Here is a 57,671-nt window from a genome sequence, read left to right as displayed (position 1 = left end):
TCAGCACTTCGAGGACGCGACCCGACACGGGATCCTCCAGACGGGCGGACAGTTCGGGGGTGTTCGTCTGGCCCTTGTCCAGCGCGAAGTTGTGGTCGAAGCCGCGGCCGAAGACGATCTGCTGGTCCTTGCCGTCGCGCAGGCCGATGGACACGGCCTTGCCCTTGGTGAAGTCGAAAGGGCTGCCTGCGACGGCGCGGAGTTCGCCGGTCGGGATCAGCTTGTGGTCCACCGGGGTGTAGCGGCTTGCGGGGATGGTCAGGACGTTCGTCATCGCGTCGCGCTCTGACCCTTCGCCCGCCATGTTGAAAATGGCGTGGTTGGTCATGTTGAGCACGGTCGGCTTGTCGGTCGTGGCGTCGAAGACGATCTGCAGGTTGCCGCTTTCGTCGAGCGAATAGGTGACCTTGGTCTTGATCGTGCCGGGGTAGCCCGAGTCGCCGTCGGGGCTGACGAGTGAGAAGACTGCCGTGGCCACCTTGCCCGACTTGACCGACTCGACCTTCCAGTTCTGGACGTCGAAGCCCTTGCCGCCGCCGTGCAGCGACTGGCCGTGGTCGTTCTGCGGAAGCTGGTAGGTCTTGCCGTCCAGCGTGAACTTGCCGCCGGCGATGCGGTTGCCGTAGCGGCCGATGGTCGCGCCCCAGTAGTTGGGCTTCTTCTCGAAGCCGGCAACGTCACCGTAGGCGAGCAGGACGTCGGCGACCTTGCCGTCGCGGTCCGGGGCCATCAGCTTCCACAGCGTTGCGCCGTAGGTGAGGATCGTCGCCGAGACGCCGTTCGCGGCCGTCAGCGTCACCGCTCGCACGTCGGTGCCGTTGGAAAGCTTACCGGCGGAAGCCTGCGTGGCGTCAGCCGCCAGCGCCTGTCCGGCCGAGAGAGTGAAGGCGAGCGCGGATACCGCCGCTACAGTCCTGAAGCCTCTGCCCACGTTCCTCATTCCCTAGCTCCTACCTGTTGTCCAAGTATCGATTTCTGTTAGCACCGTGCCGTCGCGGACCATTGACGGCATCGTGTCGCGCATATAGTCCGACAAATAGAACGAGCGCAAGCCGGTTTGCCACAGGTCGACGGCTTTGAGTTTTTGAGAGGAATGTCATGCCCCCAGTGGTCTCGTCCGGAGACGCCCCCGTGGTCCACGCGCAGACGGCCGGCGTCCGCTACGGCCCTGCGCTCACGCTGCTCGCCAGCCTGTTCTTCATGTGGGGGTTCATAACCGTCATCAACAACACGCTGCTGCCGCATCTGCGCAGCGTGTTCGACCTTAGTTACACGCAGACGACACTGATCGAATCGGTGTGGTTCATCGCCTACTTCGTAGCCTCGATTCCCTCGGCCAAGCTGATCGAGCGGGTAGGTTATCAGAAGTCGCTCGTCATCGGCCTGCTCATCATGGCTGCCGGCGCACTTGGCATGATGCTAGCCGCCAGCATCCCGTCCTACGGCGTGACGCTGGTCATGCTGTTCGTCATCGCCAGCGGCATCACCCTGCTGCAGGTGGCCGCGAACCCGTATGTCGCCGTCGTGGGCAACCCCGAGACCGCATCCTCGCGCCTCAACCTGGTGCAGGCCCTGAATTCGGCGGGCACCATGCTTGCCCCGCTGTTCGGCGCCTACCTGATCCTCGGCCGTTCCAAGAGCGGCACTTCGGCCGTCGGCACGGTCCTCACCGACGCTGAACGCCTCGCCGACGCGCAGTCCGTGCTGCTGCCTTACGCGCTCGTTGCGGCGGTGCTGGTGATCCTCGCGGTCATCATCGCCAAGTTCCCGCTGCCTGCCATGGGCTCGGCCGGTTCGCGCGCCGCCAAGGAGGAGCGCAAGGGCCTGTCGCTCTGGAATCACCGCAACCTCGTGTTCGGTATCCCCGCGATCTTCATCTACCTGATCGCGGAAATCGGCGTCGCCAACCTCTTCGTCAACTTCGTCAGCCAGCCGCAGATCGCCAACCTCACCCACGAGCAGGCGGGCAAGTACCTGACCTTCCTGTGGGGCGGCATGATGCTGGGTCGCTTCGCCGGCTCCGCGATCATGCAGCGCTTCGATGCCGGCAAGGTACTGGCGGTGTTCTCGGTCGGCGCCTTCGTGGTGATGATGGTCACGGTGTTCACCACCGGCCCGGTCGCGATGTGGTCGCTGATCCTCGTCGGCCTGTTCCACTCGATCATGTTCCCGACCATCTTCACCCTCGGTATCAAGGGCCTCGGCCCGTTGACCGAGGAGGGCTCGGGCCTTCTGGTCATGGCCATCGCCGGCGGCTCGCTGGTGATCGTGCAGGGCTGGATCGCCGACAACTACGGCCTTCAGACCTCGTTCCTCCTGACCGCGGCATGCGAACTCTATGTGCTGTTCTATGCGCTGTGGGGGAGCAGGGTGACCAACGCGGTGCCGGACCCGGTGCCTGTCGCGGCCGAGTAGGGCCGAGATTGGACAAACGAAAAAAACCCGGCGAGAGATCGCCGGGTTTTTTTCGTTTCAGAGGTCAGGAAAGGGAAGGCCTGGCGCGATGGTCCAGGTCTTCCCCGTTACTTCTCTTCCATCGAGCTGCGGGTATCCTCGAGCGCCAGGTCCACCAGCACGTTCATCGCCTCGGCAGCGCCGGCCGCATCCCCGTTCGCGATAGCGTCATAGACCCGCACGTGGTCGGGGATAGGATTGCGCGGCAGGGCGCGGGCGCGCTGCTTGAACTGGGTAGTCCAGTTCACCGCCGCGCCGATGGAGGCGCTGAGAACGAGCAGGGCATCGTTGCGCGTCGCCTGCAGGATCGCCTTGTGGAAATCGCGGTCCGCCGCGCGCCCGGCCTCGGTGGTGAGGGTATGGCGGCGCATGGCGGTAAGCGCGTCCTTCATGGCCTTGAGGTCGACCTTGTCGCGACGTTGGGCGGCCAGGCGCGCGGCGGCCGGCTCGACGATGGCGCGCAGTTCGAAGAGGCTGCGCACGAATTCGATATCGGGCTCTCCGGTGAAGGCCCAACCGAGCACTTCAGGGTCGAGCAGGTTCCAGCGGTCGCGGGGCAGGACGCGGGTGCCGGCCTTGGGCCGGCTCGCGACGAGACCCTTGGCGGAAAGCACCTGGATCGCCTCGCGGTAGGCGCTGCGCGAGACCTGCAGTTCCTCGGCGAAGGCGACTTCGCCCGAAAGAATGTCTCCGGGGGCATATTTGCCCGACAAGATGGCCGTGCCCAGTTTATGCGCGATCGCACCGTGGAGCCTGCGTCCCGGTCCTCGCGATTCTTCGCCCTGCCTCGCGTTTGCGTCGGTATTCGTATAATCGGCTTCTGACACTGTCACGAGATCCTCCGATATCGAAACTAACAGTCCTTTCCACGAGAAGGAACGACAAACATTGCGTTTCCTGATCGGGCCGAATATGTCGGAGTAAATAGGGAGACCCCAGATGACCGAGTTCCGTTCCATCGTCGCTTCCACCGGCGAGCCGCATGGCGAGCCCCTTCCCGTGAGCACGGCCGCCGACGTCGAGGCGGCTTGCGCCGCCGCGGCTTCCGCGTTCGACACCTACCGCGCGACCAGCCGCGAGGAGCGCGCCGCGTTCCTCGAGCGAATCGCGGACGAGATCCTCGCCATCGGCGATTCGCTGCTCGACGCCTATACTGCCGAGAGCGGTCTGCCGCGTGCGCGCAGCGAAGGTGAGCGTGGCCGTACCATGGGCCAGCTGCGCATGTTCGCCGACTATGTCCGCAAGGGCCTGTGGCAGCAGCTGCGCATCGACCCGGCGCTGCCCGAGCGTGCGCTTCCCCGTCCGGACCTGCGCCTGCGCATGATCCCGGTCGGCCCGGTCGCCGTGTTCGGCGCTTCAAACTTCCCGCTCGCCTTCTCGACCGCCGGCGGTGACACTGCCTCGGCGCTCGCGGCCGGTTGCCCGGTCGTGGTCAAGGGTCACCCGGCGCACCCGATCACCGGCGGCCTCGTCGCAGCCGCGATCAGCAAGGCGGTCAAGGATTCGGGCCTGCCCGAAGGCGTGTTCCAGCACCTTGCCGGTCCGTCAAACGAGCTTGGCGCCGCGCTGGTGCAGAACCCGCACATCATGGCCGTCGGCTTCACCGGTTCGCGCGGCGGCGGTCTCGCCCTCGCCAAGCTGGCCCAGGCCCGCGAAGTGCCGATCCCGGTCTATGCCGAAATGTCGAGCATCAACCCCGTCCTGCTGCTCCCCGAGGCGCTGAAGGCGCGCGGCTCGGCGCTGGGCACCGCGTTCGTCGGCTCGCTCACCATGGGCGCCGGCCAGTTCTGCACCAACCCCGGCCTGATCCTCGCGATCGAGGGCGAGGGGCTTGACGCCTTCATCGCCGCTGCCTCGGGCGCGGTCACCGAAGCCAAGCCGCAGACCATGCTGACCGCCGGCATCGCTGCCGCCTACGCCAAGGGCGTCGAGACGCTCTCCGGCCTGCCGGGCGTCGAGACGGTCGCCAAGGGCGAGGAAGGCAGCCGCACCACCGGCGGCGCCGCGCTGTTCCAGACCACGGCGGCGCAGTTCCTGGCCGACAAGGAAGCCGGCAACGAAGTCTTCGGCGCGGCCTCGATCGTCGTGCGCGCCAAGGACGAAGCCGAGCTGCTGACCCTGCTCGAGGGCTTGGAAGGCCAGCTGACCGCCACTCTGCACATGGACGATGCGGACGAGGGCACTGCCTCGCGCCTGCTGCCCGTGCTGGAGCGCAAGGTCGGCCGCATCCTTGCCAACGGTTGGCCGACCGGCGTCGAAGTGTGCCACGCGATGGTCCACGGCGGCCCGTTCCCCTCGACCTCCGACCCGCGCACCACGTCGGTCGGCAGCATGGCGATCGACCGCTTCCTGCGTCCGGTCAGCTACCAGAACCTCGCGCAGGGCGTGCTTCCGCCCGAACTGCGCGACGATGCCTTCGGTGACGGCGCCCCGCGCCTGATCGACGGTACGCTTACCCTCAACTGATCCCAGCCAGTCCCCGCTGCGCTCCTCACAAGAAGGAGCGCAGCGGCAGGGCCAAGAATCCCCTCGGGAGAGACCCCATGACCTACCTTCGCCTGCTCCAGCATCGCAGCGCCGACGGCGCACGTTCCGTCATCCTTGCCGAGGGCGATGCAGCCCACATCCTTCCGGGCGTCACCTCGACCCGCGAACTCGCGCTGCGCGCCATCGCCGAAGGCGTGACGCTGACCGAAGCCGCGAAGGCATGCGGGCAGGGCGAAGCGATCGACATCGCCGCCGAATTCGCCGCCGGAAACCTCCTCGCCCCGATCGACCACGACGATTCGGCGCACCTGCTGATGACCGGCACGGGCCTCACGCACCTCGGTTCCGCCGAAGGCCGCGACAAGATGCACCAGGCGGCGTCCTCGGGCAGCAACCTGACCGATTCCATGCGCATGTTCCTCGAGGGCCTCGAGGGCGGCAAGCCCGCTGAGGGCACCGAGGGCCAGCAGCCCGAGTGGTTCTACAAGGGTGACGGCCAGCTGCTCGTCGGCCCCGGCGAAGCGCTCGTCATGCCCGCCTTCGCCAAGGATGGCGGCGAGGAGCCTGAGCTGGCCGGTATCTACCTGATCGGCGAGGACGGCACCGCGTACCGCCTCGGCCTCGCGCTCGCCAACGAGTTCTCGGACCACGTGACCGAGCGCCACAACTACCTCTGGCTCGCCCACTCGAAGCTGCGCCAGGCCGCGCTTGGCCCGGAACTGCTGCTCGGCACCCCGCCGCAGAAGATCGAGGGCACCAGCAAGGTCGTCCGCAATGGCGAGACGATCTGGGAAAAGCCCTTCCTCTCGGGCGAAGACAACATGTCGCACACGTTCGCCAACCTGGAGCATCACCACTTCAAGTACGACCTGTTCCGCCGCCCCGGCGACGTGCATGTCCACTTCTTCGGCACCGCGACGCTGTCGTTCGCTGATGGCGTGACCACCGAGGAAGGCGACGTCTTCGAAATCGCCGCTGCGCCCTTCACGCTGCCCGTGTCGAACCCGTTGGCCCGCGCCGCCGCTTCGGAAGAACCGACGACGACCGTGAAGTCGCTCTGAGCATGGATCCGATCCGCATCGCCATCGTCGGCGTCGGCAAGATCGCGCGCGACCAACACATCCCCGCGATCAACGGCAACGCGGCGTTCAGCCTCGCCGCGACGGTCAGCCCGCACCACAAGGGTCCGGAAGGCATTCCGCATTTCGACACCCTCGAGGAGCTGATCGAGAGTGGCCCGGCGGTCGACGCCGTGGCGCTCTGCACGCCGCCGCAGGTGCGCTACGATCTGGCCACGCTGGCGCTGGCTAAGGGCATGCACGTGTTCCTGGAAAAGCCGCCGGGCGCGACGCTGGCCGAAGTCGCCGCGCTCGAAAGCCGCGCCGACAAGGTGGGGGTGACACTGTTCGCCTCCTGGCACTCGCGCTTCGCCGCCGGTGTCGGCCCGGCCCGTGCGTGGCTGGCGGAACGCACGGTCAAGAGCGCGAAGATCATCTGGCGCGAGGACGTTCGCGTCTGGCATCCGGGCCAGGCGTGGATCTGGGAGCCGGGCGGCCTCGGCGTCTTCGATCCGGGCATCAACGCGCTCTCGATCGTGACGCACATCCTGCCGCGCCCGATCTTCCTCAAGGCCGCGACACTGGAGATCCCGGCCAACCGGGCCGCGCCGATTGCCGCCGACATCCAGTTCCGCGACACCGCCGGGGCCGAAATCCACATGGACCTCGATTGGCGCCAGACCGGCCCGCAGTCGTGGGACATCATTGTCGAGACCGACGCGGGCACGCTCAAGCTCTCGCATGGCGGCGCGGTGCTGACGCTGCCGAGCGGCACCGAGCACAACGAGGACCTTGAGTATCCGGGCCTCTACGCCCGTTTCGCGAACCTCATCCGGGGCGGCCGCAGTGATGCCGACATCGCGCCACTCCGTCTCGTCGCCGACGCATTCCTGCGCGGCAATCGCCAGACCGTCGAAGCATTCCACGACTGACAACCCCAGGGAGGGGACAGGACATGATGAAGACCATTCGTCGCACTACGCTGGCCATGCTGATGGCGGCCACCGCGCTGACCGGCACGGCACAGGCCGATACCGGCGGCCAGCCCACCACCGCCACGATCGAGGCCGACAAGCCCGGCCCGGTCTACCACAAGGAAGTCTTCACCCAGTTCGCCGAGCACCTCGGCACGGGCATCTACGGCGGCCTGTGGGTCGGCAAGAACAGCAAGATCCCGAACACTAACGGCTTCCGCAACGACGTCGTTCAGGCGCTGCGCGACCTGTCGGTGCCTGTGATCCGCTGGCCCGGCGGCTGCTTCGCCGACGAGTACAACTGGCGTGAAGGCATCGGCCCGCAGAACAAGCGCCCGGTCAAGATCAACACCCACTGGGGCGGCGTCACCGAGCCCAACACCGTCGGCACGCACGAGTTCTTCGAGCTGATCCGCCAGGTCGGCGCGGAAGCCTACATCGCCGGCAACGTCGGCAACGGCACCCCGCGCGAAATGGCCGAGTGGGTCGAATACATGACCTCGCCCGCCGGTTCTCTGGCCGACGAGCGCGCGAAGAACGGCCACAAGGAGCCCTGGAAGATCCAGTACTTCGGCGTCGGCAACGAGCTGTGGGGCTGCGGCGGCAACATGCGGCCCGAGTTCGCTGCCGACGAAACCCGCCGCTACGCCACCTTTATCAAGCCGCCGGCCGGCACCAAGATCCTGAAGGTCGCCGCCGGCGCCAACGTCGACGACTACAACTGGACCGAGACGATGATGCGCGTCGCGGCCCCGCAGCTCGACGGCGTTTCGCTGCACTACTATGTCCACCCCGCCGGTGGCTGGCCGCCGCGTGCGCCCGCCGTCGACTTTGACGAGCATGGCTGGGCCGATGCGCTGACCGGCGCGCGCCACATGGACGAGCTGATCACCAAGCACTCGGCGATCATGGACAAGTACGATCCCGAGAAGCGCGTCTTCCTCGCGGTCGACGAGTGGGGCTCCTGGTACGCACAGGACCCGGGCACGCACCCGGGCTTCCTGCGCCAGCAGAACACCCTGCGCGATGCGCTGATCGCGTCCGTCCACCTCGACATCTTCGCCAAGCACGCCGACCGCGTGCGCATGACCGCCATCGCGCAGATGGTGAACGTGCTCCAGGCGATGATCTTCGCGGACGGCAACAAGATGGTGCTGACGCCCACCTATCACGTCTTCGAGATGTACAAGCCGTGGCAGGATGCGACCGTGCTGCCGATCGAGATCAAGTCCCCCTGGTACGCCAAGGACGAGTTCACGATGCCGGCCGTGAGCGGCTCGGCGGTGAAGGGCAAGGACGGCAAGGTCCATGTCGGCCTGTCGAACCTCGATCCCAACCAGCCCAACACCGTGACCATCAAGCTGGGTGGCATTTCGCCTTCCGATGTGACGGGCAGGGTGCTGACGGCGTCGGCTATCAACTCGCACAACACCTTCGACGCGCCCGACGTGGTCAAGCCTGTCCCCTTCACCGGCGCGAGCGTGCAGGGCGGCAACCTCGTCGTCACGCTGCCGGCGAAGTCGGTCGTCGTGCTCGAACTGCAATGAAGAGCTGGCTCCTAACCCTTGCCGCGCTGGGATTTTCCAGCGCGGCACTTGCGCCGGCTTTGGCGCAGGACACCGCGCCCCTGCCGACGCTCAACTCGCAGCTGACCGGCGACCTCACCGTGCACGACCCGGTCATCATCCGCGAGGGTGACACTTATTACGTGCTCAGCACCGTGGGCAAATACATCGGGATCAGGACCTCCAAGGACCTGAAGACCTGGACCGACGGGGGTGCCGTCTTCGCCGAGATTCCCGCTTGGGCCAAGGAGGCCGTCCCCGGCACCGAAGGCATCTGGGCGCCTGACATCAGTTACGTGAATGGCGAGTACCGGCTCTACTACTCGGTCTCGACCTTCGGTTCGAACCGCTCCGCCATCGGCCTCGCCACCAGTCCCACGCTGGGCGCGAAGGCGAAGTGGAAGGACCAGGGCCTCGTCGTCATGTCCATGAAGGAGGACGATTTCAACGCGATCGACCCCAACTTCGTGGTCGACGCGCAGGGACGCCAATGGCTGTCGCTCGGCAGTTTCTGGAGCGGTATCAAGCTCTTCCCACTCGATCCGAAGACCGGCAAGCCCGCTCCCGGGACCGAGCCCTACTCGATCGCGCGCCGCCCCGCTCCGGCGGGAGGACCCGCGCCGATCGAGGCGCCGTTCATCATCCCGCACGGGGGCTGGTACTACCTCCTCGCGTCCTACGACTACTGCTGCAAGGGCGTGAACAGCACCTACTATACCGTGGTCGGCCGCTCGAAGAAGGTCACCGGACCCTACCTCGGCAAGGACGGCAGCGACATGATGCAGGGCGGCGGCAGCATCTTCCTGCGCGCCGACCTGCAGGAGCAGCAGCGCTTCCGCGGCCCCGGCCATGCCGGCGCCTTCACCGACAAGGACGGCACCACCTACGTCGTCTACCACGCCTACGACAAGCAGGACAAAGGCGCCCCGAAACTGCGCATTGCTCCGGTTCGCTGGGACGCGGACGGGTGGCCCACAGCCCAATACTGAGACCCACCTGACGGCGCCCCGGCCCTAGTGCCGGGGCGTCCTTTTTAGGTAAGCCCGAACGGCACCTAGACGACACCTAGACCGACATGAACACCGGAGAGGACGACATGACGATGCTTCTATCGCGCCGCACTTTCGCCGCCGCGGCCTCACTGCTGCCGCTCGCCTGCACGAACCCCGGCACCGCCGCTCTCGGCAGCTCGCCGGCGCCCACCCGTCCCAATCCTACCTGGCCGATCAACCCGCTCGTGCGCCAGCGCGCCGACACCCAGATATTCCGCCATGACGACGGCTTCTACTACATGATGGGCTCCGTGCCCGAGTACGACCGTCTCGCGCTGCGCCGTGCGAAGACCATCGCCGGGCTGGCCTCCGCCGGGGAGCGCGTGCTCTGGCGCCATGAGGCAAGCGGGCCGATGTCGGGCTTCCTGTGGGCGCCGGAACTGCACTTCATCGACGGGCGCTGGATCGTCTACTTCGCGGCCGGCCCGAGCGGCGGCGGCGAGGACGTGTTCCGCATCCGCACGTTCGCCGTGGTCTGTGACGGCCCTGATCCGATGACCGGCAACTGGTCGGTGCTCGGCCAGTTCAAGGCGCCCTGGGACAGCTTCAACCTGGATTCCACCGTCTTCACACACCGCGGCGTGCGCTACTTCTCGTGGGCGCAGCGCGAGCCGGGGATCGACACCAATTCCAACGTCTACATCGCCCCGATGAAGGACGCGCTGACCCTCGCCGCCGCGCCCGCGCGCCTGACGGTGCCGACGTTCGACTGGGAAGTGCGCGGCTACAAGGTCAACGAGGGTTCGGCGTTCATCGTCAAGAACGGGCGCCTGTTCATGACCTACTCCGCCAGCGCAACCGACGCGCGCTATTGCCTGGGCTTGCTGAGCGTGGACGAGACTGCCAACATCATGGACCCGCGCGCCTGGACCAAGTCGCAGGAGCCGGTCTTCGTCACCTGCCGCGAGACCTCGGTCTACGGGCCCGGCCACAACAGCTTCACCGTGGACGAGCAGGGTAATGATATCCTCGTCTACCACGGCCGCGACTACGAGGCGATCGAAGGCGACCCGCTCTACAACCCCGACCGCGACACCCGCGTGCAGCGCCTGTACTTCGGCGCGGACGGCAACCCCGACTTTGGCGTGCCGGTCGGCAACGGCCCGCTGCCCGAGCGCTTCGCTCCGGCGGTGAAGCGCGGCGCTAACCTCGTTCTGGAGGGCGATCGCCTCCGGGTCGGCACCGGTCCGATCGAGCAGACGCAGTTCCGCTCGTGGCCCGCGGACGACGGCACCGTCCAACTCGCGCCGATCATGAAGCCCGACCAGTGCCTGGTGGCCGCCGCCGACGGTTCGGTCAGCCTCGCGCCGCGCACCGCGACCGGCACCGCACCGGGCGCCGACCGCTTCCGCCGCGAAGCCGCGAAGGGCGGGGCTGTCCGCTTCGTCTCGCAGGCGTTCTCGGGCAAGGCGCTGGCCCATTCCTCCGACAACGTACGACTCGCAGCCGCTGCCGATCCGGCGAGCGCCTGGCTTCCCGGTTGATCCAGCCCATCAGCATTTCCCGTCAGAAATCTCCCGATTTCTGGCGGGGATGCGACCTATCAGCAACACTGCTGAAAGGTTTTTGACAGCTCTCGCGTTTTTCCTCTTGCCACGAATTAGTCGGACTAATAACTAGCCGGAGTAATTGGAGGGGCATGGTAGCGACCAGCCCCATTGGGAGGGTTGATACATGGCACTCAAGCCATTCGCATTCTGCACCGCATCCGTTCTCGCGCTCGTTCTGGGCTCGGGCGTAGCCCATGCACAGGACGCCGCGCCTCAGGCCGCGCCCGCGCAGGACGCCGTCGGCGACGGCGACGCGTCGGCGGAAGACATCATCGTGACGGGCGTGCGCGCCTCGATCGTCGGCGCGCTGAACGTCCGCAAGGAAAACATCCAGATCGTGGACTCGGTCGTGGCCGAGGACGTGGGCAAGCTGCCTGACAACAACGTCGTCGAGGCGCTCCAGCGCGTCACCGGCGTGCAGGTCACCGACCGCGCCGGCGGCGAAGCCGGCACCGTGACCATCCGCGGTCTTTCCGACCCGCTGACCACGCTCAACGGCCGCAACATCTTCACCTCGACCGGCCAGTCCTTCGCGCTGCAGGACATCTCGGCGAACCTCGTCAAGCAGGTCGACGTCTACAAGACCCGCTCGGCTGACCAGATCGAAACCGGTCTCGCCGGCCAGATCGACGTCAAGACCCGCCGTCCGTTCGACTTCGACGGTTTCGCGATCTCGGGCCTCGTGCGCGGCATCTACAACGAGCAGGCCGACACCTATAATCCGAACGCCGCGCTGCTGATCAGCGATCGTTGGGAAACCGGCGTGGGCGACATCGGCCTGCTGGTGAACGGTTCGTGGAGCCGCACCAAGTACCGTAACATGTCGACCACCGCGGGCGCCCTCGTGCCCTTCGCGACGGAGAATCCGCCGGCCGGTTCGGGCTTGGCCCCGCTTGAGCGCATCTTCCCGGGCGAAGGCAACGTGAACTGGACGCCCGGCCTCAACGCCGGCCTGCCGACCACGCCGGGCTCGACGATCTTCTCCAACGGCGTCGAGGTGCCGTACTACCTCTCGCGCGACGCGGTGTTCTCCTCGGACCTCTACGGCAAGCGTGAACGTCCCTCGGTCAACATCGCCCTGCAGTGGGCGCCGAACTCTAGCTCGGTCTACACCGCCGAAGTGTTCTACGCCGGCTTCCGCGGCGAGACCTTCAACTCGCTGCAGTTCAGCTTCGTGGACTTCTGGGCCGACCCGCAGTCGCCCACGCTTTACGACGGCACCAACATCGTCAAGTCGCGTACCGCGAACGACGTCTATGGCTTCAACAGCGGCGACTACACCAAGAACCGCACCGACAGCTACGTCTATGCCCTGAACGGGCAATGGGACCTGGGCGATCGCGGCAAGATCATCGGTGACGTCGCCTACCAGACCAGCGTCAACAAGTCCTCGTTCATCGCCATGCGCACCGACCGCGTGGCCGACCAGATCAACGTCGACTTCAACGCCGGCGGCGGCATCCCGTCGTACCACTTCAGCGACGACTCGCTCCTGACCGATCCCAGCGTCTGGAACGTCGCGCAGCTCTACGACAATGCCGACAAGAACGAGGGCGACGCCTTCACCGTCACGCTCGACGGCTACTACACCTGGGATGAGGGCTTCCTGCGCCGGATCAAGGGCGGCATGCGCTTCGATCGCCGCACGGCGACCAGCTACACCCGCACGCAGAGCGCCAACAACCTGGGCGTTCCGCTGTCCTCGCTCGGCGAAGACGCGCAGTTCACCAACTCGGACTTCATGGACGGCATCGCCGACGTGCCCCGCAGCTGGACGCTCGCGAACGGCTACTGGCTCCATGACAACGCCGACTACGTGCGCGGTCTCTACGGGCTGCCGACGTCGGACTCGCTGTCGCTCGCAAAGACCTTCGACATCGAGGAAAGCACGATGTCGGGCTACCTGCTGGCCGACGGACAGGTGACGATCTTCGGTCGTCCGCTCGACCTCGAAGGCGGCGTGCGCTATGTCTCGGTGGTCACCAACTCGAAGTTCTTCGACCGCTACAACAACAGCGCGCTGACCCGCGGCGGCAGCCAGTCCGAAAAGTTCCTGCCCAGCTTCACCGCTCGCTACGAAATCGAGCCGAACCTGCGCCTGCGCTTCAACTACGGTGAAACCCTGCGTCGTCCCAACTTCGGCGACATCAACCCGACCTACGCGCTGGTCGGCGATCTCACCAACCTGGGTTACGGCAGCGGCTCGGCCGGCACGGCGGATCTGAAGCCCACCCATTCGAAGAACTACGACGTTGCTCTGGAGTGGTACTTCGAGCGTAACAGCGCGATCACCGTCACCGCCTTCCGCCGCGAGATCAGCGGTTTGGTCGTGCCGCTGACGTCGATGGAGTACATCCCCAACAACGGAATCGTTGCCGGCGCCACGGACTACTTCTCGATCACGCGCCCGGTGAACGCTTCGGACGGTGTGCTCAAGGGCGTGGAAGTGGGCCTGACCTACTTCCCGAGCTACCTGCCGGGCCCGCTGAAGGGCCTGGGCTTCCAGGGAAGCCTGACGGTGCTGGACTCCAAGCAGAACATCCCCGAGCAGGATGAAGCTGGCAACATCACCCAGACGCAGTCGGCCTTCTTCAACGTCTCGAAGCTGTCGTACAACGCCACGCTCGCTTACGACAACGGCCCGGTCAGCGCTCGCCTGTCGTACATCTGGCGCAAGGGCTTCCTGCACAACAACGAGGCCCGTCTCTTCGCCAACCCGATCGGCGTCTGGTACAAGCCCGAGGACAGCCTGGACTTCCAGCTGACCCTCAACGTCCTGGACAACGTCGGCATCACCTTCGACGCGGTGAACCTCACCAAGTCGAAGCAGCAGAACTACTACAAGTACGGCGATGCGGGTAATTCGCAGCAGTTCAACCTCGGTACGCTGCAGCTGGCCCGCACCTTCGCGGTCGGCGCCCGCTTCACCTTCAAGTAAGCCTGTCCGGCTAGGCGGCCGGTCTCCCGGGGCTCCTTCCTCTCCCAACACCCGGGAGCCGGCCGCCTGAAGTGATTATCGTCGTCTCCGGCTCCGGCCGGGGGCGACGTATTGTTGAAGGGGTGACGATGCGTTTGAAGACCCGGATGATCCTCGCCGCCGCGGCGCTTCTCGCAACGGCTGCGGCTCCGCCGGCTCCCGCGCCATCGACGGCCGCCGCCACCCTCGACATCCCCGCCATCGCCAAGGCGCGCTTCGGCAACGATGCTCCCTGGTACGAGGGGCGCATTCCCTTCTTCGAATCCTCCGATCCCAAGATCGACGCGGTCTACTACTACCGCTGGGGCCTGTTCCGCGCGCACCAGCGCGATCTGGGCGCGCAGGGGTACATCACCACCGAGTTCGCCGACGACGTCGACTGGCAGCGCCATCCCTTCGCCAGCCTCAACGATGCGAGCGGCTTCCATATCGCCGAGGGACGCTGGCTGAACGACCGCCGATTCACCGACGACTACATCAATTTCATGTACGAGGGCGGCAACGACCGCCACTTCACCGATCACATGGCGGACTCGGTCTGGGGCCGCTACCTCGTCGACGGCGACCGCGACGCGGTGCTCGCGCATCTCAAGACGATGCGCCACGTTTACCGGCTCTGGGACGAGAAGTTCGACTTCGACAAGGGCCTCTACTTCGTCGAGCCGCTGCTGGACGCGACCGAGTACACCGTCTCCTCGATCGATGCATCGGGCGGCAAGGACGGCTTCCGGGGCGGCGACGCCTTCCGGCCCTCGGTCAACAGCTACATGTTCGCCAACGCCCGCGCGCTTTCGCGCATGGCGACGCTGGCGGGCGACACGGCGATGGCGAAGGAATACGCCGGCCGCGCCGAAGCGCTGCGCACGCGCGTGCTCGCGGACCTGTGGAATCCGAAGCTCGGCCACTTCACCGACCGGCACCAGCTGACCAACGAATACGTCAAGTACTGGGACCCGATCCGTAACCGCGAACTGGTCGGCTACCTGCCGTGGATGTTCGATCTCGTGCCCGACGAGGCGAAGTATTCACAGGCCTGGACGCACCTGCTCGCCCCGAATTCGCTGGCCGGCAAGGCCGGGATGCGCACGGTCGAGAAGAACTACGAATACTACATGCGCCAGTACCGCTACCTCGGCACCGCGCGCGAGTGCCAGTGGAACGGACCCGTGTGGCCCTACCAGACCACGCAGGTGCTGACCGGCATGGCCAACCTGCTCGATCACTACGACCAGCGCGGCCCTGTCACCCGCAGCGACTGGATGCGCGAGCTGCGGCTCTACACCCAGATGCATTTCCAGGGTGACAAGCTGGACCTCGAGGAAGACTACGACCCCGAGACCGGCAAACCGATCGTCGGGCTGGACCGCAGCCATCACTACTTCCACTCCGGCTACCTCGACCTGATCCTCAGCGGCCTCGTCGGCATCCGCCCGCGCGCGGACGACGTGCTGGAGGTCAATCCGCTGCTGCCGGCGGCGGGTGACCCGCAGGCGCTGGCGTGGTTCCGCGTCGAGCGAGTGCCTTACCACGGCCACGAAGTCTCTGTGACCTGGGACGCGGACGGCACGCACTACGGCCGGGGCAGGGGCCTCGCCATCGAGGTGGACGGCCGCGAAGTCGCCCGCAAGGGGCAGCTCGGCCGCATCGAGGTGCCGGTCATGCGCAAGGCCAATGCGCCGATCGAGCGCGAGGAGAACCTGGCGGTCCAGCTCGTGCGCGGCGCCTATCCGAAGCCTGACGCCTCCTCGGGCACCGACGCTGAAAAGCTGCACGACGGCATCGACGGCCGCGCGTGGTTCTACCCGGAATTGCCGAACGGTTGGGATTCCGAGGTTTCTACAAAACCGCAGTGGTACGCGGTAGACTTCGGCAAGACCGTCACGCTGGGCCGTACCGAACTCGCCTTCTTTGCCGACGACGGCAAGTATGCGGCGCCTCATACCGTCGTCGTGGAGGTGTTCCGTGATGGACGGTGGCGCAAGGTGGCGGTCGGAACGGCGCCACTCGCCAACGGGGTCACGCAAGTAGCCTGGTCCGCCGTCGAGGCGAGCCGCATCCGGGTGACCATGACCCCCACTGCAGGCCGCGCCATCCGCCTCGCCGAACTGAAAGCCTTTGCCCGCTGACGTTCGCCGGGGCTTGACCCTTACGGCAACGCCGGAACGATAACGACGCGCTGCCGCTCCTCTCTGGAGGTGCCCGCGTTGACAACTGTCTACTCAGGTGGAAGCCTTCGCCGCGACAGTCCAGCAAAGGGACGTCGTCGGAGGAGAGGACTATGAGGAACCCGCAAAGGCTTGCGGCCGGGACCGCGCTGGCCGCGTTCGGCACCCTTGCGGCGATGCCAGCGGCGCAGGCGCAGTCGGACGCCGCGCAGCAGGCCGCCCAGGATACGTCCGGCGACATCATCGTCACTGCCCGCAAGCGCAGCGAGCGCCTGCTCGACGTGCCGGTGGCGGTCTCCGCGCTCTCGAAGGAGCAGCTGGAGCGCTACGCCACGGTGACGCTGACCAATATCAGCCAGCAGGTGCCACAGCTGGTCATCGCGGAATCGCAGAATCAGGTCGGCGGCTCGATCAACCTGCGCGGCATCGGCTCGGGCATTTCCAATCCCTCGACCGAGACCGCCGTCACTCTCAACATAGACGGCGTGCCGATCAGCTACGGTAACGCGATCCGGCTTGGCCAGTACGACCTCGGCCAGGTCGAGGTGCTCAAGGGCCCGCAGGCGTTGTTCTATGGCAAGAACAGCCCCGGCGGCATCGTCTCGCTGACCTCGCAGGACCCGGGCAAGGTGTTCGAGGCCAAGCTGCGCACCGGCTATGAGTTCGCGGGCGACCAGCGCTACGTCGAAGGCACCGTGTCCTCGCCGCTGACTGACACCATCGGCGCGCGCGTGGTCGGCTACTATTCCAAGGAAGACGGCTGGTTCCAGAATGTCGCCGTGCCCATCGCCGGGGTGACACCCGGCCCGGCGGCGGACAGTTATAACGCCGAGGACGTCTTCGTGCGCGGCACCCTGACCTACGATTCCGCCGGCGGCGGGACGCGGGCCAAGGCCAAGATCGCCTATGGCAAGCGCACGCGCGACGGCGTCGGGCCGACCGGCGGCTCGCAGATCGTGTTCTGCCCCGGCGGCGTGAGCCGTCTTTCCGGCGCGATCGACTGCGAGTTGAACCGCAAGTTCTACAGCGTCATCCTGCCCGCGCGCATGACCGCGCTGGACCCGACGCTGCAGGACGGCGTGCCCTTCGCCAAGTCGAGCCAGTTCCTGACCTCGCTCTCGGTCGACCAGGACCTTGGCGAGGCGCTGACGCTGTCGTCGGTCACGGGCTATTACCAATTGCGCGAGAAGTCGGTCGATCCGTTCACCTTCTCCAACGCGACCTACTTCGGCGCCTCCAACGACATAGACGCCACCGGTTTCAGCCAGGAACTGCGCCTCGCGACCGACTTCGACGGGCCGCTGAACTTCCTCGTTGGCGGGTTCTACCAGGACGCGCACTTCAAGATCCGGCAGGCCTTCGCGGTGGACTTCGGCGGGGCGACGACGCCGTTCCTCGTCGGCTCCACCTACTACAACGTCCATACCGAAGCCTCGTCGCTGTTCGGGCAGGCGCGCTACAAGCTGGTTGAGGACCTCGAACTGGCGGCGGGCGGGCGCTATTCGTGGGAGACGAAGTCGCTTTACGGCACATCGTACGCCAGCCCGATCGACGTGCTGAACCCGAAGCGCAAATACACCGACTTCTCGCCTGAGGTCACGCTGACCTGGCGGCCGAGCACCAACCTGACGCTCTACGCCGCCTACCGCGAGGGATTCACTTCCGGCGGCTTCAACACGGTGCCCACGACCCTGCGCTCGCAGGCGAACCAGACCCCGCCGCGTGTGGACCTGTCCTACGGGCAGATGACCGCGAAGGGCGGGGAGGCGGGGATCAAGGGCTACCTCGCCGGGCGGCAGGTGATGTTCGACCTCGTGGGATACTACTACAAGTATTCCGGCCTGCAGCTGTCGCGCTACGACAATGCCTCGTTCACCCAGCTGACCCAGAACGCGGGCGGGGCGGAGATCGAGGGCGTGGAGGCCAGCGTGACTTATCGGCCCAGCGCCTTGCCGGGCCTATCCGTGAACGCGGCGGCGGCGTACAATCACTCGAAGTACACCGATTTCATCGGCGGGTGCTACGCGGGCCAGTCGGTAGCGGCGGGATGCAACCTCAATCCGCGCACGCCGAGCCTGCCGGCAGCGACTTACGGTACGGCGGCCAATCCCTATCAGGACCAGGACCAGACCGGCCAGCGCCTGTTCCGCGCGCCCGAATTCTCGCTGACGGCGGGCGTGGCCTACGACCACGAATTTTCGACCAGCCTTGGCGGGACGGTGGCGCTCGATACCGCCTACAGCAGCAGCTACACCACGCAAACCGAGGCCAATCCGCTTAACCACCAGTCGTCGTACTGGCAGCTCAACGGCGCGATCACGCTGAACGGCGGGGATAACAAGCCGTGGGAAGTGGCGCTGATCGGGCGCAACCTGACCAACAAGCTCTACGTCGTCGCGGGATCGGTGGTCGGCGCGACGGCGACGGGTACGGGCACGTCGGTCACCCGGCAGGGCGACGTGCTGGGAACCGCCAGCCCGCCGCGCAGCATCACGCTGCAGCTCACGCTCAAGGACAGCCTGCTGCGGGGCCGGTGAGGGGAAGGGCGCCGATCCTGCCAGACCGGCGCCCCTCGCTCCTGCCTTAGAACTTGCCCGAGATCGAGCCGCCGATGACGCGCGGTTCGTTGAACACCGCCGCCATGTAGTTCTCGATCACGCCCTTGAGGTTCTTCTCATTGGTGATGTTGCGCGCGAAGGCGGCGATCTCGTACTGGCCGCCGGCAGCAGTGTAGCCGATCTTCAGGCCGCCCTCGAAGTCATCCTTCGAATTGAACTCCGCCGTCTTGTAGAGGACGAAGTTGGTGTAGCCCTGCACCATCCAGTCGGTCGCCGCGAACAGCGAGTCGCCGTTGCCCAGCGGCACGTCGTAGCGCGCCGTGACGTTGGCGGTGTACTTCGGCGCGTTGGGCAGCGGGTTGCCGTCGATCTGCGCGAAGACGCCGCGGCCCGCCACGGTGATGGTCGGGTCCTGCACCGTGCAGACGACCACGCCGTTGAGGGCGCAGACCTGCGCGTAGACGTTCTTGTCCTTGATCTCCGTGTGCAGCAGGCTGACGCCCGCCGTCAGCGTGAGGTTGGGGATCGGGCGCGCTTCCAGCTCGGCTTCCATGCCGTAGGCCTTGGCCTTGTCGGCGTTGAACAGCACGCCGTTGCCATCGCTGTCGTTGCCGTTGAGCTGGATGTCCTTCACCCGGTAGGCGAAGCCCGACAGGTTGAAACGCACGCGGTTGTCGAACAGTTGGGTCTTGATGCCGGCCTCGCCCGAGAGAATCGTTTCGGAATCCGCCGTGGTGAAGTCCGAGTTGAACACCGCCGAACGGCCCTGGATGGTCGGGCCACGGAAGCCGGTGGCGACGCGGGCGTAGAGGCTGACCTCGGGGCTGGCTTCATAAAGGACGCTGACGTCCCAGCTCGGCTTCTCGTCCGAGAGGCGCACGTAGCGACGGCCGCGATAGGTCACCACGCCTGCGGCGGTGTCTGCGGTCTTGAGCAGGCGGGTCTTCTTGGTGTCGTTGGTGTAACGGCCACCGGCGGTCACCGTCAGGCCTGGCGCGAGTTCGTAGCTCGCCTGGCCGAAGAAGGCCCAGCTGGTGTTCTCGTTGCGCAGGCGCACCCAGTTGTTGGGGTTGTTGGCGGGCGGGTTGAGGAAGAACGCGCGCTGGTAGAAGTCGGTGATGTTGCGTTCCTCGAACCACATGGCGCCGACCTGCCACTTGAAGCGGGTGTCGCCGTTGCTCGACAGGCGCACCTCCTGCGTGATCTGGTCGAGATCGCGCACATTGCCCTGCGACTGGCCGAAGCCGTTGGCCACGCCGTTCACCGGATAGTCGGCGCCCGCGCCGCCGTCGGTGTCGCCGCGGCTGTAGCCCTTGGTCGTCTCCCACGCCGAGATCGAGGTCAGCGTGACCGGGCCGAAGTCGAGCGCGATGCGGTTCGATGCGCCGTAAGTGTCGTAGCCCTGCGGGTTGTCGTGCGCCTCGTCGAGGGCGATCTTGTCGCGCGGCTCGGCACTGACGTCGTTGGAGCCCTTGGTGAACGCGGCGCGGTGGAAGATCGTCGAGGTGCCGTCGTAGCTACGGGCATGGAAGCTGGTCAGCATCGAAAAGTTGCTGTCCACCGGAGCGAGCAGCAGCTGAACGCGGGCGTCACGCTCCTCGAAGCCGCCCATGGCGTTCTTCTTGGGCGAGACGGTGCCGTCGGCGCTGGGGCCGCTGTAGACGTTGTCCACCCAGTCGTCGCGGCGCTGGTAGAGGCCCGAGACGCGGATCGCCAGCTTGTCCTGGATGATCGGGCCGCCGATGCCGGCATCGACGTTCACCGAATTGTACTCGCCGTAGCTGGCATTGGCGCGGCCGGTCCAGCGGTCGACGGTCGGCTTGACGGTGTCGACCTTGATGATGCCCGCCGTGGTGTTGCGGCCGAACAGCGAGCCCTGCGGTCCGCGCAGCACTTCCACCTGGTCCATGTCGTAGACCGGGTTCGACTTCAGCACGACGTGCTCGAGCACGACGTCGTCCTGGATGATCGACACCGGCTGCGACGCGCCGAGGTAGAAGTCGATGTTGCCGAGGCCGCGGATGTAGAAGCGCGGGAAGATGCGGCCCGTGGTCGTCTCGGCATAGAGGCCCGGGACGCGGCCCGAGAGCGAGAGGATGTCGTCGCCGCTGGCCTGGAAATTGCGCAGCTGGTCACCGCTGACGACGCCGACGGAAACCGGAACCCGCTGGAGGTTCTCGGTGCGGCGTTCTGCGGTCACGACGATGTCGCCGAGGCCTTCGCTCGGTTCGTCCGCTGCCGTTGCGGCGGCGTCCTGCGCGAAGGCATGCGCCGGCAGCAGCAGCGCGCCAAGGCAGCACGTCAGGTTGAGAATGGTCTTGGCAGGAATGTTCATGGACATGTCGTATCCCCTCATGATCGACTATGGCCCCGGCGGTTAGGACCCGGCGATGACAGCGGTATGACTTAAATTTCGCTGGCCCGGCAGTTGGTCGCAAATGGCATCCACTGTTTGGGAAGGAGGGGTTTGGTTGATGAAGTACATGCGCGGCGCCACCTTCCTTGAAGGAAAGCACGGGCGCGGTCTCGACGATGGGAAAGAACCTGCGCGAACGTAGCAGGCGGCGGCGATGTAGGAAAACGATCGCCCGGCGGTTCTCCTCGCCCGCCATAGCCTGTAGCGAGGGGCAAAGGCAGGGAAGCGCGGGGGACGGCATGGACGTGAAGAAGGAGCCCAAGCGGCGCGATCCGGTCAAGACGCGGGCGCGGATACTTGCCGCCGCCTACGACAGGTTCGCCCGCCACGGCTTCGCCAACACCGGCATCCGCGACATTGCCAGGGAGGCGGACGTCGCCTCCTCGCTGATCCTGCGCTACTTCGACACCAAGGCGAACCTGTTCCACGACGCGCTGGTCTACGGCATCTTCAACGAGAGCCTGTTCACGCGCGAGAAGGCCCGTTTCGGCGAGCGCATGGCGAAGATGATCTGCGAGACCAGCGAGGCGCGGCTGACCTCGCTCATGGTCATGGCGCTGGCCGACCCTGAATCGCGCGAGGTGGCGAGCCGCGTGCTGTTGCGGCAGGTCATCGAGCCGCTTGCCGAATGGCTTGGTCCACCCAATGCCCAAGCGCGCGCGATGAACCTCTACGGGCTGATGAGCGGCTTCGTGATCCAGGTTCGCATGCTGGATGACCGTCACATCGCCCCCGCATCGGTGAAGTGGCTGGCGAAGGCGATGCAGGACATCGTCGACGAGGCCTGACCTCAAGCCCCTTGCCAGCGCGCTGCCCCTGTGTCCTAATAGAACGAACGATCACTTAGAGGATCGCGGACACAGGAGAGAGTCGTGGCCATCAAGCCCATCGCGTTCGACCCCGCGGAAGCGCAGCCGATCCCCATGCAAATGGAGGAAGGCGACGTCGTCGAACTGAAGCGGACGTACTGCAAGGTCTGCATGACCAACTGCGGCATCGTCGCCGAGGTGGCCAACGACTCCAAGATCCTCAAGGTCAAGGCCGACCGCGAGCACCCGATCACCAAGGGCTACAGCTGCCCCAAGGGCAGGGCGACCGGCCAGCTCCACCACCTCGACCGGCCGATCACGCGCCCGATGATGCGCAAGGGCGATGAACTCGTGGAGGTCAGCTGGGACGAGGCCCTAGACGATGTCGGCGCCCGGCTGCGCAAGGTCGTGGACGAGCACGGGCCGCACTCGGTGGGCATGTATTTCGGCAGCGGGCTGGGACTCGATTCCTCGGGCTACACGATGGAGGACGCGCTCTGGGCGGCGCTCGACCATGGGCCCAAGTTCACGCCGCTGACCAACGACGGCACCGCCAAGGTCATGATGTCAGGCGCGATGGGGCGCTTCTACGGGCTCAATCCCAAGACCGACTACGACGAGTGCCAGATGGTGATATACGTCGGCACCAACCCGATGGTCAGCCACGCCCACAACACCGGCATGTACCAGCCCGGCATGTGGCTCAAGACAATCAACAGGCGCGGCGGCGAGATCTGGGTGATCGACCCGGTCCGCACCGAGACCGCCGACTTCGCCAAGGGGCACATCGCGACCTATCCCGGCAAGGACTACGCCGCGCTCGCCTGGATCGTGCGCGAGATCATCGAGGGCGGGCCGCTCGACCCGAAGCAGCCGATCAACGACCTCGAGCCCTTGCGCGAACTGCTGAAGGACCACACCCGCGCCAAGGCCGCTGAGATCGCCGGCGTGCCCGAGCAGCAGCTGCAGGACCTGCTCGACGCGATCCGCCGCCGCAAGATCGTCGCGATCGAGACCGGCACCGGGGTGGGCATGTCGCCAGGGTGCAACCTGACGGTGTGGATGTGCTGGCTCATCATGATCCTGACCGGCTCGATGAACGCGAAGGGGGGGCTCTGGATGCACCCCGGCGTGCTGTTCCCGTTCGACAAGTTCGTCGACCACCTGCCGCTCCTCGACAGCGCCTTCACGCGCGGCTCGCACGTCCGCCCGGACGTGAAGGGCGTGCTGGGCGACTGGCCCTGCGCGGTGCTGCCGCAGGAGATCGAACAGGGCTACATGCACGCCTTCTTCAACTTCGGCGGCCACCTGCTGCGCTCGTTCCCGGACGCGAATGCCATCCGGGGGGCGCTGCCCAAGCTCGATCTGCACGTCAGCATGGAGATTACCCACAACGAGGTCAGCGGCTACTGCACCCACATCCTGCCGACGAAATCCACGGTCGAACGCAACGAGTTCACCCGCTGGGACACGCTGAACTGGAACGTCTCGCTGCAATATGCGCCGCGTCTGGTGAAACCCACGGGGGAGCGGCGCTCGGCCTGGTGGGTGATCGCCGAGATCATGCGCCGCGCCGGGCTCCCGGTCGCGGACCATGTGCCCGACATCGACAGCGACGAGAACGACGACTTCATGCAGGGCACCCACCTCGCGATGGCGCGCTGCACCTGGGACGAACTGAAGGAAAAGCGCGTCGTCGAATACCCGCGCGAACTGCCGGCGGCCTGGGTCGACCGCCACTTCGAGCGCGCGGGCGGATGGCAGCTCATGCCCGCTGAGATCGTCGCGCAGTGGAACCACTTCCTTGCGCAGGACGAGGCGAATGCGGGCAAGCCCAAGCCGCTGGTCTATTCCTCGCGCCGCCAGCGCCGCAAGTTCAACGCGCAGATGAGCTTCCTGGGCGAGATCGCCGACTGTCTCATCAACCCCGAAACGGCGGCGGAGCACGGCATCGAGGACGGGCAGAAGATGCGCGTCTCCAACAAGTCGGGCGAGATCGTGGTGACGGCCAAGCTCGACCCGACGATCCTGCGCGGCGTCTGCTCGATCCCGCACGGCCACCAGGACGCCAACATCAACAACCTGACCTGCACCGACGACATGGACTGGCTGGGCGGCATGGCCTACTTCAGCGGCGTGCCGATCGAGATCGAACCGGTGCTGCAGGATCAGGAGCAGGCGCTGGGCGTCGCGGCGGAGTAGCCTGCCTGCCGGATCGCCCCGCGCAGGCTCATGGAAAACCCTGATTGTCCCGGCTTTGCGGAAGGCCAATTCTCCGGCTCGACCGCCAGGGGCCGGCGCTGCGCCCGCCACCTCGTGAGGTTCGGCTGGGAGCACGGGCATGAGGCATTGGATCTTGCGGACCACGGCGGCGATCGCGGCGCTCTGCACTGCAACTCAGGTCTCGCCGGCCGCGAAGCCGGCGGCGTCAGCCACGCCGGCAGCAAAGTCCGCCATGCCCGTCGCGGCGGACCGCAAGGTCATCGACGCAAGGGCCTGGCCGAGGTCCTACAAGGTCGATGGCGTCGAATTCTCGCTCAACCGGCCGCAGCTCGATTCCTGGGAAGGCAACGTGCTCAAGGGGCGCACCGTCATGGCCGTGAAGACCGGCGAAACGAAGGGCGCGGACGGTAAGACGATACCCCAGCAGACTTACGGCGTACTGTGGATCAAGGCCCGCACCGAGACCGACAAGGACGCCCGCGAAGTCGTGCTTCAGGATATCGTGGTGGAGCGCTCCAGCTTCCCGACCGGGAAGGACAAGGAGGCGGCATGGACGGCGCTGGCCAGAAAGTCGCTGCCGACCACCGAACTGGTCGCCAGCCTCGACGCCGTCGAAGCCTCGCTCGCGATCACCGACGCCATGACGGAAACGCCGCAGGTGCCGGTGAACAACACCCCGCCCGAGATCATCGTGTCGCTGGAGCCCGCGGTTCTGGTGCCGATCGACGGCGACCCGGTCTGGCGGCCGAGCGGCGTGGCGGGGGTGGAGCATGTGCTCAACAGCCGCGCGCCGATCCTGCGCTACCAGAACAAGCTCTACGTCGGGCGCGCCGGGAAGTGGGCGACCTCGGCGAAGCTGGACAGCGGCTGGGTCCGCGCCGACGCCGTTCCCGGGCCGGTCTCGCAGGCGATGACGCAGCTCGTCGCCGAGCAGAAGCGTCCTCAGACCCAGGCCCAAGGCGGCGAGCCGGCGGCGACCAAGTTCCCGGTCATCTATGTCCGCACGAAGCCGGCCGAACTGATCGTGGTCGATGGCGACCCCAAGTTCGAGGATATCGACGGCACCCAGCTCAGCTACGTCATCAACACGCCCGCTGACCTGTTCCTCGACAGCGGCAACAACTGGTACGTGCTAGTCTCCGGGCGGTGGTTCACCGGCCCTTCCGCCAAGGGGCCCTGGACCTGGGTATCGCCGGACAAGCTGCCGGCCGATTTCAGCAAGATCCCCAGCGACGGCCCCAAGGGCGCGGTGCTCGCCTCGATCGCGGGGACGCCGGAAGCCAAGGAGTCCCTCGTCGCCAACTCGGTCCCGCAGACCGCGACCGTGAACCGCAAGTCGGCCAGCTTCACCGCGCTCTATGACGGCACGCCGCAGTTCGAGCCCATCTCCGGCACGACGCTGGCCTCCGCGAAGAATTCGCCGACGCCGATCTTCCGCATCAGCGCCGACAGCTACTTCGCGCTCGACAAGGGCGTGTGGTTCGCGTCGAACACGCCCACGGGTCCCTGGACCGTGGCGACGACGGTTCCGGCGGTGATCTATTCGATCCCGGCCTCCTCGCCGTTGCACTACGTCACTTACGTGCAGGTCTATGGATCGACGGCGGAGGAAGTCTACGTCGGCTATACGCCGGGTTACTACGGCACGGTCGCGAGCAACGGAGTGGTCGTCTACGGCACCGGCTATCCGTGCAACGCCTGGGTAGGCGAGGCCTATTACGGCTGCCCGACGACGTATGGCTACGGGGCCGCGTTCGGCTTCACCATGGCGCTCGGCTGGGGGCTGGCGTTCGGCTATGGCTGGTACGATCCGTGGTACTATCCCTACTGGGGGCCGTGGTATTATCCGGGCTACTATCCCGGTTACTGGGGCGGAGCGGGCTATGCCTACGGCAACGTCTATGGCCGCTGGGGATCGAGCGTGGTCGCCGGCACCGGCGCGGCCTGGGCCAATTCGTGGACCGGCAACTACGGCCGGGGCTTCCGCGGCGGCTACTACAACACCGCCACCGGAGGGCGCGGCTACGGCTATGCCGGGCGCAACACCAACATCTACACCGGCAACAGCGTCGCTGCCGCAGGGGGGATCCGCTACAATCCACAGACCGGTCGAGTCGTCGCCGGGCGCGGAGGAGCGGCAGGCAACATCTATACCGGCAACGGCATCGCGGGAGGGACCAGCACAGCGGTCAATGCCAACACCGGCCGCGTGACGCAGTCGGGCGGCGTGGCCACGCGCACCGGGCAGGGCGCGACGGCGGCCGGCGCCTTCAACAGCGCGGGACGCGGCGGCGATGCGCAGGGGGCGGGGTATATCCACTACGACCGCGATACCGGCGACATCTCCCACGGCGGCGCGGTGGATGTGAACGGCAACATCTACGCGGGCAAGGACGGCCACGTGTACAAGCACGACGACAGCGGGTGGCATTCCATGACAGGCCAGGACGGCGCGGGCGGCGGCCTCGTCGGACCGCGCGACAACGCCACCAAGCCGGCTCGCCCGGGCGCCGGCGGAGCGGGGACGGCCTCGACCAAGCCCATGCAGGGCCCCGGCCTCGGTGACGGACTGGGCTCCAACACCAGCGGCCTCGACCGTGACCGCGTGGCGCGGGACCGGGGCTTCGAGCGCGATTCAATGGGTGGGCGCGGCTTCGACCGGCCCGGCGCCTCGCGGCCCTCGTTCAATCGCGGCAACTACGGCGGCGGATTCTCCGGGCGCATGGGCGGCATGCGGGGAGGGTTCAGGCGCTAGGCTGCGATCGTCAAATGGATTGGCTTCTCGTCCCTTTCCTCTAGATTGGCTGGCGGTGGCTTCGATGGCCAACTCGCGATGACAAGAGGTTGAATCCATGATTGAAATGGTGATCGAGCAGCGCCGGCGCAGTCTTGGCGGAGGGCTCGACGTCGGGCGCGTCCTGCCGTTCGCCAAGCGCCGCATGGTCGGCCCGTTCGTATTCTTCGACCACATGGGCCCGCTCGACATGGCGGCGGGGGTGGACCGCAGCGTCGACGTGCGGCCGCACCCGCACATCGGCCTGTCGACCGTGACCTACCTGTTCTCGGGCGAGATCATGCACCGTGACAGCGTCGGCTCGCACCAGGCGATCCGGCCGCAGGAGGTCAACTGGATGACCGCCGGCAGCGGCATCACCCATAGCGAGCGCTTCGAAAAGGCCCGCGCGGAGGGCGACCACCTCCACGGCATCCAGGCCTGGGTCGCACTGCCCGACGGCGACGAGGAAACCGCGCCCTCGTTCTCCCACCACGCAGGCGCCGACCTGCCGCAGTGGAGCGAGAAGGGCCTCCACGGCCAGCTCATCGCCGGCAGCGCTTACGGCCTGACCGCCGGTGCGCGCACCCATTCGCCGCTGTTCTATGCGCATCTCGACCTCGACGCGGGTGCGCAGGCGGAAATCCCCGTCGGCCATGCCGAGCGCGCGGTCTACGTCGCCACCGGTGCGATAGAGATCGACGGACAGCGGCACGAGGCGGGGAACATGCTCGTGCTCGGCCCCGACGTGTCGCGCATGACGGCAGCCGAGCGCTCGACCGTGATGGTCTTGGGCGGCGAGCCGGTGGGCGAGCGGTTCCTCTACTGGAACTTCGTCTCGTCCTCGAAGGACCGCCTGCGCCAGGCCGCCGCCGACTGGCAGGCCGGGCGCATGAAGCTGCCCGACGCGGACGACCAGGAGTTCATCCCGCTGCCGGAGGACCCGTTCCTCAAGCCGCCGCCGGCGATGTCGTGATGCTCAGGGCAGAGCGGAAACCTCGCGGATCTCGCTTGCCACGACCTCGTTCGCGCCCCGGCCGATGGACCACAGGCGGCGCTTGACCTTGGGGTCCCAATCGATCGCCTGGCCCGGCGTGGCGAGGCCGATGGTGTCCACCAGTTCGAGCCGCGAGCCTGCCTCGGGCAACTTCATCGCATAGACCTCTGGGCGATCATGGCCGGTGGCGTAGATCAGCCCGTCGCCGCCCCAGCTGAGGCCCGAGCAGCTTTTGGGCGCCATGCGGGCCAGCACCGCTTCGGGGAAGGCCCAGCTGGCCTCGGCGCGGAACTGGTCGTCCATGCGGACCAGCACGGTATGGCGATAGTCACGGCCCGGCTCGCCGCCCTTGCCTTCGTAGTTGGCGAAGACCGCCCACCACTTGCCCTCATGGCGGTCCATCACCGTCAGCGAACCCGGTCCGAAGCCGAGGCTGGTGCTGCGGACATGCTTGAGCGTGCGGGTGTCGAATATCTCGACCGCGCTGGTCTGCGGCACCGCCGGGTAGTTGGAAGCGGCGCAGACCAGTTCGGTGCCGACCACGGTACAGCTGTTCATGTGGGGGTAGAGCCGGCGCTCGCCCTGCCACTGTGCGACCTTCTCGCCGGTGGCGATGCGGTATTTGCCGATGCGGTCGTTGTCGATCGCGTAGAGGTAAGTGCCGTCCGACGCCGCGCCCTGATGCGCTTCGGCGGCGTTCAGGCGCAGCGAAACCGGGGAGGGCGGCGGCGAGGGGGCGTCGCCAGCGACAGGCGCGGCCGCAAGCAGGAGCAGGGCGGCGACCATCACAGCTTCATCGACCCGCCGAGGTAGAACGTGCGGCCATAGCGCTCGTTCTGCGAGACCCAGTCGCGCACACCGCCCTGGTACTGGCGGGTGGGCTCGTCGGTCAGGTTCTGGGCTTCCACGAAGATGCGGAAGTTGTGCGTCAGGTCCACGCCGATCTTGGCGTCGAGGCGGCGCAGGTCGTCGTTGAAGTTGTCGGTCAGGCGCGTGTCACCCGCCGCGATCAGCGCGCGGCCGGTGTGGTGGTAGGCGACCGAGGCCTCGACCGGGCCCTTCTGGTAGAACAGCTGCGCGCCCCACAGCAGCTTCGACTGCTCGGGGAAGCCGATGCTGCCGCCGTCCGGCAGGCGCAGGCTGGCGTCGATCAGCGTCAGGTTGAGGTTGACGCCGAGGCCGGAGAGCAGGCCGGGCAGGAAGGTGAACTGCTGCTGGTAGCTCGCCTCGAGCCCGATGACGTCGCCCTTCTCGGCGTTCTGGGTTTGGCTGAAGTTGATGCGGTCGTAGTCCACCCCGCCGAAGCTGCCGCCATTGATGGTGTAGCTCTGCGTGAAGATCGGGTTGCGGATGAACTTGGCGAAGGCGCCCACGCTGAGAATGCCGCCGGGGGCGAAGTACCACTCCGCCGTCATGTCCAGCGCATCGGCGACGTAGGGCTTGAGCGCAGGGTTGCCGGTGCTGACGTTCAACTCACCGTCGCCCTCGGACGAAACCTCGCCGCCGGGCGAGAGGTCGGAATACTGCGGGCGTCCGACGCTGCGCGAATAGGCGACGCGGAACACGGTGTCGTCGCTCGGCGTCACGCGCACGATGAGGCTGGGGAGCCAGTCGGTGTAGTGGCGGTCGGCGCTGGCGGGGGTGACGGTGTCGCCTTCGAGCAGGTAGCCGGTGATGCCCAGTTCGGTGCGCTCGACGCGCAGGCCGCCGGTGACGGCGATGGAGCCGAAGTCGAGGTTGACCATACCGTAGCCGGCGAAGACGTTCTCATCGAGCGAGAAGTCTCCGAGGGTGTCGTTGGCCAGCGAGGTCGCGGTGTCGAGCACGAACTGCGGCCCGCCCAGCTTGCCTTGCGTGTAGGCGCGGATCAGGTCCTCGTCGATCGCCGGGCTCAGGAAGTATTCGTGGCCGCTCCCGAGATCGACGTTCACGTCGTCGCCCGCAAGGCCAGCGAGGGTGAAGCGGTTGGCGGCGGTGCCCCGGCCGTAGACCATGTTCGAGCTGTCGAAGCGCTTGTCCGTCCATCGCGCGTTGGCGCCCAGCTTCAAGAAGCTGTTCTCGCCGATCGAAGGCAGCTTGCCGGTGAGGTCGGCGCGGGCCTGCCATGTCTTCTCGAGGCCGTATTCGTCCTGCGCGCTGTACTGACGGAAACCCATGCCGGACGGTGCGAGGTAGCCGCCTGTCGGCACCGCGCTGAACAGCTTGTCGGTGAAGTCGACCGCCACCGGGCCGGGGTTGCCGCGGAACTGCCACAGCTCGTTCGGCTCGATCACCTCGTTGCGCGTATGGGCGGCGCCGAAGTCGAGTTTCCAGGTGTCGGCGAACTCGGTGCTGCCGCCCGCCATGAACGAGAGGACCGATTTTTCCTTGTACTCGGTGCGCAGGTCCGAACGCTGCTCGCTGGTGGATGCAAGGCCGGTCTCGCCGTTCGCGTCCCAGGCGATGTTCGAGAAGTCGAGCCGCAGGCGCTGGCGGTATTCGTCCTCGGTGAACTTCGAATAGACGCCGCGCACGTAAAGCTCGGTGCCGCCGCTGCGCCAGTCGAGCGAGCCGGCGGCGCCGATACGCTCGCGCTTCAGGCGGTAGTCGGTGTACTTGAGGTTGATCGGCACGGCCCCGCGCGCGGCGTTCTCATCCGGCGCCCAGTCGTCGGGGTAGATGCCGTAGCTGGTGTAGGTGCGGTCGGAATAGCTCGCACCCAGGAGGATGCCGAACTGCTCGTCCGCGCCGAAGCGGCCGCCCACCGTGATGTCGCCCTTGACGGGCTGGCTGCCCTTGCGCAGCTCCTGATAGCCCACCTGGGCATTGGCCTGGACCACGAAGGGCCGGTCGAAGTCGAATGCGGTCTGGGTGACGAGGTTGACGGTGGCGCCGATGCCCTGTCCGGTGAGGTCGGCGGTCTTGACCTTGGCGACCTCGACCCGGTTGAGCAGCTGGCCCGAGAGGATGTCGAGCGGGAGGGCGCGGGTGTTGCCGTCAGGGTTGCCGATCTCGAAGCCGTTGAGCGTGTAGCCGTTGAGCGAGGAGGGCACGCCGCGCACCGCCACGTAGCGGCCTTCGCCCTGATCGTACTGGACGCCGACGCCGGGCAGGCGCTCGACCGCCTCGGCCACGTTCTTGTCGGGCAGCTGGCCGATGTCGTCCGATGCCGTCACATCGACGAGGCCGAGCGAAGCGCGCTTCGCCTCGATCGAGCGCTGCTGCTGCGCGCGCTGCCCGGAAACGACGATCTCGCCGCCTTCCTCGTCCTGAGTATCGGTGACGGACTGGGCCTGCGCGGAAGCGGCAGCGGCCAGCGCGACCAGGCTGATGGAGCAGTAAAACAAACGGTTCATGGTGTGCGCCCTCATTGGTTGGAGGGGCGATTAGGTCGGCTGTGCTACGTTAATGTGTCACTCCGCCGGGGTCGTCGCAGCGGCCCGGGAGCCTCGCCAGGCGAGAAAACAGGCCAAAAGAACGGTTTCATTGCAGCCGCCCATGCCTATATGCATTCCATCGGCGCCAGCGAAGACGGGCGCCCGGTTTGGGAGAGGCCTTGTCGAGACCTCGAACCGGAAAACAGACCATGTACTTCCCAGCCCTTACCGGCGAGCCTCCATGCTGAGGCCACGGCGGCGCGGCATCGCCTCGGTCAATGCCGAAGTGCGCGACGGTATCGTCCCCGCCGGCGGATCGCTGGCGAAGACACAGGACGTGGGGCCGCCGGAATCGAGCGCCAACTACCGCCTCGTCGCGCTGATCATTGCCTCCGCGCTGTTCATGGAATTCGTCGACGCCACCGTGCTGGCGACCGCGCTGCCCACGATGGCGCGCGACTTCGGTGTCCGCCCGCAGGAAATGAGCGTCGCGCTGACGTCGTACCTGCTGGCACTGGCGATCTTCATCCCCGCCTCGGGCGTTCTGGCCGACCGCTTCGGATCGCGCACCGTGTTCCGCACCGCGATCGCGCTGTTCGTGGCGGGGAGCCTCGCCTGCGGACAGTCGCCGACGCTGGAGCTGATCGTCGTCTCGCGCTTCGTGCAGGGTATCGGCGGCGCCATGATGATCCCGGTCGGGCGCCTCGTGCTGCTGCGCTCGGTCGCCAAGCGCGACATGGTCAATGCGATGTCGTGGCTGCTGGTGCCGGCGCTGATCGGGCCGATCCTCGGGCCGCCGCTCGGCGGGTTCATCGTGACCTACCTGGACTGGCGCTGGATCTTCTACATCAACCTGCCGATGGGCGCGCTGGGCTTCTGGCTGGTCGGCCGCTACATCGCCAACATCCGCGAGGACGAGCCTGCGCGGTTCGACACGCTGGGCTTCATCCTCAGCGGCCTGTCGCTCGGCTGCCTGCTGTTCGGTTTCGAAATGGTGAGCCGGCCCGGCGAAGGCGCGTTGGCCGCCGTGCTGGTGGCGATCGGCGTGGTGGCCGGGGTGTTCTACATCCGCCACGCGCGCGGCCGTTCGGGCGCGATTCTCGACCTCGCGCTACTCAAGGACGAGACGTTCCGCCTGGCCGTGATCGCCGGTTCGATCACCCGCATCACTCAAGGCGCGCAGCCGTTCCTGTTGCCGCTGATGATGCAGGTGGGCCTCGGCTTCTCGGCGGCGCGCAGCGGCACGATCACCGTGGCGACCGCAATTGGCTCGCTGGCCATGAAGGGGCTCGCCCAGCGCGTCCTGCGCCGCTTCGGCTTCCGCCGGGCACTCATCTGCAACGGCGTGATCGCGACGGCGGGCTATGCCATCTGCGGTTTCTTCGGCCCGAGCTGGCCGGTGTGGGCGATGTTTGGCGTGCTCACCGTATCGGGTTTCTTCATGTCGTTCCAGTTCACCGCCTACAACACGATCGCCTATGCCGGCGTGGACAAGAAGCACATGAGCAGCGCCACCGCGTTCTACTCGACGTTCCAGCAACTGATGCTCTCGCTCGGCATCTGCGTGGCGGCCATGGCGCTCCATCTGGCGATGTTGGCGAAGGGTCATTCGACGCCGGCACTGGGCGATTTCTCCGCCGCGTTCTGGGTGGTCACGGCGGTGTCCCTCACGGCGACATGGTGGAACCTGCGCTTCGCTCCCGACGCCGGGGCCGAGATCAGCGGCCACGCGGAGGATGAAGCGGACGGGCCCGAAGAGAAGCGCTCGGCCGCCTGACCACCCTCAATTCAACCGAGCCTTCATGATCGGGCGCAGCAGGTAGTTCAGCACGCTGCGCTTGTCGTTGAGGATGTCCACTTCCGCCACCATGCCGGGGATGATCGGCAGCGGCTTCCCCTCACGCATGAGGTGGGCGCCGTCGGTGCGGATGAGGACCTGATAGTACGATTCCTTGCCGTGCACCGTCTCCTCCTCCACGGTGTCTGCTCCGATGCGCTCGACCTTGCCGTTAAGGTCGCCGTAGATCGTGTAGTCGTAGGCGGTGATCTTCACCTTGGCGGGCATGCCGGGCACGATGAACGCGACGTCGCGCGGGCGGATGCGGGCTTCGATCAGCAGGCGGTCCTCCATCGGCGTGACCTCCATGATCGGCTCGCCCGGCTGCACCACGCCGCCGCGCGTGTTGATGAGCACCGTGTTCACCCGCCCGCGCACCGGCGAGCGGATTTCGGTGCGGCGCAGCTGGTCCCGCGCTGCTGGACGATCGGATCGAGCGCGCTCAGTTCCGCCTGCTTGTTCGCCAGCTCGGTATAGGCTTCCTGCGCGTAAGTGTTCTCAAGCTCGACCAGCTTGCCGTTCTAGGCGGCGATGTCCTGCCGCAGCTTGAGCGCTTCCATCTCGCTCACCAACTTGCGCGCCGCGAGGGGCTGGACGATGGCGAGCTGCCCCTGTGCGATCTGCATCTGCTGGTGCAGCGTGCGGCGCCCTTCCTCCCGCTTGCTGCGCCGCGAGACGAACAGTTCGCGCTCGGACCGGGCGACCGAACTGCCGGGCGGCACCTCGGGCGGGAAGGCGATCGCGCCCTTGCCCAGCACTTCGGCCTGAAGCCGCGCGATCGCGGCGGCCAGCACGATCGCCTGGTTCGCGGATTCGTCGTAGGAAGTCTGGAAATGCGTGCGGTCGAGCCGCACCAACGGCTGCCCTCGTCGCACCATGTCACCCTCCCGCACGAGCAGATCGCCAAGGATGCCGCCCTCCAGGCTCTGGATCTTCTGCATCCGACTGACCGGGACCACGCGCCCTTCGCCGCGCGTCACCTCGTCGATCCGCGCCAGCGCCGCCCAGGTCACGGCGACCACGATGCAGGCCAGCACCGCCCAGAGCAGGGGCCGGTAGAGCGGATGCGCGCTGGTCCGCAACGGATCGTCGAGTTCGCGGCGCAGCCCCTGTGCGGAAATGCCTTCAACCCCCATGCGCCGCTCCGGTTTCGTTGGCCGGCGCTCTGGGAGGCGCCTTCACCTGGTTGCCCGAGACCACGCCGTCTACCGGCCCGTCCATCACCACCGCCCCGTCGCGCATCACGACGATGCGCTGGACGAGGCTGAGCATGGTCCGCTTGTGGGTCGTGACCACCAGGGTCCGCTCGCCCAGTCATGCCTGGAGGCGGCCGACGACGTGCTCCTCGTTGGCCTGATCGAAGGAAGCGGTGGGCTCGTCGAGCAGGACGATCGGCGGGTCCTGCAGAATCACGCGGGCCAGCCCCACCGCCTGCCGCTGCCCGCCCGAAAGGCTGCGGCTGCCCAGCAGCGGCATGTCGAGCCCGAGCAGATTGGCCCGCACGAAACGGCCGAGCCCCACGTCATCGAGGGCGGCGGACATGTCTGCATCGTCGATCGCGCGCCCTTCGAGGTTCAGGTTCTCGCGCAAGGTGCCGTGCATCAAGGCGACGTCCTGCGGCAGGAAGCCGATCGCGGCGCGGCGGTCGGACGGATCGATTTGGGCGAGGTTCATGCCGTCCAGCACGATGCTCCCCAATGTCGCGTCGCCTAACCCCGACAATAGCCGCAGCATCGTGGACTTGCCCGCCCCGTTGCCGCCAAGGATCGCGACCTTCTCGCCCGCCCGGATGCTCAGCGCGGCGACGTTGACCACAGGCGGCCCGTCATCGCCGTAGCGCATGACGAGATCCTGCACCTCGAACCGGCCGCGCAGCCTTTCGGCGCGCACGAAGACCCGGTTTTCCGGCCGCTCGACCGGCGCGACCATGAGCTGGTCGAGTCCCTCCAGCGCGACGCGGGTGTGTTGCCAGCGCCGAGGATACCGGCGGCCTGGGTCATCGGCGCGATTGCGCGCGCGACCAGCAGCGAGCAGGCGACGAGCGCGCCGACCGTCATCGCGCCCTCGCTGATGCGGTAGACTCCGAAGGCGACGACGCCGACATAGCACAGCTGCTGCATCATCGCCGCGCCGTAGCTCAGCGCGCTTCCGAGCGAATGGGTGCGCTTGGCGGTCTCGGCGAGCTGTGCGGTCAGCGCTTCCCACAGCATCATCGCGCGCCCTTCGCCGCGCCCGGCCTTGATCGCCTCGAGGTTCTCGACCGCCTCGATCAGGATGCTGTTCTTGATCGCGCCTTCACGCAGGTTGCTTCGGGACAGTTCGGCCAGTCGGCGCTGCATGACGAGGCTGGGCAGGACCATCAGCAGAATTCCGGCGACGGGCACGACGACGATCCACCCGCCGATCAGCGCGATCACGGAGAGGAAGATCAGCGTGAACGGGAGGTCGCTGGCGATTGCCGCGCTGGACGAGGTGAAGAACTCGCACACGCCCTCGAACTCGCGGATCTGGCTGGTGAAAGCGCCGAGCGAGGCGGGGCGCGCCGATAGCCGCGTCTGCAGTACCCGCGCGAAAAGCTGGGTGGAAAGCGTGAGGTCCAGGCTCTTGCCCATCGTATCGAGCAGGTGCCCGCGCATGTGGCGCAGCAGCGCCTCGAACACGATGGCGAGCCCGCTCGCCAGCAGCCACAGCGTGTCGAATGCCGCGTTGGGCACCACGCGGTCATACACCTGCATCGCGAACAGGGCCGAGGCGATGGTGAGCAGGTTCGCCATCATCGCACCGAGCGCGACCTCGAAATAGGCGTTGCGATAGCGGCGTAGCGCCCCGAAGAACCAGTGCTGGCCGGTCGTCGCGGCCAGCGTGCCCCCGCGTTCTTCGGATTTGAAGCGGGTCTTGGCGAAGACCGTCATGCCGGAATGAAGAGCGGCGAGTTCGGCCAGCTGCATCTTCTGCACGCCGCCGTCGGCGCGGGGCAGGCGCAGCGTGGCGGTGTCGCCGTCGATCGCGGAGAGAACCACGCAGTCGCCGTCGTTCAGAACCAGCATCGCAGGCAGGAGATAGGCGGGGGTGGCAAGATCCGAGCGGCGGACCTGTGCCGCGATTTCCAGCCGCCGCATGGCGCGGGGCACAATCTCGGCCGGCAGCCGCCCTTCGACCAGCGGCAATCCGTCGCCCAGTTCGCTGGCGCTGGTGTGGCGCCCGAGCATGCAGGCGAGCAGGACGAGACCCTCGCGCAGAGGGTCCCGGTCCCGCACGGAGATGGGCCGCGAGGCATCAATGGTCGTGTTCAAGGCTGGTGTCCCCCAGTTCGATGAGGTCGGTCAGCTGGCCCAGCTGTGCCGCAATCTGGTACTGGATGCGGATGAGCAGGAGGTGCACCTCGTTGAGAGCGCCGCGCGTCGTAGTGTTCGCGCTGGATGGTGATGAGGTCGATGATGTCGCGCTTCCCGGCTTCGAACTGTTCGCGGTACAGGCCGCCCAGTTCACCCGCGCTCGAGACTTGCCGTTCCAGCGCCGCTTCCTGGTCGGCCAGTGCGGCTCCGTTGGTTGCCAGGTTGCGCAGACGGCGCTCGATATTGCGCCGGGCCGCGCCTTCCTTCCACTGCGCCGCGTCGACTCTCTGGCGGGCACCCTCCACCCGGTCGAAGCTGGAGAGGCCCTGCATCGGATTCATCCGCAGGCGAATGGCGAGGATCGCGTCGCTTTGCATCCGCCCCCCGATCTCGCGGCTGAGCGCGGTCGCCTCGAGATTGACGCGGGGCAGGATCGACGGGCGCGTCTCGCTATACTCCGCGCGCGCATGCTCGTCTTCCACCGCTTTGAGGTAAAGCGGCGCGGCATCGATCAGCGCATCGGTGTTTCCGCTGGCAAGGGCCATCATCGATCGAGGCGAGGGTTCGGCAAGGTCGCCCGGGGGAGTGCCCACCAGCGTCTCGAACTGGCTGGCCGCATCGGCGATAAGACCTTCGTCGCTTGCGAGGCGTTGCCGGGCACGCGCCAGCTCGAGCTGCGAGCGGTCGGGCTCGCTGCGATCCGCGTAGCCGCTCGTCGCGCGCAGCCCGGTCATCTGCGCGAAGTCTTCAAGCGTGGCAATCTGAGCGCGGTCGATTTCACGGTGCCGGCGCGCGAGGAGCAGGTCCAGGTAGGTTTCGATTATGTCCAGCGCCGCCTCGTCACGGGCCACCAGCCATTCGTCCTGCCGCTGCCTTTGTGTCGCGCGGGCGCCGCGCACCTGACTTCTGACCTGCCCCCAGTCGTGGACCATCTGCGCCGCCGTCACTTCATAAGCCCATTCGTCGGGCGAAATGTCCTGCGGGCCGCCCGACACGGAAACCGACGGCAGGTATCCTGCCTTGGCGACATCGACGTCCGTCCGGGCGGCCCTGACCTCGGAAGCGGCCGCCGCGATTTCGGGATGGCGCCCGATCCCCGTGGCGACGGCTTCCTCGATAGTCATTGCTGTCAGGTGGACTGGCCACGCGGCCAGCACCAAAACCGCCATCAGCTTCCACGCCCCTCGCGCTGCGGTCACACGACGACCTGGACGGCATTGTCCTCGACCAGCAGCGTATTGACGCCGAACGTGTAGACATCGAAAACGATTCCGTTGTGCAGCTGGGTCGTGCCGGTATCCACTGCGCCAGTCACGTTGAGCACGTCGTTGGTCTCACCCGTGATCTGGAGCACGTTGCCGACATCGGTGATGGCATCGACTTCCGGGGCGGTGAGCGTAAGGACGCTGCCGCCATCGCCCGTGCCCAGGTCGACCCTCTCGATGTTGGTCAGCGTGCCGACGCCGACTGCATTGTAGTCGAGGTCTATGCCGTTCGAGAGCAGCAGCGTATCGAAGCCGGCTCCCCCGTCTATCGTGGCGAAGTTGGGAGCGTTGATCTCGATCGTATCGTCGGCGTTGCTGGCCGACACATGGTCCCCGGCTCCGACATTGAGAATAAGATCGTTGCCGCTGCCACTGTTGATGTGTTCCACGCTACCATTCGCGCCGGACATCACATCGTCGCCGGTAGTGCCGTTCACTGCGACCTGACCAATGTTGAGCCATAGGCTGCCCGGCACGAGGTCGACCCCGTAGGACGCGCTTTCATGCCCGTGGCTGTTCGTCGCGACCAGGTTCAGCGACGTTTCCTCGCCGAAGTTGAGAAGATCGGCGACGTCAAGGCCGAGCTGGGACAGGATCGTGGGACTGAGCAGGTTCAGCGAGAAGTGGCCGGAGCTGTCGGCCGCGATCGGCAGCAGTTCGACATTGACCAGCGGCGTGATGACGCGGATCGCCAACGATGAATTGGGATCGGTCGTGCCGCTGATTCCAAGTCGCAGGTCCAGCAGATTGAGGCTTGCGTCGACGGCTAGATTGCCGATCGGCAGAGGCTGTTCGATGCCCGAGAGGATCGGCAAGGTCGCGACGTTGGTAGGGTTGCCCGCGGGATCCTCGCCCGTCACGGAAACCTGTGCCGCCAGCAATTGATCCCATGTCAGCCCGACGTCGAGACCAGCGAGCAGGTTCAGCGACGCGAGCCCGTTGTCGTCGGCGGTCAGCACCGCGTTCGCATTGGCCGCGCCGAGATCGATGTCGACATTCAGTTCCGATCCCGGCTCGGCGGAAATCGTAAGCACACTGTTTGTAAGCGACAGCTGCGGCGTTGCAGGCGGGGTGGTGTCGATGGTGAAGGCCACTGGGGCGGAAAGCGCGCCTGCCCCCACGCTGGCGGTGATGGCCGATGCGCCTTCGGGCAGCGGGCCTTGGCCGCCCGGTGGTTGGATGCTGAGGACCACGACGCCGAGGGCAATGTCGCCCGCGCTTAGAATGTGAATGGCTTCCGCCTCGTAGCCGTTCTGCCCGTCGAACTGGGCGGTGATCACTTGGCCGGCCTGCATCGTCGGTCGCAGGGATACTTCGACCTGAATGCCGTCGGCCGCCTCTGCGGCGTTGATCCAGCCTTCCAGGGCTTCGGGCAGGGCGATGGTCGGCGGCCCGATGTCCGGCGCGAGGATCGCCGCCGGTGTGCTCTGGTTTCCGGCGGCGTCGATCGCGACCGCGCTGATGGTCTCGCCGGCAACGAGCGGAGGGACTAACGGCAGCGCGAAAGCGCCGACCATGTTGACGTTCACGGTGATCGGATTGGCGGTGTCGTTGTCGATCACGATCGACAACTGGCTGTTGGGCTCAGCGAAACCGGTGAGCAGCGATCCGTCGGACGAAAGGGTCAGGAACGGACTGTTCGGCACGATCGTATCGATGGACGTGAACGCAGGAAGGCTCACATTGCCCACCGCGTCCTGCGCGACTGCGACCACGACCGTGGCATTGAGCAGAGGCTCCAGCGGCGTGAAGCTCCAGTTGCCGTTGGAATCCGCGGCCACCTCGGCGATCGTGCCGCCCAGGGCGTTGGTCAGGATGACCGTGGAGTCGGGTTCCGCCGTCCCTGTCAGCGTCGTGCCGTTGCTCGCAATGATGATCGGCGAGAGCGGGATGACCGAATCGACCACGGTGCTGACGGACAGGCTGTCGTTGCCCGCCGCGTCCACCGCGACCGCGTTGACGAGGAGACCGTTGGGCAATGGCACCGGCGGGGTGAAGCTCCAGTTGCCGTCATTATCGGTAGTCGTTTCGCCGATGCGATTACCCAGAATGTTGGTGAGCAGGATCGTGGCTCCTGCCTCCGCAGTGCCTGCCAGCGCAAGGCCGGTGGTCGGGTCGATGGTCGGTGTAAGGGGCGCGACGCCGTCGACGACGGTGTCCACCGGGCTGCTGACATTGCCGGCGGCGTCGACCGAGATCGCTCCCGCAGCCGGGGCGGAGAAGCCGGCGGTCGCGTCGATCGGCACATATGTGGCGGAAGACATCGCGCCGGAGCTGACCTCGCCAACCTCGGCGGTCACCAGTCCGTTTTCGTCCACCAGCAGCAGGTGCGATAGCTTGGACGGATCGACATAGAAGTTGGCGATGCGCACCATTTCGCCGGACTTGAGGTGAACCAGAAGGTCCGCCCCCTCGCGGCCGTAGCCTGCAACAGCGTCAGGCCCGACGTTGAGCGCAACATTGGTGCCGCGGGGACACTGACCGAACCCTCGACCGCCTGGATGGGAGCGGAGTTGATTCCGGCGGTATTCGGTGAAACCTTGGCTTCGACGGGCATTCTTGACCTCCCACGAATAGCGAACGCAATGCCTCCCGCGTGACCGGAGACGAGCGCGCTTCATCGTCCGGCTGCGGTGCCGGACGTCGCGATCATTGAAATCCCGCCTGCGGGAGGCCTGCGGGCGGGGAGGAGCCTGTATGTCCTCGTGCGCCCCTCAGGCTCGGCCGCTGCCGGGACCCTGGAGCAGTTGGATTAAGCGCATGGAGGGAATAGCCAATTCCGACTTCATCCGAATCCGATTGGATTGAGCGGGAACCAATTTCGCCCTCCGCTTAAGGGAAATCCCCCGTGCCAGCGGCACTCGATAACGGATGAAATTGATGCCTCGTCGGATTGCGGGGTGCGATTTCGCAATCGTTTGGCCTGAGCCAGATAGTCGCGGTCGCGCATGCCGCGACTCACCGCGTTGACTGATCGAATGTCGCTGCGATGCCTGAGACGCACCGGCGCGCATGGCCGGACGCGCCTCGCGGTGGGGAAAGGGCGGTGGCGCCGCCTTTACTGCTCGGTCGGAGTTCCGTCCTCTAGTCCGCCGCCCAGCGAGCGATAGAGCTCGACCAGGTTGCCCGCCTGCGTCAGGCGCGTGGACACGAGTTGTTGCTCGGCCGCGTAAGCGGTCCGCTGCGCATCAAGCGTGGTGAGGAACGAATCCACGCCTGCCCGGAATCGCGCGTCGGAAAGTTTTGCAGCAACCTGCGCCGATTCCGCGCGCCTGCCCTGCGCGCGGATCTGGTCGCCGATCTTTCCGCGTTGGGCGAGGGCGTCCGACACTTCGCGGAATGCGGTCTGGATCGCCTTCTCGTACGTCGCGACCGCCACTTTCTGCGATGCCTTGGCGTAGTCGAGGTCGCCGGTGCGACGACCGAAATCGAACAGTGGCAGCGAGATACCGGGGACTGCGGTATAGTTGTAGCTACCGTCCTTGAAGAGGCCGGACAGGCCGGTGCTCAGCGTGCCGAGCGTGCCGGTCAGCGAAATCGTCGGGAAGAACGCAGCGCGCGCGGCGCCGATGTTGGCGTTTTCGGCGATGAGCTGGTGTTCGGCCTGCAGCACGTCTGGACGGCGGAGAAGTACGTCGGACGACACGTCGGACGGCAGCGCATCACGCGTTGCGGGTGTGTCCGGCAGGCCGGCCGGGAGCTGGTCCTGCGGCACGGTGGTGCCGACCAACAGGTTGAGTGCGTTCTGATCCTGCGCCACCGTCGTTTCCAGCGTCGCGATGTCGTTCACCGCGCCCTGGTAGTTGGTGTCGGCCTGGCGGACTTCCAGCTCGGAGCCGATGCCGACGCGGAACTGCTCCCGCGTGAGGCGCAGGGTTTCCGCGAAAGTCCCCAGGGTCTCGCGCGAGAGGCGAAGCTGTTCCTGATCGGCCGCCATGGTCACCCAGGCGGTGGCGATCTCGGCGATCAGGCTGATCCGGGCGGAGCGCTGGGCTTCTTCGGTGGCGAAGAACTGCTCCTGCGCGGCGCGCGACAGGTTGCGGATGCGGCCGAACAGGTCGAGTTCGAAGGCCGACACGCCGACCGTCGCCTGGTAGATCTCGATGTCTTGCGAAGTGCTGGCGCCCGCTCCCACACCGCCGCCCGTGCCGGTGCCCGCGCCCTGCACCGCGCTTGCCGCATTGTTGGTGTAGGTCGCGGTGCCCCCGGCGTTGATCGTCGGCAGCAGGTCGGAGCGCTGGACGCGGTACTGCGCGCGCGCCTGGAGCACGTTGCCCGCCGCAATCCTGAGGTCGCGGTTGTTGGCAAGGCCCGTCTCGATCACCTGCCGCAGCCGGGGATCGAGGAAGAAGTCGCGCCAGCCGATGCGCGAGACATCGACCGCGTCGGTCGGCGCGGGCGGGTAGACGCCGCCCTGCGGCAGCGCCACCGGGATGGCGCCGCCGGGGCGTTCGTACTTGGGCCCCAAGTTGCAACCGGCGAGCATTACGGTGCCGGCAAGCAGGGTGATGAGCGGCTTGGTCATGTTCAAAGTCCCTGCGGCGCTGCGCCGTCGTCGGAATGGCGGCCCATTTCATCGCGGTCGTCACGGCGGCGTTCAGGTTCGTCGGAACCCTCGGCACTGTCGTTCTGCCCGTGCTTGAACAGGCGGCAGATGACGACGAAGAACATCGGCACGAAGAAGATCGCGAAGATGGTTGCAGAGAGCATGCCGCCGACCACCGCGCGGCCGATGGCGTTCTGGCCGCCTGCGCCCGCGCCCGACGAGACCGCCAGTGGCAGCACGCCGAACACGAAGGCCAGGCTGGTCATGAGGATCGGACGAAGACGCAGCTTCGCGGCTTCGATCGCCGCGTCGAAGGCGTTCATACCCGCCTGCACGCGCTCCTCGGCGAACTCCACGATCAGGATCGCGTTCTTGGCGGACACGCCGATCGTCGTGATCAGGCCGACCTGTAGGTAGATGTCGTTGTTGAGCCCGGTGAGCCACGCCGCGAAGACCGCGCCGATCACGCCCAGCGGCACCACCAGCAGCACCGAGACCGGTACCGACCAGCTTTCGTACAGCGCGGCAAGGCACAGGAAGACGATGAAGAGTGACAGGGCGTAAAGCGCAGGTGCCTGGCCGCCACTGAGGCGTTCTTCGTAGGACAGGCCGGTCCACTCGAGCCCGATGCCGGGCGGCAGCTTTTCATGCATCTCGGTGACTGCCTCCATAGCGCCGCCGGTGCTCAGGCCCTGGCCGGGTGCACCCTGAAGCTGCACGGCGGGACGGCCATTATAGCGCGTCAGGATGACCGGCGCCTGCTTCCACGAGAGGGTGGAGAAGGCTCCGAAGGGCGCCATCTCGCCGCTGGAACTGCGAACGTAGAAGTTCTCGATGTCCTCGGGCACCTGGCGATAGGGCTCGTCGGCCTGGAGATAGACGCGCTTGGTGCGGCCGCGGTCGAGGAAGTCGTTGACGTAGGCACCGCCCCAGGCCGCCGAAATCTCGGTGTTGATGGCGCCGAGGTCGAGGCCGAGCGCGCTCGCCTTGTCCTGGTCGATCTTGATGTCGAGCTGCGGCGCGTCCTCGAGGCTGACCGGGCGGACCTGCGCCACGCGCTTGTCGCCGCCGGCCATGCCGAGCAACTGGTTGCGCGCGGCGAGCAGCTTCTCGTGGCCCATGTTGGTCTCGTCGACCAGCCACAGGTCGAAGCCGGTCGCGTTGCCGAGTTCCTGTACGGCGGGCGGGACGAGCGCGAAGATCATGGCGTCGCGGTACTTCGAGAACACACCCATCGAGCGGCCCACGATCGCGTCGGCGCGGTTCTCCGCCCCGCTGCGATCTGCCCAGTCCCTGAGCTTGATGAAAGCCATGCCCGCGCTCTGGCCCTGGCCGTTGAACGAGAAGCCGTTGATGGTGAAGACCGATTCGACGTTAGCCTTCTCGGTTTTGAGGAAGTGGTCGCGGACCACGTCCAACCCCTTCTGGGTCCGGGGCAGGGTGCTGCCGGAGGGACCCTGGACGATGGCGAACATCGTGCCCTGGTCTTCCTCGGGCAGGAAGCCGCCGGGCAGGCGCACGAACAGGATACCCATGATCGCGACGATCAGGAGGTAGACGAGGCCCGAACGCTTCCAGCTGCGTGCGGTACGGCGCACGCCCTTTTCGTACTTCTGCGTGCCCTTGTCGAACTTGTCGTTGAACCAGCGGAAGAAGCGCGCGAACAGGCCGTTGCCCTCCTTCTCCTCCTCCTTGTGGGGCTTCAGGATCGTGGCGCAGAGCGCCGGCGTCAGGATCAGCGCAACCATCACCGATAGCGCCATGGAGGACACGATGGTGATCGAGAACTGGCGATAGATCACGCCCGTCGAGCCGCCGAAGAAGGCCATCGGCAGGAACACCGCGGACAGCACCATGCCGATGCCGATCAGCGCGCCGCTGATCTCGTCCATCGATTTTCGCGCCGCTTCCTTTGGCGACAGGTGCTCCGTCTGGATCAATCGCTCGACGTTCTCGACAACCACGATCGCGTCATCGACCAGTAGGCCAATGGCCAGGACCATGCCGAACAAGGTCAGCGTGTTGATCGAGTACCCCAGCATCGACATCACGCCGAAGGTGCCCAGCAACACGACCGGGACCGCGATGGTCGGGATGATCGTCGCCCGCCAGTTCTGCAAGAACAGGAACATGACGAGGAACACGAGCACCACTGCCTCGACCAGCGTGTGGATCACCTGCTCGACCGAGAGACGGACGAACGGCGTGGAGTCGTAGGGGAAGGCGACCTTGACGTCCGACGGGAAGTTCTTGGCGATCTGCTGGACCTCGGCCTTCACCGCATCGACCGTGTCGAGCGCATTGGCGCCGGACGCCAGCCTCACGCCGAAGCCAGACGCGGGCTTGCCGTTGTACTGCGTCTCGAAGCCGTAGATTTCGGCGCCAAGTTCCACCCGCGCCACGTCGCGCAGGCGCACGACCGCGCCGCCCTGGCCGGTGCGCAGGCGGATGTTGCCGAATTCCTCGGGCGTCTGCAGGCGCGACTGGACAGAGACGGTGACGTTGAGCTGCTGCTCCTTCGATGCCGGCAGCTGACCGAGCTGGCCGGCGGAAACCTGCGCGTTCTGCGCGGAGACGGCGGTGCTGATGTCGGCGATCGTCAGGTTGTAGCTGCGCAGCTTGAGCGGATCGACCCAGATGCGCATCGCGTACTGCGTGCCGAAAATCTGGAGTTCGCCGACGCCGTTGATGCGGCTTACCGGGTCCTGGACCTGGCTGACGATGTAGTCGGAAAGGTCGGTGGCGGTGTGGCTGCCGTCCTCGGAATAGATCGCGGTGACCAGCAGGAAGCTTGCCGCCGACTTCTGGACCTGCACGCCCTGGCGCTGCACGTCCTGGGGAAGCAGCGAGGTCGCCGCCTGCAGCTTGTTCTGGACCTGGACCTGCGCGATGTCGGGATCGGTGCCCTGCTCGAAAGTCAGGGTGATGGTGACGTTACCGGCCGACGAGGACGACGACGAGAAGTAGCGCAGGTTGTCGATGCCCTTGAGCTGCTGCTCGATGATCTGCGTCGTCGTGCGCTCCAGCGTCTCGGCATCGGCGCCCGGATAGGTCGCGCTGATGGTGACCGTGGGCGGCGCGATTTCCGGGAACTGCGAGATCGGCAGGCTGCGGATGGCCAGCGCGCCGAACATCATAAGGACGATGGCGATGACCCATGCGAAGATGGGCCGATCGATGAAATAACGTGCCATGTGCGGTTACTGTCCCTGGCCCTGGCCCTGCTGCTGGGCGGGCGCCCCGCCGGCAGGAGGGGCGCCCGGGGCGGCCTTCGCCCCCATCGGAACCGGCTTGACCGTCGCGCCGGGCCGCAGGTTCTGCGCGCCCTCGACGATGACCTTGTCGCCCGGCTTCAGCCCGGCGGTGACCAGCCAGTTGGTGCCGACGGTGCGCGGCGCGGTCAACTTGCGCATCTCCACCTTGCCCTGGGCACCGGCGACCATGACGGTGGGGCTGCCCTTCTCGTCACGCGACACAGCGGACTGCGGCACGAGGATGCCGTTGCTCCGCGTGCCCTCGACCAGTTCGGCGCGCACGTACATGCCCGGAAGCAGCAGGCCGCGCGTGTTCGGGAACTGCGCCCGCACGACCTGGCTGCCGGTGGCAGGATCGACGGTGACGTCGGTGAATTTGAGCGCGCCTTCCTCGGGGTAGGTGCTGCCATCCTCCAGTTTCAGCCGGACCCGCGCCGCGCCGCCGCCGCGCGAAAGTTCGCCCGAGAGCATCTGCTGGCGAAGGCGAAGCACGTCCGCGCTGGACTGCTGGATGTCGACGAAGATCGGGTCGAGGCGCTGGATGGTGGTGAGCGGATCGGCCTGCGAGGCCGAAACGAGCGCGCCGGTGGTATAAGTCGAGCGCCCGATCCGGCCCGAGATCGGTGCGCGGATCGTGGTGCGCGCCAGGTCGATCTGCGCGGAACGCAGCGCCGCTTGCTGGGCTGCGACGTCGGCCTGCGCCTGCTGGGCGCTGACGACGGCGTTCTCGGCATCCTGGCGTGAGATCGCGTTGATCTTCACCAGTTCGGAATAACGGCGGGCCAGCGCGGAGGTGGAGGCGATCGCCGAACGCGCGCGGCCCAGGGCAGCACGGGCGCTGGCGACCTGTGCCTCGTAAGGCGCGGGATCGATGCGGTAAAGCGGCTGGCCGGCCCGCACCTGGTCGCCCTCGGTGAACAGCCGCTCGAGGATCAGGCCGTTGACCTGCGGGCGCACTTCCGAGGATTCGTAGGCGCTGGTGCGGCCCGGAAGCTCGCTGCTCAGCACCACTGATTCCGTGCGGATGGTCACGACCCCTACTTCCGGCGGGCCGGCCGGTACAGGCTGCTCGCCTCCGCCACCGCAAGCGGACAAAAGCAGCACCAGGGCCGGGGTGATCTTTTTCATGGAGTATGTCCGCCGAAAGAGTTAAAACGTGAGTGAGTGTTCACTCATGATTCGAGCGCTCTTTATTGCGTTGCAGCATCGAACGCAAGCCGGGAGGGAGCCGGGAGGGCAATGACCATCGAAGGAAACACCATCGAAGGCACAATGGAGCGGCGACGTGCGGTCAGATCGGCAGCGCGGCGAAGACACCTCCTCGAGACAGCACGAACGCTTTTCGTCGAAAAAGGTTTCCACCAGACCGGAATGGCGCAGATCGCCAATGCATCCGGCATCGCCGTTGGACAGATCTACCGCGATTTCGCCAACAAGGAGGCGATCATCGCGGCCATCTGCGAGGCCGATCTCGCCGGCTGGCTCGAGGAGGACAAGCTGGAGGCAGCAGTCGCCGCGGGAGACAGCCAGGCGATTCGCGACTGGATCGAGAAGATCGCCACCGAAGAACCCACGGCGGAAGACCGCCGCATGATGTGCGACCTGCTGGCGGAAGTCGGCCGCAATCCCATCATTGCGGAGATAAACCGCAAGGTCGACGTGCGCTTGCGCACCAGCCTTGAGGCCGCACTCGTGTCGCTGGCGCCGGGGGCTTCGGCCGAGAGGCGCTCGACCATGATGGACTTCATCATCTCGATTTCCTGGGGAATGGTGGCCCGGATGGAGCTGTTTCCCTATCGTGAGCACGAAACCTTGCGGGAATATGTCGCCGCGCTTCTCGGCAGGGAGGTTGCCGCGCTGGGGACCTAGCCCGCCGCCGCCGATCCTCTTTCGGACACCCTATCGTCGAACCGGCCTGCAGCGGCGTCGCAGGCCGGTTTCCAGTGCTGGACATTGCCCCGGTGTTGTATCATCCTCTCAAAAGCATAGACCGAGGATACGGTCATTACAGAGGATGGTAAGATGATCGAGAACAGCGATGTTGATCCGGGCGACAAGGCGATGATCCTGCTGCAGAGCCTCATCTGCTATATGCGGGAAAAGAATCTCCTGTCCCGCGCCGACATCGAAGAACTGCGTGACCGCGTGGAAGCCCGCATGGCCGCGACCGAACCCAACCTGCCCTGCGCATCGGCGTTGGCTGCGGCGGCCGCGAGCGAGATGCGCGAACTCGACGACTTCTGCGGCAAGAAGTACGGCGGCAAGCACCGTCGCCGTGTGAACTGACGCTCCGCCCTAGCGGGGATGTCGCGCGGCAAGCGCGATGCCGGCCAGGTTCTGCTCACGTTTGATCCAGCGCACCCGCGCCGGCCTGTCCTTGGCTGCCAGCGCCAGAAATCGCGCCGCATGACCTTTGTTGGCTTCGCCCGTTCGCAAGGCGCGGTCAGCATGGCCGATCACTTCGATGGCGTCACCGATCAGTTCGACCTCGCTGAGACCTTGCGCCTGCGCGATCTCCAGGGCGCGAATCAGCGCGAGCCACTCGGCGTCGCTGTTCGATCCATCGCCGAGATCCTCGAACACATGCACGGTGCCGCGTACCACCACGGCCACCTCGATCGGGCCCGGGTTGGGGCGGCAGCCGCCATCGAAGAACACTTTCACTCTACGCCGCATCAGGACCGCCTCCGTCTGATATCCCGGCTGAACGCGGGCGCGCCGCGCGTCAATAGTCCCCGGGAACCGCCGCTTCGAGACAGCGGACCTGCATTTGAGGCGGCAAGTCGCAGCATGTAATACAGTAGGTTGACGCGTGGCGGGCCCTTGGCGCAAGAGATGGCGTCCGTAGGCCATCGCTACGGCGCGGTCTTCAAATGTCGTTGAGGCCGTGACGTGGGCATAAGATGTGGCTAGGACCGGTTCCCCATAACTTCAATTCGACAGGAAGAATGATCATGAACAACAGCGATCTCGCCGATGCTGTCGCCGCAAGCAGCGGCATTGCCAAGACCGACGCGCGCAAGCTCGTCGACGCGGTCTTCGACGCAATCGGCAACGCGGCGGCCAAGGGCGAAGAGGTTTCGCTCAACGGTTTCGGAAAGTTCAAGGTCAAGGACAGCCCGGAGCGTGAAGGCCGCAATCCCGCGACCGGCGAGGCGATGACCATCAAGGCTTCGAAGAAGCTGGCCTTCGCGCCGGCCAAGGCGATCAAGGACAAGCTGAACGGCTGACCTGCCCGCTGGGGATGGCGCTCCGTTTTGCGGGGCGCCAATTCCTTCTGCGACGGCGGGAGCCGATGGGCCGCTTCACCCGTTTGCACCGCGCGCGGTGCGACAGGGAATTGAAACCGGCCGGTGAGACGATTCAAGATTATCTTCCAGTGGCTGCTACGTAACGCAGTACTGTACCTGGCGCTCGTGCTGGCCTTCGCCGCCGCGCCCTTCATCGCCCAGGCCTGGCAGCAGGCGAGCGAGCATGAAACCACATTCCGCGGTCTGGCCGACGCCGAAACGCAATTGCGAGGCGGATATGGCGCCCTGATCCGCGAGTTCGAGGCCGCGACGGCCGGGCTCGAAAACCGGGGTACAGCCGACCTCGACCGGCGCATTCTCGAAACCCGCAAGGCGCTCGATGCCGACAAGGCGGAACTCGACCAAGGCTCGGGCGTGCTGGCACTCTACCGCGAAGGGCCGCAGGTTCTTCTGGCAAACCAGCAACGCAAGCTCCGGATCGCTTTTCTCGAACGACAGCTGCGCAGCCTTGAGGCGGCCCGCTACCTGGTCGACCGCCGCTCCGCGCGGGACAAGCAGCAACAGGCGCGGACCACGCTCCTGCGGGCACAGGGCCTTTGCGATGACGCCACGAGCCGGCAGCGCAACCTTGAAGCAGTGTGGTCGTACCGGCTGCGCAGTTGGCTCGAAAGTCCCGAGCACAAGGCGATCTCGGCCACGCGGGAACGCCGATGCAGCGAGCGCGACAACGCTCGGAAGGCCCTGGCGGACATCGCCTACGTCGAGGGCAGCGTCCAGCAGGCGCAGGCCGCATTCGAGGCCTCGCGTCACGGCCTCACGCAGACGTTCGACGTTGCGCTGACAGAACTCTCGCGTGCAAGGGACGAGGCGGAAACCCGCTGGAACGGCACTTACGCGCAGAAGCTGCAACTCTGGGCCGAGAAGTGGCATGTGAACAGCCTTCTGCTGAAGGCTTTCTGGGCGCTCGTGCTCATTCTTGCGGCGCCATTCCTCATCCGCATCCTGTTCTGGACCGGGCTCGCGCCTCTTGCGGAGCGGCGCCCTGCCATCCGGCTCGCGGTGCCGGGCGGCCGTGGGTCGACAATCCCGCCCGCCGAGCGCAGCGCAACCTCGGTTCCGATCAGGCTCGAGGTCGGCGAGGAACTGCTGGTCCGCCAATCGTATCTCCAGACGACCTCGCAGGTCGGCGCCAAGGCGACGCAGTGGCTGCTCGACTGGCGCCATCCGCTGGCCAGCTGGGTGAGCGGGTTGACCTTTCTTACCCGCATCCGCGGGGAGGGCGAGGTGACTACCGTCTCAGCGATCCGCGATCCGTTCGCCGAAGTAACGACGATAACACTGCCCGCTGACAGTTCTTGCGTGCTGCAACCCCGCGCCTTGGCCGCCGTCGCGCAACCGGTCGAGAAGCCGCTGCGGATCACCTCGCACTGGCGGCTCGGCTCGCTCAACGCCTGGTTGACGCTGCAGCTTCGCTATCTGGTTTTCCACGGCCCGTGCCGCCTCGTGGTAAAGGGCGGCCGCGGTGTCCGGGTGGAGCGCGCCGAGCGCGGGCGCGTCTTCGGGCGGGCGCAACTGGTCGGGTTCTCCGCCGACCTTGCCTACTCCGTCAGCCGGACAGAGACGTTCTGGCCCTACTTCTTCGGCTACGAACAACTGTTCAAGGACAAGGTAGAGGCGGGAGAGGGCGTACTGGTCATCGAAGAAGCGCCGATGGCCGCTCGCCGCGCAGGCCAGGGTGGCCATGGCCTCGAAAGCGCATTCGACGTGATGACGAAAGCCCTCGGGATCTAAGCAGCTATATGAGCGTTCACTTGTGCGCGCCGGCATAGAAGCGGGTGGGCCGATTGGGCATGGCCGGGCAAATCCTTAACACTTACATGTCAGAAAAATGCGACCGCTGGTCATTACAACAAGGCGCCGATGATCGAGCTGCAGAACACGATCCTAGAGATGATCGCGAAGGGCGATCCGCTGGTCGATACGGCAGTGAAGCTGTGCATCGAAGTCGAGCGCATATTCCCGGACGTCATCTGTTCGATTTTGACCATCGATCCGATCGGGCGCATCCGTTCGCTCGCCGCGCCCAGCATGCCCGCATCCTACAGTGCCGAGATCGACGGCGTGCCGGCCGGTCCTCATGCGGGGACCTGCGGCACGGCCGCCTACCTCGGCGAGGACGTGACGACGAAGGACATCGCCACGGATCCGCGCTGGGACGCATACCGGCACCTCGTGCTCCCGCTTGGCATCAGGGCCTGCTGGTCACGGCCGATCTTCGGCTCCCAGCGCACTCCGATCGCCACCTGCGCGCTCTATTTCAGGGAGAGCAGGGGACCGTCCCCACATGAGCGCGAAATCGTGGATCGCTGTGTCCATCTCTGCGCCATCGCGCTCGACCGACACCGCAGGGTGATGGAGTACGAACGCCGCGCCAATACGGACGCGCTGACCGGTCTCGCCAATCGCGCCGCGTTCAATGCGGCGCTTTCGGACCTCGATTGCAGCCAGCCTGGTGCCTGGGCGCTGTGCCTGCTCGATCTCGACAACCTGAAGGTCGTGAACGACACGTTCGGGCACCATGCGGGCGACATGCTACTCAAGCAGGTCGCGGACCGCCTGACCATTGCGGCCTTCCCGGAGAGGGCCTTCCGCATAGGGGGCGACGAATTCGCCATCATTGTGCGGACAGAGCCTGCCCTGTACGATCTGGGAACAACTGCCTCCGCCTACTTGCGTGAACTGGGATTGCCGGCCGATTGCGGCGGCAACGTCATCGTTCCGCGCGGCACGATGGGCGTCGCGATGCTAGCGCTTGAGGATGAGACCGCCGAAAGGGTGCGGCAGAACGCTGACTTCGCACTATACCACGCCAAGGAAACAGGGCGCGGCGGCTATGTGCTCTATTGGTCCGGCATAGGCACGCGCATGACGCGGCGCCTGACCGCCATCCGAGATGTCGACCTTGCCCTGCGCGAGGACCGGATCGAACCGCAATACCAGCCCGTCGTGCGGCTCGAGACGGGTGAGATCGTCGGGATGGAGGCTCTATGCCGGATGCGTGTGGATGACCGGCTGGTTTCGGCCGCTGCCTTCCACGAAGCGACCACGGACGCGCATATCGCCAGCACCCTTACCGCCCGGATGATGGCCCGCGTTGCCAGCGACGTGCGCCAGTGGCTCGCCAGCGGCATCCCGCTCCAGCACGTCAGTATCAACGTCTCCTCTGCCGACTTCCACGGCGCTTCGATCTACGAGGCTCTGACCGACACTTTCGAGCGGGAAGGCGTGCCCCTGAGCCACCTCATCCTCGAGGTGACGGAGTCTGTCTACATGGACGATGACGCCGGGGTGGTACAGCAATCGGTGGAAGAGCTGCGCTCGCGCGGCCTGGAAGTCGCGCTCGACGATTTCGGGACCGGTTACGCCTCGCTCACTCACCTCATGACGGTGCCGGTGGACTACATCAAGATCGACAAGTCCTTCGTCGACCGGATCGTCTCGCACGGGCCCAGCCAGGCCATCGTAGGCGGAGTGATCGGCATCGCGGCCAAGCTGGGAATCCGCGTCGTCGCCGAGGGGATCGAGACGGCCGACCAGGCGCTCCAGTTGATCGAACTGGGATGCTCGATGGGGCAGGGCTATCTTTACTCCCCCGCCGTCAGCGGTGACGTGGCGGCGGCGATGATGGCTTCGCAGACGTGCGCGCCTGCCTTCGCACCCGCGCATGCCTTGAGCGCCTGACGAAGCAAACAGCGCCAAGAACCTGGCCGTCCATCGCAGGGGCGAAGTCCCGACGGGTCGATCAGGCCCGAGCATATCGCCCAGACCCGCTTGGGGCCGAGCGATTTCCGATAATTTTCAGATGATTATCGGTGCCGCGGTGCCCGTGACAAGCTGCACCTCTCGGCGGCACAGAAAAACTTGCATTGACCAACCGTCTCTCAACCAAATAAGTAGACATTACGCAGTGCGGAGGTCAGCCGTCCTGCAAGCAGATGTACTGACCCGCGGCTTTTGATCGGGAAGCAGCTTGCTCCGCGTTACCAACCGCTAAAGCGCGCGATGCTCGGGCGACAACGCCAGGCCTCGTGTTCCCCTCTCGAGACGATGAGGTGATACGATGCGCATATCTTCGAACGACAGCTGACCCGACCGCCGCGGGAGAGTGCTTTTCGCACCTGACCTCAGGCCGGCGCCCGGCTTCCGCCGCTTCAGAACTTCAATCCGAACCCACGCCGCGTTTGCGGCAGCGGAGGCGCTCGTCGGTGCCTGCCGCGACCATTCCCCATGCTTAATTCTGGAAGGCGTCCCATGACCACGCTTATCGACCGTTATCCCAATGCCAAGGATCCCGCCTCACCGCTCGACATCGTGCCGGTCGGCGGCCGGATCGGCGCCGAAATTCGCGGCGTGCGCCTGTCGGGTGAACTCGACGCCGAGACCGTTGCCGCGATCGACGCCGCGCTCGTGCGCCACAAGGTGATCTTCTTCCGCGGCCAGGACCACCTCGACAACGAGCAGCACGAGGCCTTCGCCGCCCTGTTCGGCGATCCGGTTGCCCACCCCACCGTGCCGGTCGCGGAAGGCTCGCGCACCTTGCTCGAACTCGACAGCAAGGAAGGCTACGCGGCATCGAGCTGGCATACTGACGTGACCTTCGTCGACGCCTATCCCAAAGGCTCGATCCTGCGTGCGCTGACCGTGCCGGACGCGGGCGGCGACACCGTCTGGGCCAACACGGTGACGGCGTACGAGGGGCTCCCCGAGCCGCTGCGCCAGCTCGCCAACACGCTCTGGGCGACCCACACCAATAACTATGACTACGCCGCGCGCTTCGGGATCACGAAGGACACCTCGGACGCGCAGAAGGAACGGGCCAACTACCAGAAGAACGTCTTCGCCTCGACCATCTACGAGACCGAGCACCCAGTGGTGCGCGTCCATCCCGTATCGGGCGAGCGCAGCCTGCTCCTCGGCCATTTCGTGCGCGACTTCGTGGGCCTGAGCCAGAAGGACTCCGCCCGCATCTTCGACATTCTGCAGGAACACATCACTCGCGAGGAGAACGTCGTGCGCTGGCGCTGGCAGGCGGGCGACGTCGCTTTCTGGGACAACCGCGCCACGCAGCACCGCGCCGTTGCGGACTTCGCGCTCCAGCGGCGCACGCTGCGCCGGGCCACCGTCCACGGTGACGTTCCGGTGGGCATCGACGGCCGCATCAGCACGACGGTCCGCAAGGAACCGGCTGCGGATCACGCCCCGGCCTGAGCGCCACCACGCACGGGCCGGGGCTCTGAAATGCCTCGGCCCGCCGCATCCTGCGGCTTCGGGAGTCCGTCATGGCCACGATTTTTGCCCCCACCGCGCTATCGACAGCGCCCCAGCCTCGCGAGAAGCGGCAGGGCATAGCTTTCGGCCGCCTTGCCGCGTTTTCCACGCTGGCGGCGCCAGTGGCGGCGGCGCAGGTGCCGATCGCCAACTTCCTGCCTTCGATCTACGCGCAGCGCTTCCACATCTCGCTCGCGATGCTGGGCACGATCTTCTTGGCCGAACGTCTCTGGGGTGCCTTCGCCGATCCGGTGGTGGGCATGCTCAGCGACCGCACCCGCAGCCGCTTCGGTCGGCGCCGGCCGTGGATCGCGGGCGGCATGGCGGTCTACGCGCTCTCGACGGTCGCTTTGTTCTTCCCGCCGAACACGGTGACCCCGCTCTACCTCGGCGCGGCGCTTTTTGCCTTCTACCTGGGCTGGGCGATGATCCAGATCCCCTACCTGGCGTGGTCCGGCGAAATCTCGACCGACTATAACGAGCGCACCCGCATCGCCACTTTCGTGACCGTCGCCAGCGCCAGCGCGCTGCTGCTGGTGATGCTGCTCCCGGCGCTGATCGACCAGGTGCGGCCCGGCGACGACCGCCTGCGCCTTGCCGCGATGGGCGGGGTCATCCTGCTGACGCTGGTGCCCGCCGCCTTCCTGACGCTGCGCGCCTTTCCCGATGCGCCCCTCGTACCCTCGCCTGTAAAGCGTGAACGTCCGCGCCTTGGCGAGACACTCCGTCTCGTCCTCGGCGAGAAGCTGCTGCTGCGCGTGGTGCTCTCCGACCTCGCGGTGACGTTCGGGCAGGGGGTGCGCGGCAGTCTGTTCCTGTTCGTCGTCACCTTCTACATGGGCCTGCCGCAACTGGGCGCCGTGCTGCTGCTCTCGCAGTTCGTATTCGGCATCGTCGCCGGCCCGATCTGGATGAGCATCGCCGCTCGGCTCGGCAAGCACCGCACCGCCATCACCGGTGAACTGGTGCAGGTCGCGATCAATCTCTCGCTGCTGCTGGTGACGCCGGGCAATCTGTCCCTGCTGATCGGCCTGACCATCGCACAGGGCCTCGCCCAGGGATCGGGTAACCTGATGCTGCGCGCCATGGTCGCCGACGTCGCCGACCACCATCGCCTGAGGACCGGACAGGACCGCACCGCGCTGTTCTTCTCGACTTTCAGCATATCCATGAAGGCAGGCATGGCGCTGGCCGTCGGCATCGCCTTCCCGCTGGTCGCAGCAGCCGGTTTCGATCCCGCCGCCGCCAGCCAGAGCCCTGAGGCTCTCAGCGCGCTCCTGCTGATCTTCGCGCTCGGCCCGGCGCTGGCGCACCTTGTCTCCGCCCTCCTGCTGCGCGGGTTCCCGCTCGACGAGACCACCCACGCCGCCGTCCGCCGCGAACTCGACCGACAGGCGAACCTCGCGCCCGCATCCTGAGCCCCGGCTCCAGATCGCCGAAAGGACTTCATCATGAACGCAGTCACCGCCCTGAAGGTCGCCGAAACCTACGATGCCGGCGCCATCGAAGTAATCCGGGTCGAGGCCAATCTCGGCGCCGAAGTGCATGGCATCGACCTTGCCGCACCGATCACCGAGTCGACCGCCGCGCTCCTGCGCTCGCTGCTCTGGGAGCATCAGGTCTTGTTCTTCCGCGACACCGGCGTCGATAACGAGCAGCAGGCCGCCATCGGCCGCGTGTTCGGCCCGCCCGTCGCCGACAGCATCGCCAAGCGTCGCGGGGTCAAGGCCGAGGACGTCCAGCCGATGAACACCGGGCCTTATGCCAACGCCTACTACGGCACGCCCTGGCATGCCGATGCAACGTACCTGGAAAAGCCTTACCTCGTCTCCGTCCTGCGCAGCGTGATCGCGCCCGAGCTTGGCGGCGACACCCTGTGGTCGAGCGGTGTCTCGGCCTACGAGGGCCTGTCGCAAGACGTGAAGGACCGGATCGATACGCTGACCGCGATCCACCGGCCCAACGGCAAGGCCTACAAGTTGATCACCGACAAAGCCGACCTCGACGACTACCTCGGCCGGTACAACGGCGTGCAGCACCCGGTGGTGATCACGCACCCCTTCAGCGGCCGCAAGGTCCTCTACGTCAACGAGGGCTTCACCGAGGAACTGGTCGGACTGCCCGAGGGCGAGGGCAGGGAACTGCTGGACTACCTCAAGCAGCGCTTTTCCCAGCCGGAGCATCAGGTCCGCCTCAAGTGGCGCCCCGGAACGGTGGCGATCTGGGACAACCGCGCCGTCCAGCACAAGGGCGTCGCGGACTACGGCAACGCGCAGCGCCAGCTGGTGCGCGTCGTCGCCGCGGGCGAGCGCCCCTCGCGCTGACCGCTCCGGGTGGCACGCAGCCGCCCGGTCCATCCCACACACAGATCATGCGGGAGACGGCAGGTCGCCGTCTCCCGCCAAGCCTACCCGCGCGCCGGTCACGCAGAGAGCTCGCGCGCGCAAAAGACACAGGAAAACAGGGAAACATCATGAAGACCACCAACCCCGCTACCAAACGCCGAGCGCTCCTCAGTGCGAGCATCGCGGCCATGGCGCTTGCGGGAACAACCCCGGCGCTTGCCGCCGATGACACGGCTGCCGACGCGGCTGCGGCCGATGTCGTCGCCGATGACGCCAGCTACGGGGCCCCGATCCTCGTCACTGCCCGGCGCCGCGAGGAGAACTCGCAGGACGTGCCCGTGGCAATCAGTGTGATCGGCGGCGAGACGCTCGAGAACACCGGCAATTTCACGCTCAACCAGATCCAGCAGCTGGTGCCCAGCCTCCAGATCGCCAGCTTCAACCCGCGCAACAGCAACATCAACATCCGCGGCCTCGGCGCCAACTCCTCGCTGGCAGTGGACGGGCTGGAGTACGGCGTCGGCTTCTACCTCGACGGGGTCTACTACGGGCGCCCCGGCCAGTCGCAGTTCGACCTCGTCGACCTTGCCCAGGTCGAGGTTCTACGCGGGCCGCAAGGCACGCTGTTTGGCAAGAACACCACGGCGGGCGCGATCAACGTGACCTCGCGAGAGCCGAGCTTCGATCCCGAATTCACCGGCGAGGCGACGCTGGGCGACTATGGCTACCACCAGGTCCGCTTCTCGGGATCGGCGCCGCTGATCGCCGACAAGGTCGCGCTGCGCCTCAGCCTCGCCGACACCCACCGCGACGGATTCCTGCTCAACCGGTACGACCTTCGCAAGGCCCAGGACTACGACAACTTCACGGTCCGCGGGCAGCTTCTCGTCAAGCCGACCGACGACGTGAAGATCCGCATCATCGGGGACTATTCGAAACAGAAGCAGCACTACTCGCTGACCCTGATCGACGGCTACTTCTCGACTTATGCCAATGGCGCCCGCATCGCCAACAACATCTTCGACCGCGCCGCGCGCACCGGCTACACGCTGCCTGAACCCGACGCCTTCCAGCGGGTCGGCAATGCCGATTCGCC

40 protein-coding genes (2 of these 40 only partly in view) are annotated in these 57,671 nt (G+C 66.4%); 24 read left to right on the top strand and 16 right to left on the bottom strand.

Annotation, left to right across the window (positions count from 1 at the left end):
* Nucleotides 1–940, bottom strand: partial view of an aldose epimerase family protein gene (locus PMI02_RS01915; RefSeq protein WP_007677903.1) — the 5' portion only. Its footprint begins 218 nt before the window's first position; only the first 940 of its 1,158 coding nucleotides appear in the window; its start codon is at nucleotides 938–940; its stop codon lies off the left edge, out of view.
* 158 nt (nucleotides 941–1,098) lie between these two features.
* Here PMI02_RS01915 and PMI02_RS01910 point away from each other — a divergent pair, with 158 nt between their 5' ends.
* Entirely contained in the window at nucleotides 1,099–2,415 is a 1,317-nt protein-coding gene (locus PMI02_RS01910; protein ID WP_007677901.1) for a sugar MFS transporter, read from the top strand.
* Nucleotides 2,416–2,522: 107 nt separating this feature from the next.
* On the opposite strand, the gene PMI02_RS01905 is transcribed toward PMI02_RS01910, so the two are convergent.
* Entirely contained in the window at nucleotides 2,523–3,281 is a 759-nt protein-coding gene (locus tag PMI02_RS01905; RefSeq protein WP_052025407.1) for a FadR/GntR family transcriptional regulator, read from the bottom strand.
* Between the two features lie 112 nt (nucleotides 3,282–3,393).
* Between PMI02_RS01905 and PMI02_RS01900 the strand changes: the two genes are divergently transcribed.
* From PMI02_RS01900 to PMI02_RS01860, 9 genes are all read left to right on the top strand, one after another.
* The gene (locus tag PMI02_RS01900; RefSeq protein WP_007677889.1) at nucleotides 3,394–4,920 is read left to right on the top strand and encodes an aldehyde dehydrogenase (NADP(+)); all 1,527 of its coding nucleotides are present in this window, start codon (nucleotides 3,394–3,396) and stop codon (nucleotides 4,918–4,920) included.
* A gap of 77 nt (nucleotides 4,921–4,997) precedes the next feature.
* Complete coding sequence (gene araD1, locus PMI02_RS01895) at nucleotides 4,998–6,002, top strand: AraD1 family protein (protein WP_007677887.1); 1,005 nt, start codon at nucleotides 4,998–5,000, stop codon at nucleotides 6,000–6,002.
* Between the two features lie 2 nt (nucleotides 6,003–6,004).
* Nucleotides 6,005–6,931: a Gfo/Idh/MocA family protein gene (locus tag PMI02_RS01890; protein ID WP_007677884.1), complete on the top strand. Its 927-nt coding sequence runs from the start codon at nucleotides 6,005–6,007 to the stop codon at nucleotides 6,929–6,931.
* Nucleotides 6,932–6,954: 23 nt separating this feature from the next.
* Nucleotides 6,955–8,520, top strand: a complete 1,566-nt coding sequence (locus PMI02_RS01885; protein WP_007677883.1) for an alpha-N-arabinofuranosidase — start codon at nucleotides 6,955–6,957, stop codon at nucleotides 8,518–8,520.
* Nucleotides 8,517–9,527, top strand: coding sequence for an arabinan endo-1,5-alpha-L-arabinosidase (locus PMI02_RS01880; RefSeq protein WP_007677882.1), 1,011 nt, complete (start codon nucleotides 8,517–8,519; stop codon nucleotides 9,525–9,527). Before PMI02_RS01885 ends, PMI02_RS01880 begins: the two co-directional genes overlap by 4 nt.
* Before the next feature lie 107 nt (nucleotides 9,528–9,634).
* On the top strand, nucleotides 9,635–11,074 hold the full coding sequence (locus PMI02_RS01875) for a glycoside hydrolase family 43 protein (protein WP_036501875.1): 1,440 nt from the start codon (nucleotides 9,635–9,637) through the stop codon (nucleotides 11,072–11,074).
* Nucleotides 11,075–11,264: 190 nt separating this feature from the next.
* On the top strand, nucleotides 11,265–14,078 hold the full coding sequence (locus PMI02_RS01870) for a TonB-dependent receptor (protein WP_007677880.1): 2,814 nt from the start codon (nucleotides 11,265–11,267) through the stop codon (nucleotides 14,076–14,078).
* Between the two features lie 128 nt (nucleotides 14,079–14,206).
* Nucleotides 14,207–16,243, top strand: coding sequence for a glycosyl hydrolase family 65 protein (locus tag PMI02_RS01865; protein WP_007677879.1), 2,037 nt, complete (start codon nucleotides 14,207–14,209; stop codon nucleotides 16,241–16,243).
* Nucleotides 16,244–16,395: 152 nt separating this feature from the next.
* Nucleotides 16,396–18,819 carry a TonB-dependent receptor gene (locus PMI02_RS01860; protein ID WP_007677878.1) on the top strand — a complete coding sequence of 808 codons (2,424 nt, stop codon included), beginning with the start codon at nucleotides 16,396–16,398 and terminating at the stop codon, nucleotides 18,817–18,819.
* Between the two features lie 46 nt (nucleotides 18,820–18,865).
* Here PMI02_RS01860 and PMI02_RS01855 read toward each other — a convergent pair whose 3' ends face one another.
* Complete coding sequence (locus PMI02_RS01855; RefSeq protein WP_007677877.1) at nucleotides 18,866–21,181, bottom strand: TonB-dependent receptor; 2,316 nt, start codon at nucleotides 21,179–21,181, stop codon at nucleotides 18,866–18,868.
* Between the two features lie 314 nt (nucleotides 21,182–21,495).
* On the opposite strand from PMI02_RS01855, the gene PMI02_RS25700 reads away from it, so the two are divergent.
* The 4 genes from PMI02_RS25700 (at nucleotide 21,496) to PMI02_RS01835 (ending at nucleotide 28,037) form a co-directional block, all read left to right on the top strand.
* Nucleotides 21,496–22,044, top strand: coding sequence for a TetR/AcrR family transcriptional regulator (locus PMI02_RS25700; RefSeq protein WP_007677875.1), 549 nt, complete (start codon nucleotides 21,496–21,498; stop codon nucleotides 22,042–22,044).
* A gap of 84 nt (nucleotides 22,045–22,128) precedes the next feature.
* Nucleotides 22,129–24,267 carry a molybdopterin-dependent oxidoreductase gene (locus PMI02_RS01845; RefSeq protein ID WP_007677873.1) on the top strand — a complete coding sequence of 713 codons (2,139 nt, stop codon included), beginning with the start codon at nucleotides 22,129–22,131 and terminating at the stop codon, nucleotides 24,265–24,267.
* A 139-nt stretch (nucleotides 24,268–24,406) separates the two neighbouring features.
* Nucleotides 24,407–27,043, top strand: a complete 2,637-nt coding sequence (locus PMI02_RS01840; RefSeq protein ID WP_007677870.1) for a hypothetical protein — start codon at nucleotides 24,407–24,409, stop codon at nucleotides 27,041–27,043.
* Between the two features lie 97 nt (nucleotides 27,044–27,140).
* Nucleotides 27,141–28,037 (top strand): pirin family protein, encoded by an 897-nt coding sequence (locus PMI02_RS01835; RefSeq protein WP_007677869.1) that lies wholly within the window; start codon nucleotides 27,141–27,143, stop codon nucleotides 28,035–28,037.
* A gap of 3 nt (nucleotides 28,038–28,040) precedes the next feature.
* On the opposite strand, the gene PMI02_RS01830 is transcribed toward PMI02_RS01835, so the two are convergent.
* A complete protein-coding gene (locus PMI02_RS01830) occupies nucleotides 28,041–28,844 on the bottom strand; it encodes a hypothetical protein (RefSeq protein ID WP_007677867.1) in 804 nt (267 codons plus the stop codon).
* Complete coding sequence (locus tag PMI02_RS01825; RefSeq protein WP_007677865.1) at nucleotides 28,844–31,393, bottom strand: TonB-dependent receptor; 2,550 nt, start codon at nucleotides 31,391–31,393, stop codon at nucleotides 28,844–28,846. Before PMI02_RS01825 ends, PMI02_RS01830 begins: the two co-directional genes overlap by 1 nt.
* A gap of 262 nt (nucleotides 31,394–31,655) precedes the next feature.
* Between PMI02_RS01825 and PMI02_RS01820 the strand changes: the two genes are divergently transcribed.
* Nucleotides 31,656–33,191, top strand: a complete 1,536-nt coding sequence (locus tag PMI02_RS01820) for an MDR family MFS transporter (protein WP_007677863.1) — start codon at nucleotides 31,656–31,658, stop codon at nucleotides 33,189–33,191.
* Nucleotides 33,192–33,197: 6 nt separating this feature from the next.
* On the opposite strand, the gene PMI02_RS27655 is transcribed toward PMI02_RS01820, so the two are convergent.
* The 10 genes from PMI02_RS27655 to PMI02_RS01785 all read right to left on the bottom strand — a co-directional run bounded on the left by PMI02_RS27655 (nucleotide 33,198) and on the right by PMI02_RS01785 (nucleotide 46,779).
* A complete protein-coding gene (locus PMI02_RS27655; RefSeq protein ID WP_202948590.1) occupies nucleotides 33,198–33,617 on the bottom strand; it encodes an HlyD family efflux transporter periplasmic adaptor subunit in 420 nt (139 codons plus the stop codon).
* Between the two features lie 155 nt (nucleotides 33,618–33,772).
* The gene (locus tag PMI02_RS27650) at nucleotides 33,773–34,387 is read right to left on the bottom strand and encodes a biotin/lipoyl-binding protein (RefSeq protein ID WP_007677857.1); all 615 of its coding nucleotides are present in this window, start codon (nucleotides 34,385–34,387) and stop codon (nucleotides 33,773–33,775) included.
* The gene (locus tag PMI02_RS27645; protein WP_007677852.1) at nucleotides 34,377–34,547 is read right to left on the bottom strand and encodes a hypothetical protein; all 171 of its coding nucleotides are present in this window, start codon (nucleotides 34,545–34,547) and stop codon (nucleotides 34,377–34,379) included. Before PMI02_RS27645 ends, PMI02_RS27650 begins: the two co-directional genes overlap by 11 nt.
* An 18-nt stretch (nucleotides 34,548–34,565) precedes the next feature.
* Complete coding sequence (locus PMI02_RS27805; RefSeq protein ID WP_007677850.1) at nucleotides 34,566–35,093, bottom strand: ATP-binding cassette domain-containing protein; 528 nt, start codon at nucleotides 35,091–35,093, stop codon at nucleotides 34,566–34,568.
* On the bottom strand, nucleotides 35,045–36,544 hold the full coding sequence (locus PMI02_RS01810; protein WP_007677846.1) for an ABC transporter transmembrane domain-containing protein: 1,500 nt from the start codon (nucleotides 36,542–36,544) through the stop codon (nucleotides 35,045–35,047). The genes PMI02_RS27805 and PMI02_RS01810 overlap by 49 nt, the downstream gene beginning before the upstream one ends.
* Nucleotides 36,541–37,785: a TolC family protein gene (locus tag PMI02_RS01805; protein ID WP_157222319.1), complete on the bottom strand. Its 1,245-nt coding sequence runs from the start codon at nucleotides 37,783–37,785 to the stop codon at nucleotides 36,541–36,543. The genes PMI02_RS01810 and PMI02_RS01805 overlap by 4 nt, the downstream gene beginning before the upstream one ends.
* Complete coding sequence (locus tag PMI02_RS01800) at nucleotides 37,782–40,472, bottom strand: Ig-like domain-containing protein (RefSeq protein WP_202948589.1); 2,691 nt, start codon at nucleotides 40,470–40,472, stop codon at nucleotides 37,782–37,784. Before PMI02_RS01800 ends, PMI02_RS01805 begins: the two co-directional genes overlap by 4 nt.
* 437 nt (nucleotides 40,473–40,909) lie before the next feature.
* Nucleotides 40,910–42,376 carry an efflux transporter outer membrane subunit gene (locus PMI02_RS01795; protein WP_007677835.1) on the bottom strand — a complete coding sequence of 489 codons (1,467 nt, stop codon included), beginning with the start codon at nucleotides 42,374–42,376 and terminating at the stop codon, nucleotides 40,910–40,912.
* Nucleotides 42,377–42,378: 2 nt separating this feature from the next.
* On the bottom strand, nucleotides 42,379–45,591 hold the full coding sequence (locus PMI02_RS01790) for an efflux RND transporter permease subunit (protein ID WP_007677834.1): 3,213 nt from the start codon (nucleotides 45,589–45,591) through the stop codon (nucleotides 42,379–42,381).
* Nucleotides 45,592–45,597: 6 nt separating this feature from the next.
* Complete coding sequence (locus tag PMI02_RS01785; RefSeq protein WP_007677831.1) at nucleotides 45,598–46,779, bottom strand: efflux RND transporter periplasmic adaptor subunit; 1,182 nt, start codon at nucleotides 46,777–46,779, stop codon at nucleotides 45,598–45,600.
* A 111-nt stretch (nucleotides 46,780–46,890) separates the two neighbouring features.
* Between PMI02_RS01785 and PMI02_RS01780 the strand changes: the two genes are divergently transcribed.
* Both PMI02_RS01780 and PMI02_RS01775 read left to right on the top strand, forming a co-directional pair.
* Complete coding sequence (locus tag PMI02_RS01780; protein ID WP_007677830.1) at nucleotides 46,891–47,520, top strand: TetR/AcrR family transcriptional regulator; 630 nt, start codon at nucleotides 46,891–46,893, stop codon at nucleotides 47,518–47,520.
* Nucleotides 47,521–47,673: 153 nt separating this feature from the next.
* The gene (locus PMI02_RS01775; protein WP_007677829.1) at nucleotides 47,674–47,937 is read left to right on the top strand and encodes a hypothetical protein; all 264 of its coding nucleotides are present in this window, start codon (nucleotides 47,674–47,676) and stop codon (nucleotides 47,935–47,937) included.
* A 9-nt stretch (nucleotides 47,938–47,946) separates the two neighbouring features.
* Here PMI02_RS01775 and PMI02_RS01770 read toward each other — a convergent pair whose 3' ends face one another.
* Nucleotides 47,947–48,327 (bottom strand): ribonuclease HI, encoded by a 381-nt coding sequence (locus tag PMI02_RS01770; protein ID WP_007677828.1) that lies wholly within the window; start codon nucleotides 48,325–48,327, stop codon nucleotides 47,947–47,949.
* Nucleotides 48,328–48,605: 278 nt separating this feature from the next.
* On the opposite strand from PMI02_RS01770, the gene PMI02_RS01765 reads away from it, so the two are divergent.
* The 7 genes from PMI02_RS01765 to PMI02_RS01735 all read left to right on the top strand — a co-directional run.
* Complete coding sequence (locus PMI02_RS01765) at nucleotides 48,606–48,881, top strand: HU family DNA-binding protein (protein ID WP_007677826.1); 276 nt, start codon at nucleotides 48,606–48,608, stop codon at nucleotides 48,879–48,881.
* Between the two features lie 123 nt (nucleotides 48,882–49,004).
* A complete protein-coding gene (locus tag PMI02_RS01760) occupies nucleotides 49,005–50,693 on the top strand; it encodes a hypothetical protein (RefSeq protein WP_007677823.1) in 1,689 nt (562 codons plus the stop codon).
* A gap of 129 nt (nucleotides 50,694–50,822) precedes the next feature.
* Nucleotides 50,823–52,643 carry a bifunctional diguanylate cyclase/phosphodiesterase gene (locus PMI02_RS01755; RefSeq protein ID WP_007677820.1) on the top strand — a complete coding sequence of 607 codons (1,821 nt, stop codon included), beginning with the start codon at nucleotides 50,823–50,825 and terminating at the stop codon, nucleotides 52,641–52,643.
* A 570-nt stretch (nucleotides 52,644–53,213) separates the two neighbouring features.
* Nucleotides 53,214–54,170, top strand: coding sequence for a TauD/TfdA family dioxygenase (locus PMI02_RS01750; protein WP_007677818.1), 957 nt, complete (start codon nucleotides 53,214–53,216; stop codon nucleotides 54,168–54,170).
* 71 nt (nucleotides 54,171–54,241) lie between these two features.
* Complete coding sequence (locus PMI02_RS01745) at nucleotides 54,242–55,648, top strand: MFS transporter (protein WP_007677816.1); 1,407 nt, start codon at nucleotides 54,242–54,244, stop codon at nucleotides 55,646–55,648.
* Nucleotides 55,649–55,681: 33 nt separating this feature from the next.
* On the top strand, nucleotides 55,682–56,554 hold the full coding sequence (locus PMI02_RS01740; protein ID WP_007677814.1) for a TauD/TfdA family dioxygenase: 873 nt from the start codon (nucleotides 55,682–55,684) through the stop codon (nucleotides 56,552–56,554).
* Between the two features lie 149 nt (nucleotides 56,555–56,703).
* Nucleotides 56,704–57,671, top strand: partial view of a TonB-dependent receptor gene (locus PMI02_RS01735; protein ID WP_007677812.1) — the 5' portion only. The gene runs 1,459 nt beyond the window's last position; only the first 968 of its 2,427 coding nucleotides appear in the window; its start codon is at nucleotides 56,704–56,706; its stop codon lies off the right edge, out of view.

Source organism: Novosphingobium sp. AP12, assembly GCF_000281975.1.
Classification (GTDB): domain Bacteria; phylum Pseudomonadota; class Alphaproteobacteria; order Sphingomonadales; family Sphingomonadaceae; genus Novosphingobium.
The sequence above is the reverse complement of the archived record's forward strand: the minus strand, read 5'-3'. Positions and strand labels throughout refer to the sequence as shown.

Excerpts from the sequence above, each read along its gene's own strand:
- PMI02_RS01770 (WP_007677828.1), bottom strand. The coding sequence starts at position 48,327 with ATGCGGCGTAGAGTGAAAGTGTTCTTCGATGGCGGCTGCCGCCCCAAC.
- PMI02_RS01820 (WP_007677863.1), top strand. The coding sequence starts at position 31,656 with ATGCTGAGGCCACGGCGGCGCGGCATCGCCTCGGTCAATGCCGAAGTG.
- PMI02_RS27805 (WP_007677850.1), bottom strand. The coding sequence starts at position 35,093 with ATGCGCTACGGCGATGACGGGCCGCCTGTGGTCAACGTCGCCGCGCTG.
- PMI02_RS01750 (WP_007677818.1), top strand. The coding sequence starts at position 53,214 with ATGACCACGCTTATCGACCGTTATCCCAATGCCAAGGATCCCGCCTCA.
- PMI02_RS01880 (WP_007677882.1), top strand. The coding sequence starts at position 8,517 with ATGAAGAGCTGGCTCCTAACCCTTGCCGCGCTGGGATTTTCCAGCGCG.
- PMI02_RS01795 (WP_007677835.1), bottom strand. The coding sequence starts at position 42,376 with ATGACCAAGCCGCTCATCACCCTGCTTGCCGGCACCGTAATGCTCGCC.
- PMI02_RS01755 (WP_007677820.1), top strand. The coding sequence starts at position 50,823 with ATGATCGAGCTGCAGAACACGATCCTAGAGATGATCGCGAAGGGCGAT.
- PMI02_RS25700 (WP_007677875.1), top strand. The coding sequence starts at position 21,496 with ATGGACGTGAAGAAGGAGCCCAAGCGGCGCGATCCGGTCAAGACGCGG.
- PMI02_RS01840 (WP_007677870.1), top strand. The coding sequence starts at position 24,407 with ATGAGGCATTGGATCTTGCGGACCACGGCGGCGATCGCGGCGCTCTGC.
- PMI02_RS01855 (WP_007677877.1), bottom strand. The coding sequence starts at position 21,181 with ATGTCCATGAACATTCCTGCCAAGACCATTCTCAACCTGACGTGCTGC.
- PMI02_RS01885 (WP_007677883.1), top strand. The coding sequence starts at position 6,955 with ATGATGAAGACCATTCGTCGCACTACGCTGGCCATGCTGATGGCGGCC.
- araD1 (WP_007677887.1), top strand. The coding sequence starts at position 4,998 with ATGACCTACCTTCGCCTGCTCCAGCATCGCAGCGCCGACGGCGCACGT.
- PMI02_RS01830 (WP_007677867.1), bottom strand. The coding sequence starts at position 28,844 with ATGGTCGCCGCCCTGCTCCTGCTTGCGGCCGCGCCTGTCGCTGGCGAC.
- PMI02_RS01765 (WP_007677826.1), top strand. The coding sequence starts at position 48,606 with ATGAACAACAGCGATCTCGCCGATGCTGTCGCCGCAAGCAGCGGCATT.
- PMI02_RS01900 (WP_007677889.1), top strand. The coding sequence starts at position 3,394 with ATGACCGAGTTCCGTTCCATCGTCGCTTCCACCGGCGAGCCGCATGGC.
- PMI02_RS01890 (WP_007677884.1), top strand. The coding sequence starts at position 6,005 with ATGGATCCGATCCGCATCGCCATCGTCGGCGTCGGCAAGATCGCGCGC.
- PMI02_RS01870 (WP_007677880.1), top strand. The coding sequence starts at position 11,265 with ATGGCACTCAAGCCATTCGCATTCTGCACCGCATCCGTTCTCGCGCTC.
- PMI02_RS01835 (WP_007677869.1), top strand. The coding sequence starts at position 27,141 with ATGATTGAAATGGTGATCGAGCAGCGCCGGCGCAGTCTTGGCGGAGGG.
- PMI02_RS27650 (WP_007677857.1), bottom strand. The coding sequence starts at position 34,387 with ATGGGGGTTGAAGGCATTTCCGCACAGGGGCTGCGCCGCGAACTCGAC.
- PMI02_RS01745 (WP_007677816.1), top strand. The coding sequence starts at position 54,242 with ATGGCCACGATTTTTGCCCCCACCGCGCTATCGACAGCGCCCCAGCCT.
- PMI02_RS01775 (WP_007677829.1), top strand. The coding sequence starts at position 47,674 with ATGATCGAGAACAGCGATGTTGATCCGGGCGACAAGGCGATGATCCTG.
- PMI02_RS01780 (WP_007677830.1), top strand. The coding sequence starts at position 46,891 with ATGACCATCGAAGGAAACACCATCGAAGGCACAATGGAGCGGCGACGT.
- PMI02_RS01785 (WP_007677831.1), bottom strand. The coding sequence starts at position 46,779 with ATGAAAAAGATCACCCCGGCCCTGGTGCTGCTTTTGTCCGCTTGCGGT.
- PMI02_RS01875 (WP_036501875.1), top strand. The coding sequence starts at position 9,635 with ATGACGATGCTTCTATCGCGCCGCACTTTCGCCGCCGCGGCCTCACTG.
- PMI02_RS01910 (WP_007677901.1), top strand. The coding sequence starts at position 1,099 with ATGCCCCCAGTGGTCTCGTCCGGAGACGCCCCCGTGGTCCACGCGCAG.
- PMI02_RS01800 (WP_202948589.1), bottom strand. The coding sequence starts at position 40,472 with ATGAAGCGCGCTCGTCTCCGGTCACGCGGGAGGCATTGCGTTCGCTAT.
- PMI02_RS01790 (WP_007677834.1), bottom strand. The coding sequence starts at position 45,591 with ATGGCACGTTATTTCATCGATCGGCCCATCTTCGCATGGGTCATCGCC.
- PMI02_RS01865 (WP_007677879.1), top strand. The coding sequence starts at position 14,207 with ATGCGTTTGAAGACCCGGATGATCCTCGCCGCCGCGGCGCTTCTCGCA.
- PMI02_RS01825 (WP_007677865.1), bottom strand. The coding sequence starts at position 31,393 with ATGAACCGTTTGTTTTACTGCTCCATCAGCCTGGTCGCGCTGGCCGCT.
- PMI02_RS01740 (WP_007677814.1), top strand. The coding sequence starts at position 55,682 with ATGAACGCAGTCACCGCCCTGAAGGTCGCCGAAACCTACGATGCCGGC.
- PMI02_RS01860 (WP_007677878.1), top strand. The coding sequence starts at position 16,396 with ATGAGGAACCCGCAAAGGCTTGCGGCCGGGACCGCGCTGGCCGCGTTC.